The sequence below is a fragment of the Dendronalium phyllosphericum CENA369 genome (genome assembly GCF_016056275.1).
In the GTDB taxonomy this organism is placed as follows: Bacteria; Cyanobacteriota; Cyanobacteriia; order Cyanobacteriales; family Nostocaceae; genus Dendronalium; species Dendronalium phyllosphericum.
Genome location: NZ_JAECZA010000003.1, coordinates 1 through 57,671, shown reverse-complemented (window position 1 = coordinate 57,671; position 57,671 = coordinate 1). Strand labels below are relative to the sequence as shown.

The 57,671-nt window shown below is 39.4% G+C and carries 27 protein-coding genes (1 of these 27 running past the window's edge); 6 read left to right on the top strand and 21 right to left on the bottom strand.

The genetic code is table 11. The features are described 5' to 3' along the window. The 16 genes from panP to I8752_RS01580 form a co-directional block, all read right to left on the bottom strand. A protein-coding gene (gene panP, locus I8752_RS01655; RefSeq protein ID WP_214430589.1) for a pyridoxal-dependent aspartate 1-decarboxylase PanP crosses the window boundary here: on the bottom strand, nucleotides 1-694 show its 5' end (the start). Its footprint begins 947 nt before the window's first position; the window shows 694 of its 1,641 coding nt (coding positions 1-694); it begins with the start codon at nucleotides 692-694; the stop codon falls past the left edge of the window. Between the two features lie 107 nt (nucleotides 695-801). Continuing rightward, nucleotides 802-5,364, bottom strand: coding sequence for a non-ribosomal peptide synthetase (locus tag I8752_RS01650; RefSeq protein ID WP_214430588.1), 4,563 nt, complete (start codon nucleotides 5,362-5,364; stop codon nucleotides 802-804). Next, nucleotides 5,364-11,447, bottom strand: a complete 6,084-nt coding sequence (locus tag I8752_RS01645; protein ID WP_214430587.1) for a type I polyketide synthase — start codon at nucleotides 11,445-11,447, stop codon at nucleotides 5,364-5,366. Before I8752_RS01645 ends, I8752_RS01650 begins: the two co-directional genes overlap by 1 nt. A gap of 15 nt (nucleotides 11,448-11,462) precedes the next feature. After that, nucleotides 11,463-14,825, bottom strand: coding sequence for a non-ribosomal peptide synthetase (locus I8752_RS01640; protein ID WP_214430586.1), 3,363 nt, complete (start codon nucleotides 14,823-14,825; stop codon nucleotides 11,463-11,465). Continuing rightward, entirely contained in the window at nucleotides 14,822-19,591 is a 4,770-nt protein-coding gene (locus I8752_RS01635; protein WP_214430585.1) for a type I polyketide synthase, read from the bottom strand. The genes I8752_RS01640 and I8752_RS01635 overlap by 4 nt, the downstream gene beginning before the upstream one ends. A gap of 12 nt (nucleotides 19,592-19,603) precedes the next feature. Next, nucleotides 19,604-22,414, bottom strand: coding sequence for a non-ribosomal peptide synthetase (locus I8752_RS01630; RefSeq protein ID WP_214430584.1), 2,811 nt, complete (start codon nucleotides 22,412-22,414; stop codon nucleotides 19,604-19,606). A gap of 50 nt (nucleotides 22,415-22,464) precedes the next feature. Further along, on the bottom strand, nucleotides 22,465-23,721 hold the full coding sequence (ectB, locus tag I8752_RS01625) for a diaminobutyrate--2-oxoglutarate transaminase (protein ID WP_214430583.1): 1,257 nt from the start codon (nucleotides 23,719-23,721) through the stop codon (nucleotides 22,465-22,467). Between the two features lie 249 nt (nucleotides 23,722-23,970). Continuing rightward, the gene (locus I8752_RS01620; protein ID WP_214430582.1) at nucleotides 23,971-29,805 is read right to left on the bottom strand and encodes a type I polyketide synthase; all 5,835 of its coding nucleotides are present in this window, start codon (nucleotides 29,803-29,805) and stop codon (nucleotides 23,971-23,973) included. 66 nt (nucleotides 29,806-29,871) lie between these two features. Next, entirely contained in the window at nucleotides 29,872-30,942 is a 1,071-nt protein-coding gene (locus I8752_RS01615) for an HAD-IIIC family phosphatase (RefSeq protein ID WP_214430581.1), read from the bottom strand. A gap of 3 nt (nucleotides 30,943-30,945) precedes the next feature. Then, a complete protein-coding gene (locus I8752_RS01610; RefSeq protein WP_214430580.1) occupies nucleotides 30,946-32,130 on the bottom strand; it encodes an acyl-CoA dehydrogenase family protein in 1,185 nt (394 codons plus the stop codon). A 221-nt stretch (nucleotides 32,131-32,351) separates the two neighbouring features. Then, nucleotides 32,352-33,245, bottom strand: coding sequence for a cupin-like domain-containing protein (locus tag I8752_RS01605; RefSeq protein WP_225895390.1), 894 nt, complete (start codon nucleotides 33,243-33,245; stop codon nucleotides 32,352-32,354). A 220-nt stretch (nucleotides 33,246-33,465) separates the two neighbouring features. Continuing rightward, nucleotides 33,466-34,404 carry a cupin-like domain-containing protein gene (locus I8752_RS01600; protein ID WP_214430579.1) on the bottom strand — a complete coding sequence of 313 codons (939 nt, stop codon included), beginning with the start codon at nucleotides 34,402-34,404 and terminating at the stop codon, nucleotides 33,466-33,468. A gap of 29 nt (nucleotides 34,405-34,433) precedes the next feature. Next, complete coding sequence (locus tag I8752_RS01595; RefSeq protein WP_214430578.1) at nucleotides 34,434-34,685, bottom strand: acyl carrier protein; 252 nt, start codon at nucleotides 34,683-34,685, stop codon at nucleotides 34,434-34,436. Nucleotides 34,686-34,704: 19 nt separating this feature from the next. Then, nucleotides 34,705-35,559 carry a 3-hydroxyacyl-CoA dehydrogenase family protein gene (locus I8752_RS01590; RefSeq protein WP_214430577.1) on the bottom strand — a complete coding sequence of 285 codons (855 nt, stop codon included), beginning with the start codon at nucleotides 35,557-35,559 and terminating at the stop codon, nucleotides 34,705-34,707. A gap of 164 nt (nucleotides 35,560-35,723) precedes the next feature. Continuing rightward, nucleotides 35,724-37,121 carry an acyltransferase domain-containing protein gene (locus I8752_RS01585; RefSeq protein ID WP_214430576.1) on the bottom strand — a complete coding sequence of 466 codons (1,398 nt, stop codon included), beginning with the start codon at nucleotides 37,119-37,121 and terminating at the stop codon, nucleotides 35,724-35,726. 31 nt (nucleotides 37,122-37,152) lie between these two features. Then, a complete protein-coding gene (locus tag I8752_RS01580) occupies nucleotides 37,153-42,453 on the bottom strand; it encodes a non-ribosomal peptide synthetase (protein ID WP_214430575.1) in 5,301 nt (1,766 codons plus the stop codon). 863 nt (nucleotides 42,454-43,316) lie between these two features. Here I8752_RS01580 and I8752_RS01575 point away from each other — a divergent pair. Further along, a complete protein-coding gene (locus I8752_RS01575) occupies nucleotides 43,317-46,121 on the top strand; it encodes a TonB-dependent siderophore receptor (protein WP_214430574.1) in 2,805 nt (934 codons plus the stop codon). A gap of 75 nt (nucleotides 46,122-46,196) precedes the next feature. After that, entirely contained in the window at nucleotides 46,197-47,324 is a 1,128-nt protein-coding gene (locus I8752_RS01570; protein ID WP_214430573.1) for an iron-siderophore ABC transporter substrate-binding protein, read from the top strand. Nucleotides 47,325-47,538: 214 nt separating this feature from the next. On the opposite strand, the gene I8752_RS01565 is transcribed toward I8752_RS01570, so the two are convergent. Beyond that, a complete protein-coding gene (locus tag I8752_RS01565) occupies nucleotides 47,539-49,350 on the bottom strand; it encodes an ABC transporter ATP-binding protein (RefSeq protein ID WP_214430572.1) in 1,812 nt (603 codons plus the stop codon). Nucleotides 49,351-49,663: 313 nt separating this feature from the next. Continuing rightward, entirely contained in the window at nucleotides 49,664-51,769 is a 2,106-nt protein-coding gene (locus tag I8752_RS01560; RefSeq protein ID WP_214430571.1) for an acylase, read from the bottom strand. 333 nt (nucleotides 51,770-52,102) lie between these two features. On the opposite strand from I8752_RS01560, the gene I8752_RS01555 reads away from it, so the two are divergent. From I8752_RS01555 to I8752_RS01540, 4 genes are all read left to right on the top strand, one after another. After that, nucleotides 52,103-53,116: a FecCD family ABC transporter permease gene (locus I8752_RS01555; RefSeq protein ID WP_214430570.1), complete on the top strand. Its 1,014-nt coding sequence runs from the start codon at nucleotides 52,103-52,105 to the stop codon at nucleotides 53,114-53,116. Further along, nucleotides 53,113-54,153 carry a FecCD family ABC transporter permease gene (locus I8752_RS01550; protein WP_214430569.1) on the top strand — a complete coding sequence of 347 codons (1,041 nt, stop codon included), beginning with the start codon at nucleotides 53,113-53,115 and terminating at the stop codon, nucleotides 54,151-54,153. The genes I8752_RS01555 and I8752_RS01550 overlap by 4 nt, the downstream gene beginning before the upstream one ends. A gap of 5 nt (nucleotides 54,154-54,158) precedes the next feature. Next, nucleotides 54,159-54,947 carry an ABC transporter ATP-binding protein gene (locus tag I8752_RS01545; RefSeq protein WP_214430568.1) on the top strand — a complete coding sequence of 263 codons (789 nt, stop codon included), beginning with the start codon at nucleotides 54,159-54,161 and terminating at the stop codon, nucleotides 54,945-54,947. A 70-nt stretch (nucleotides 54,948-55,017) separates the two neighbouring features. Further along, on the top strand, nucleotides 55,018-55,770 hold the full coding sequence (locus tag I8752_RS01540) for a COG4280 domain-containing protein (protein WP_214430567.1): 753 nt from the start codon (nucleotides 55,018-55,020) through the stop codon (nucleotides 55,768-55,770). A gap of 574 nt (nucleotides 55,771-56,344) precedes the next feature. On the opposite strand, the gene I8752_RS01535 is transcribed toward I8752_RS01540, so the two are convergent. From I8752_RS01535 to I8752_RS38545, 3 genes are read right to left on the bottom strand one after another with little or no spacing between them, the layout of a single operon-like run. Further along, on the bottom strand, nucleotides 56,345-56,653 hold the full coding sequence (locus tag I8752_RS01535; RefSeq protein WP_225895389.1) for a hypothetical protein: 309 nt from the start codon (nucleotides 56,651-56,653) through the stop codon (nucleotides 56,345-56,347). 9 nt (nucleotides 56,654-56,662) lie between these two features. After that, complete coding sequence (locus I8752_RS01530; RefSeq protein ID WP_214430566.1) at nucleotides 56,663-57,163, bottom strand: transposase; 501 nt, start codon at nucleotides 57,161-57,163, stop codon at nucleotides 56,663-56,665. Then, nucleotides 57,072-57,608: a helix-turn-helix domain-containing protein gene (locus tag I8752_RS38545; protein ID WP_214430565.1), complete on the bottom strand. Its 537-nt coding sequence runs from the start codon at nucleotides 57,606-57,608 to the stop codon at nucleotides 57,072-57,074. Before I8752_RS38545 ends, I8752_RS01530 begins: the two co-directional genes overlap by 92 nt. Nucleotides 57,609-57,671 lie beyond the last annotated feature (63 nt).

Below are 57,671 nucleotides of genomic sequence, written 5' to 3'. Positions count from 1 at the left end.
TAATTACTGCTCCTTTATAGCCATAGAAATCTAAAGCAGCTGCTAAACCTTCTTTTTCTACACCAAGAAATCCATCTTTTGGCCCTAATGCAGCATTTCGCGCACACCAAAGTGCTGTAATATTTGCCACTGTCCCGCCAGAAACTAAGATTCCTAGCGTACTGAGGTTATTTTGAATATGTTGAGTGTAGAAACTGTCAGAAAAATTATAAATCTGTCGATGCAACATAGCCAAAGCTTCACGTTCGCAAAAGCTGAGGGCTTTAGCTGTCTCTATTTTGACGGCATTTTGATTCATTGCCGTCATGAGTTTGGCTAAAGGGCGAACAAAACTAGGAAGTGCCGAGGTCATGTGACCGATAAATCGCGGCGAAGATGTATGTATTGAATGAGCAACTACATTGTTATCTATGTACTTGAGATAGCTTTCAAAGTTAGTAGGCTGAACGGGAATTTTACTATCAGAAAAATTTTCTAGTATAAAGTCTAAATCAATGTTGGTATTAGAATCTATACTGCTTAAAAAATCTTGAGAAATCCGCTCTGTTATTTCGTCTATTTTTTTTTCAAGAGAGTTTACCCGATCGCCTGAAGCAAACATTTGCATTACTTGCCCTTCTACATCATCATGTAATGCTTGTTCTGATTCAAAAAGGTAATTTTTGTTGAGCATTTCTTGACTGCTTGATGTCATATTGTGTTTGTTAAAATAAGTTTTTTTACTTCATTCTTGAAGGAAGAAGGTTCTACTGTTTTTGTGAAAAATAGTTCTTCTTCCTGTCTGCGATCGCCTGATTAAAACTAAACATCTTTTTGCTTTGTTGCTGCTCGATGCTCTTTCCTAACTTGTTTGCGTCGCTGTACCGAAGCTGTTCTACTCTCCTGGGGGTAAGAATGTGGTAAAAAAGATGTTTCTTCGCTTGATTCCTGACTAAAATATTTAGCTAAGTGACTTATAGTCGGATATTCAAACATATCAATTAAGCTAAAATCTCGCTGAAATACTTTTTGTAACTTGCTATGAACTTGAATTAAGAGCAATGAATGACCGCCAAGTTCAAAGAAATTGTCATGAATTCCCACATCCCCAATATTTAGTATTTCTTGCCAGATACTAGCAATAGTTTTTTCTACCCCGGTTTGGGGTGGTTGATAAGCGGTTTCTAATTGAGGTCTTGTTGTATCAGGTGCTGGTAATGCTTGGCGATCGACTTTACCATTAGGTGTGAGAGGAAGTGCATCTAGCATCACAAACGCTGATGGCATCATGTAGTGCGGTAGCTTTGTCTCTAAATGCTGCCGTAATAGGGACACAACCTGAGTATTAGACATCTGCTGTAATGGAGTATTAACAAAATCACTCCAAGTTTGAGAGCTAATTGTTTTTCCAGTGCTAGGAGGAGCCACCACTATTGGCTTCATTTGTGATGCTACAGTGCGCTTTTTAAATACTACTTGGTATTGACCATCGATACTATCATCGAACCAACTAATATCCACGATATAAGGTAATTCTTCACTCAAAGCCCATAGTTCTTCAGGATCTACCCCGATTGTAACTATCTCCTGGAGAGCTTGGCGTAGCTCTCCAACATTTGCTAAACCTTCAGAGTTTTTGAGCAATTCCACAGCTTTAACATCTCCTAAGACACGAGCATTAGGTACATTAGTAATTCCTAAAATATCTGGCTCAGTCTCTATAAGTAATTGGCGAATAGATGGCAGTGTCAACTTAGCTTGTTGCCAATCTAACCATGAGATATCTACTGTAGGATAAACTTCATCTCCGACATGGATAATCACATCGTAGCGAAATTTAGTCAATTCATTATGAAAATGTCCGCGTTCCAGATGAATTTCCACATGACTAATCTTGGGCAAATGCTGTTTTAAAGCGATGAAAAAGGCTGGATCGAGAACTAACTGTTTCTCTGCAAATATTTGCTTTTGCACTTGTTGCTGTAAATTTGCTAGAGAAAGAGAGTCTGGTGCTTTATGTAGTTGAACAGATGTATGAAAAGCTTCTAACAAATTAAAATTGCGAACATCTCCTAAAAATATAAAGCCTCCAGGCTCTACTACATTTACAGCACCTTCCAAAACTTTTAATAAATAGTCAACACTGGGAAAATATTGGGCTACTGAGACTATGAATACAGCATCGAAAGTATCTGGACTCATCCCAGTGAAGTCATCTGCTGCTTTCTGAATGAAATTCACTCCTGACAAATCTTGCTCTAAGTTACTCAATTGTTGCTGGAGAATGTTGAGAGCGTTTTGCGAAATGTCAGTTGCACAGTATTGTATACAATGAGGAGCAAAGCGTAAGAGCATTAGACCGCTACCGCCACAACCAATTTCCAGTACTTTGGTTGGTTGTAAAGTTGAAATCCGCTCAACTGTTTGAGCCATCCACTCACGTACTTCTCGATCGGGAAGATGTAAACCCGTATAGCTACTTTCCCAACCTTTAATATAAAAACCCGACTGTTGCTCTGAGTCTAACTCGTTGTAGAGGGTATCAAAGACTGCTTGCCACTGCGAGGCTTGTTGAGTGTTTAAATCAACTGCTGAAGGCTGTCTTTTTACAATATCAGTATTAGCAACTACATAAGCCACTAACTGCTCATTATCTGACACATCTTTCCTCGAAATCACTGTAGCTTCCAGAACAGCTGGATGTTCGTTGATGACTGCTTCTATTTCCCCGATCTCAACACGGAAGCCCCTAATTTTTACTTGGTTATCAATACGACCATTGAATTCAAGTAGACCATCGCTGCGGTAGCGTACCCGATCGCCTGTTTTGTAAAGACGAGTATCTGTGTTGCTGAAAGGATTTGCTATAAACTTTTGCTGTGTTAGTTCTGGCTGGTGCAGATAGCCTCTAGCTACGCCAATTCCGCCAATGTACAATTCGCCCCAAACGCCAATGGGAACTGGTTGTAAATCAGGATCTAATACATAGGTTTGCATGTTGGCGATCGCTCGTCCAATCGGTACTTCTTTTTCTACCGTTGCCAAGTCGCAAACTGTCGCCACGACTGTAGTTTCTGTTGGCCCGTAGGTATTAATCAAACGTATGTGTGGTGCTTGCTGTCGCCAAGTATTAACTTTGTCTGGCAAGGCTTTTTCGCCACCAATAATTGCTAGACGCAGCGATTGTGGTAACTTTAATGCTGATGTTGCCAGTTCTGAAGTTAGTTGATGCCAAAAAGCAGTAGGTAGATCCAAAACCGATATGCAATGCTGTTGGCATTTTTCCACAAAAGCTGGTATGGAAGTCAGCATATTATCGGTTCGCAATACCAATGTCGCACCGCACAGCAAACAAGGAAAAATTTCTTCACAAGCAGCATCAAAGCTAATAGAAGCAAATTGCAAAATCCGGTCTTGCGATTGTATTTTGTACTCTGCGATCGCTGCTTGAACAAAGTTTACCAAAGATTGATGTTGGATTGTGACACCTTTAGGCGTACCAGTAGAACCTGATGTATAAATTACATAAGCTAGATTTCCTGGGCTAGTTTGATTTACAGGGTTTTGTGGGATTGCTGATTGCCAATGAATATCCTCGTCTAGGCAGATAACTTTCGCTGTATGTGCTGGTAACTTTGCCAGGAGATGCTGTTGCGTGAGTAATACAGTTATTTGAGCATCATTTAGCACCATTGACAATCGCTGCTGCGGATAAGTTGGATCGATGGGTACGTAGGCTCCCCCAGCTTTAAGAATAGCTAATAACCCGACGATCGTCTCAATTGAGCGCTGCGTGCAAAGTCCTACTAAAACTTCTGGTTTCACTCCTAGGAATTGCAACTGATGTGCCAATTGGTTAGCTTTTATATTCAGTTCCTGATAAGTTAGTTGTTTATCTTCAAAAATAATTGCTATAGCATTAGGTGTTTTTTCTACCTGCTCTAAGAATAATTCATGGATACATTTATCGTCAGAATACTCAACTTTTGTATTATTCCATTCTTGCAGTATTTGATAACTTTCTTTGGCAGTCAGCATCGGCAATTCCCGAAGTTTGCGTTCGGGGTTGGCAACAAAACCTTCTAGTAAGGTTTCTAAATGCCTTAGCATCCGGTTAATACTATCACTATCAAAGCGACGAATATCGTATGAAATAGATAGATTCAATAAATCAGATTTAGGCACTACCCCCACGGTAAGAGGATAGTTTGTCCAGTCAAAAAATGATTGAGATTCGCCTAATAACTGAGACTGAACAATTCCGATATTTTCAGCCAGCGTTTCTTGATTGTAATCTACTAATTCATTATCAAAAACTAAAATACTATCAAATAGTTGTAAACCACGAGGTATCTCACTCCATTGCTGAATTTTTAGCAACGGGCTATATTCATACTCACGCATCTCAACTTCTTGGGCTTGCAGATTTTTTAGCCAAGGTGTAAGCAAAGCGTTACTATCGACTTGTACTCTTAAAGGCAGTGTGTTGATAAAGAGTCCAACCATCGACTCTGCATCTGCTAGCGCCGTCGGTCGCCCTGAGGATGTAGATCCAAAAACTATATCTGACTCTTGGCTATAACGACTTAAAAGTAAAGCCCAAGCTCCTTTGATTACGATATTTAAGGTTAGTTGATATTTTCGAGCCAAGGATTTTAAGGCTGTTGTTAAATTTGCCGACAGCAAGACTTCTTGCCGTTGATAATCTGCTTTTAGCTCATCAAAGTTAGCAGAAGTATTACCTGTAATTATTGGTGTTGGTAATCTAAAACCTTTAAGTTTCTGCTGCCAAAAAGTTTCTGCTTTATCCAAGTCTTGCTGCTGTAACCAAGCAATATATTCTCTATAGGGGCGTGGACGCTCTAAATGTAAATCTTGTCCTTGGCAAAAAGCATAATAAAATTCATAAAATTCCTTCCATAACCAGTTTACAGACCATCCTTCCATTAATATGTGATGAAAGCTGAAAACAAATTCATAAGTGTCATCAGTTACTTGAATTAATGTTAGGCGAATTAAAGGAGCTTGAGAAAGTTCAAAGCCGCGATCGCCATCTGTTTTTAAGAATACTTGGAGTTGCTTTTGTTGCTCAGAGAAAGATAATTGTCGCCAGTCTTGAAATTCCCAAGGTAAGTCTACTTGCTGATGAACGACTTGATAAGGTTTATCAAGATTGTCCCAATAAAAGGATGTACGCAAAATTGGATGGCGGTCTACAACTCGCTGCCAAGCTTTCTGGAAGGCGATAACATTTAACTGAGTTTGCAAAGTGAAGCAAACCTGCTCGAAATATACCACCGAATTAGGTGCAGCCAGCTTGTGAAAAAGCATACCCTGCTGCATGGGAGAAAGTTCATATATATCTTCAATATTATTTTGTTTCATTAAGAATTACTCCTACCTAATTGACCAACTTGAGCCAGCAACTTACTCAAATTATCTTGATTTATATTTGCTGCTGTGAAGTCTGAAGGGGTGTACTCTACAGTTTCCAAAGATTGAGAATAGGTGACGATCGCTTTGAGGGATTTGACAAAATTAGCTGATAATTTTTCTATTGTCTCTAGTCGATGGATATTCCTGCTGTAGCACCAATCCAGTTGCAATTGACCTTCGACAACTGACGCAATTAGATGTAACTTATGAGGACGAGTTGCTTGCAGACTGCTGGCTGCTTCTGGTGATGATTCGCTCAATTGGAATAAAGAATTTTGAGGTAAACTTTTAGCAAGTTGACCAACATAAAGGAACATTACTTCTGCTGAAGGAAGCACTCGCATTTTTTCTCGAACTGCTGCATCTTTGTTTAGATAACGTAGCACTCCATAATCAATACCCTGACCAGAAATGCTACGCAGTTGCTCCTTAACAACTTTCAATGCATCGCCGGGATTGTCAGATTTCTGCAAATCTAAAAGTACGGGATAGGTAGTAGTAATCCAACCTACAGTTCTCGATATATCAACATTATCTATACCACTAGTACTGACTTCCCGCCCATTTTCTTCGAGGTCAACTAGAAGTGAATTTTCACCTGTCCATTCAGCAAAAGCTTGTACAAAAGCAGTCAGTAGAACTTCTTGTGTATTAGTTCGATAAGTTGCTGGAACTTCTTGAAGCAGAGCTTGAGTATCTTGAGTACTCAGCGTTACTGAAACAATTTGCTCTGATGCGACATTATTGATGTTACCAGAATAATCTCTTGGTAGAGAAACTTGCTTGTAGCGATCGCTCAACCAATAATTTTGGGCTTTCTCTAAATTTGTCTCCTTAGCATATTCCTCTAGCCGCAAAGCCCATTGTTTGTAAGAAGTTGTTTTTGGCGGCAGTTCAATTGCTTGACCCTGGCGAATTTGCTGATAAGCTGTTTGCAGATCCTCTACCAAGACTCGCCAAGAACCGGGATCTATTCCTAAGTGATGGACGATAATTAGCAAGCGGCTAGATTTACTTGCACCCAAGTTAAAAAGCGCCACCCGGATAATCGGCCCTGCTGACAGATTGAGGCTAGCTTGTAGTTGAGTAGTAGTTTTCTTGATTGCCAGTTCTTGAGCATCTGCTGACAATGCTGATAAATCTATATGTGTAAATGGTATCTCTTCATACCCAGCATTCACTGCTTGCCAGCCAGATTCAGAAGGTTTGAACCGCAAGCGCAAAGCATCATGATGTAATAATAATTGCTGCCATGCTTGTTTCAACACAGCTGGATCGATAGCTGCTGCGGCTTCTAAAAAAATCGATTGGTTCCAGTGGTGCGGTTCTGATATATTCCGTTCAAAAAACCTGTGCTGAATTGGTGTCAAGGGCAATGAACCAGTTACTAAACCTTGTTCGGCTTGAACTACTTGGGTTGTGCTTACCACTTCTGCTAGTTTGGCAATTGTCTGATGTTCAAATAATTGCTGAGGAGTTAACCGAAAACCTGCCTTAGCAGCTCTAGCACTGACTTGAATGCCAAGTACAGAGTCACCACCCAACTCAAAAAAGCTATCGTGGATGCCTACTTCCTTAATGCCAAGGAGTTCTTGCCAGATATTGGCGATCGCTTGCTCTACTTCACTTCTCGGAGCAACATAAGTATTATCTAAATTAGGTCTTAAATAAGCTGAAGCAGCACTGGTTTTTGCTATAAGTTGAGAATTTTGCCGAAATTCCAGTTGAATCCATCTGTTGATGCTAGTTTGCAAGTCTACAGTTGATGTGACTATCTGAGTTAACTGACTTGCACATAAGGCACGTTTAAAAACTTCCACACCTTCTTGGCGCGTCATCACAGAATCTGCGCCTTTTAATATCGCTGATTCCGAGGATTCTTGAGTAATCCAATCCCCATAATTAATGCTCAACCAAGGAATAAGACTTGTTTGATTGTGTTTGCGTACAAAAGCATCCGCGAATACGTGTGCTGCTGGATAGGCAGCCATACCCAGTACGCCTAAAACAGATGCTAATGACGATATAATTATGCAAAAATCAAGCTGTTTTCCCTGTAGTATTTTTTCTAATACCAATAATCCATAGCCTGTGGAGTGTAATTGAGTTTCACACTCCGTTTTACTTATCTGTTGAACAGAGTTGTACACTCTCACAGTTGCAGCATGAATGACACCATGAATCTCGCCAAAGCAATTTGATGCTTGAGTTATTACTGCTTGCATTTGTTCGAGATTGCCAACATCGGCGCGGCAAATCAAAACTTCAGCACCCAATCTTTCTAACGCTTGCACTTTTTTGATTTTGCGACTGATGTTGTCGTTTTGATCGTGAGTCGCTAGCCATTGCGACCATTCTTGTTTTGCAGGCACGGAACGCCCTGTAAGAATTAGCTTGACACGCGCTGTTTGGGCGAGATATTCAGCCAACACTAAACCAACATCTCCCAAGCCACCAGTAATTAAATATACTCCACCTTCTTTGATCGGAATTGTTTCTCGATTTGGTTCCTCAAGTTGCATTGGTTCAAAAGTTTGCACCCAACGATGTTTACCACGGTAAGCAACTATATTCTCAGATGCTGTTTGAGTGAGTTCTGTTACTAGTTGGTCTACGAGTTGATTTTTTTGGGGTATCCCTGAAGGAATGACTACATCAACGTGACGACAAGTGATATTGGGGTACTCTTGGGGAATCACCTTACAGATTCCCATGACAGTTGCCTTTTGAGGGCATAAATTTTCATCGCCGTTGACTTCTTGGATGTTGTTAGTTACTACCAAAATTTGGACATCGCTAACTTCTTGTTTTCCTAATGCCTGCGCCAAGAAAAGTAGACTATAAAAACCGTGATTTTGGCATTCTTCAAAGAACTGATGGGGTGATTCTGCCTGGGGATTAGGGTTGAGACTCCAAAAATGAGCGATCGCATTTAGTTGAAAATCCCGTAGTTCTTTGAGCAAGGTATCATAGTCACATTTAGCTTGGGGATTAATTACATAAGAGCGATCGCCTAACTTGCTAAACTGCTCTCCAACCCTCACGGTAATGACATCGTGCCCTTCTAATTCCAGTTTTTTGGTGACTTGCGAACCTATAGAGACAGTATCAATAAATACTAACCAACATAATTTTTGTGCTGATTTTGATGCGATGTGTGGAGAGCGTTTCCAAGAGGGAACGTAAAACCAGTCGGCAATATTTGCTTTTTTGTCTAATGTTTTTTGAGATAGTGCGGCCAAATTAGCTTCAGGATTGGCATCAATCCAGTAACGCTGGCGTTCAAAAGGATACGTCGGTAAGGGGATACGCTGGCGTTGTTCGCGGGCATAAAAATCAGACCAATCTACTTTTACCCCTGCTAACCACAAGCGACCCAATGTATTCATTAAAAAGGCGACATCTGACTGTTGCTCGTAGGAATGCCGCAGGGAGGGCAACATCACTGGCTTGGTATCGTCATTTTTCAGACATTGCAGCGCGAAACTACTCAATGCTTGACCGGGGCCAACTTCCAGTAAAATGGGATTGTCTTTTTGCCATAAATGTTGTATACCATCTGCAAAGCGTACTGCTTGGCAAAGGTGCTGCACCCAATAACTGGGGTCTGTTGCTTGGTCTGCTGTAATCCAAGTTCCCGTGACGTTAGATAAATAGGGAATTTTCGGGGGTTTGAGGCTGAATGTGTTAACTAAATTGTGAAAAGTCGGTGCGATCGCTTCCATCATTACAGAATGAAAAGCATGAGAAGTCTGCAAGCGCTTACCAACTAAACCTCGTGCGCTCAATTGTCGTTCCAATTCTGCAACAGCATCCGGGAAACCTGCAACCACACATAACGAAGATCCGTTGATTGCAGATATGGAAATGCGATCGCTCAATAGAGGTTGAATTTCTGACTCGGAAAGCCCAACTGCCAGCATTGCCCCGCTTGGTAACTCTTGAATCATTTGCGCTCTTTTAGCTACCAAAGTCAAAGCATCTTCAACAGATAAAACCTCCGCTAAAGTAGCCGCTACATATTCACCGATACTGTAGCCAATCATTGCCGTTGGACGAATTCCCCACGATATAAATAACTGAGCTAAAGCGTATTCAATGACGAAGATAGCAGGTTGGGTGAGAAAAGTTTGATTGAGTTTTTGAGCGGCTACATCTACTTGTTCGGTTCCTCGACCTAACATTTTTCGTAAATCTAGCCCAGCAGAGAAAGTATTTTGCTTGATATTCTCGCTGTTGCGATTGGGATACAACACATCTCGCAAATCTAAACCAAGATGCGGTTTGAGAAATTCACAGCATTGGTCAACACAAGCGCGAAATGTTGGCTCAGTTTGGTACAGTTCAACAGCCATATCAACGTAGTGAGTTCCCAGCCCCGAAAACATAAAGGCCACAGGGCGTTCTTGAGTTTTCTGAGTATTGGTAAAAACTCGCTTTGGTTCTTGAAGTGCGTTGATGGCATCTTGAATATCTCGGCAGACAACTGCACGCCGATAGTCGAAAGTTCTCCGCCCAACCTGCAACGTATAAGCCACATCAGCGAGGTTTAAATCGGGACATTCTCGCAAATAATTAGCAAGATTTGTTGTAGCCATTTCCAACGCCGATTCTGTTTTAGCAGAAAGAACCAACAATTGATATTCTCTCGCTTGCCCCCCCGCTCCTGTGCCCCCCTGCTCCTCTGCTCCCCTGCTCCTCTGCTCCACAATCGGCGCTTCTTCGAGAATCACATGTACATTGGTTCCCCCTAGTCCAAAGGAACTAACTCCCGCACGCCGGGGGATGCCATTTGTCTGCCATTCTGAAAGTGTGGTATTGACGTAGAAAGGACTATTGGCAAAATCAATTTCGGGATTGGGCTGCTCAAAGTGTAAGCTTGGGGGTATTTGTTTATGCTTGAGGGCTAGAACGGTTTTGATTAATCCCGTCACACCAGCCGCAGTATCCAAATGTCCAATGTTGGTTTTGACGGAACCAATGGCACAGAATCCTTTATTTTGCGTGCTAGCGCGAAAAGCTTGTGTCAGGGCAGCAATTTCAATGGGATCTCCTAAAGCTGTTCCTGTACCATGAGTTTCAATGTAAGTGATAGTTTCCGGTTCAACTTCGGCTACTATTTGGGCTGTTCTAATTACTTTTGCTTGGGTATCGATGCGGGGTGCTGTATAGCTGACTTTTAATGAACCATCATTATTAATAGCCGAACCTTTGATGATGGCATGAATTGTGTCGCGATCGCTCAAAGCATCTTCTAATCGCTTCAACACTACAATGCCCACACCCTCACCGCCCACAGATCCCTGTGCCTTAGCATCAAAAGCACGGCAGTGTCCGTCAGCAGATAATATCCCCCCTTCTGCGTACATGTATCCGTCTTTTCTGGATGCATTGATCGCAACACCACCAGCTAAGGCGATATCGCATTCGCCATTGAGTAAGCTTTGACAAGCCAAGTGGACGGCAACTAATGAAGTCGAGCAAGCAGTTTGTACTGCGTAACTTGGCCCCTCTAAGTTGAGTTTGTAAGAAACACGAGTGGTTAAAAAATCTTTATTACCTGCAAGAACGAGTTGCTGAGGATCGATAGAGTTGATAATATTTGGATTTAAATAAATATTAAGTAAATAGGTATTCAGACCAGAGCCAGCATAAACACCAATAGCGCCTTGATAATTTTGGGAATCATATCCAGCATTTTCCAAAGCTGACCAAGCACACTCTAGAAAAATTCGGTGTTGTGGGTCTGTAATTTCTGCTTCTCTGGGATTGAAGCCAAAAAACTCTGCGTCAAATAACTCTGCGTCTTCTAATATAGCTTGTGCTTTGACATAGTTAGGGTCGTTTAATAGAGATGAACTTATACCTATTGATAATAATTCTTCGTCAGTAAAAAAAGAAATTGATTCCCTTCCATTTTGGAGATTATCCCAAAATTCATCAATATTTTTAGCTTCAGGAAAACGCCCTGATAAGCCGATAATTGCTATTTCTGAACCATTGAAAGAATTTGCTGGTGTGGTAATACTCATAATCTGGAAGAATTTTTAAATATTTTCAATAGATTTAAGTTTTTGTAGCCGCTTTCTTTGTTGAGCTTTCCCATCCGCAATTTTTTCGGTAATAATATTCATATCAGAAAATGTTTGTTGATTTGTAACTTGATTTAAATAATTTGTTAAAGATTTGATAGTCGGATATCTAAATAAGTCGAGGACAGATAAATCTTGCTGAAATACTTCGCGTAATTTGCTATGAACTCGAACCAAAAGCAATGAATGACCGCCGAGTTCAAAGAAGTTATCATGAATTCCTATCTCTTCAACTTGCAGTACTTCTTGCCAAATCTCAGCAATAGTTTTTTCAATTTCAGTTTGCGGCGGCTGATAAGCTGCCTCCAATTCTGGACGCGCTGTATCAGGTGCAGGCAAAGCCTTGCGATCGCATTTACCATTCGCTGTCAGGGGTAATGCCTCTAGCAATACAAAAGCTGCTGGCATCATGTAGCTTGGTAACTTTGACTCTAGGAAGTGACGCAATTCAGAAATTACCAGTGTTTGCTCGGTTTGCGGGACTACATACGCTACTATTCGTTGAGATGCTACCACAACAACAGTTTCGCGCACTGCTGGATGTTGGCTAGCGATCGCTTCAATTTCTCCCAATTCAATACGAAAGCCGCGAATCTTCACCTGATCGTCAATACGTCCTAAGTACTCAATGTCTCCATTGGGCAGATAACGCGCCAAATCACCAGTTTTATACAGGCGTGCATTTGGTTTATCGCTAAAGGGATGAGGAATAAATCTTTGGGTTGTTAATTCTGGTCGATTTAAATAACCTCGTGCCACACCAGCACCACCAACGTACATCTCACCCTTGACTCCAATCGGTACTAGTTGCTGATATTGGTCTAATAAATAAACTTGCAAGTCAGGAATGGGACGACCGATAATACTTCCCAATCCTACTTCTAAGTCTGCCTTTGTCAGCGGACGATAGGTAACGTGTACGGTTGTTTCTGTAATACCGTACATATTAACTAACTGCGGCAAGGCATCGCCATGACGCTCAAACCAAGGTCTTAAGCTTTCTAGTTGCAGTGCTTCTCCACCAAAGATGACTAATCGTAGATTTAGCTGTTTGCTAGTTGCTAATTCTTCTACTTGTATGAGTTGAGAAAAAGCGGAAGGCGTTTGGTTGAGTACTGTTACTTGCTGTGTTACCAATAATTGATAAAAGTCTTCGGGCGAACGACTTAGCCAGTAAGGTACTATGACTAGTTTCCCGCCATACAGCAAAGCACCCCAGAGTTCCCAAACGGAAAAATCAAAGGCTATGGAATGGAACAGTGTCCAGACATCATCTCGATTGAATTTATACCAATGTTCTGTTGCTGCCAACAAACGAGCCACATTGCTGTGATTGACTAATACGCCCTTGGGTTGTCCTGTTGAGCCGGATGTATAGATGATATAAGCTAAGTTATCAGTTGTACATTCATTGATTGGGTTTTGTTGGCTTTGCTGAGTTATACTTTCCCAGTCAGTATCTAAAACAACATTGGTCTGATGTGGCGGTAAGTTTTCTATTAGGTGCTGCTGTGTTAAGAGTACTGAAACTTGAGCATCCTGCAAGATAAAAGCTAAACGTTCTGGTGGATATGCGGGATCTAGTGGTACGTATGCACCACCTGCTTTGAGGATAGCTAAGATTCCAATAATTGTATAGAGCGATGCCTTCGGCAACGTCTTCGACGAACGCTCTACATAAATTCCTACCAGTACTTCTGGTTTTACTCCCAAAGTCCGTAGGTAGTGCGCTAATTGGTTGGCTTTGGCGTTGAGTTGGCGATAGGTTAACTGTTCATCTTCAAATACTACTGCTACTGCGTCGGGTGTTTTCTCAACTTGCGCTTCTAATAATTCATGAATACATTGCTTTTGAGGATACGCAACTTCTGTATTATTCCACTCCAACAGCAATTGATGTTTTTCAGATTCTGTTAGTAGTGATAATTCTGAAAGTCGTAACTCTGGATTAGCAACAATACTTTTGAGCAAGGTCTGGAAATGTCCAGCCATCCGCTTGATAGTATTTTCTTGGAATAAATCTGTATTAAACTCCAGATTGGCAAAAAGTTTTCCTGCTGTTTCTGTTATTTCTAAAGTTAAATCAAATTTGGTACTACCATTATCAATTGCCAAGGGACTGATAGTTAAACCAGGCAACTCTAAAACTGATATTGGTGTATTCTGAAACACAAACATCACTTGAAATATTGGTGTATAGCTCAAGTTTCGTTGTGGTTGCAGTTCTTCTACTAGCTGTTCAAAAGGTAAATCTTGATGAGCGTAAGCTTCTAATGCTACCTTTCGCACGCGAGTTAATAACTCTACAAAAGTTGGATTCCCGACTAAATTAGTTCGCAGGGTAATTGTATTCGCAAAAAAACCAATTAATCCTTCTAACTCTGTACGATTGCGGTTGGCGATCGGCGAACCAACCACAATGTCTTCACTACCCGTATAACGCCATAGCAGTGTTTGAAAGACTGCTAACACAGTCATAAATAAAGTAATTTCATGCTGCTGGCTCAATTTATTTAAGGCTATATATAACTCATTTGATAACTCAAATGAATAAGTAGCACCTCGAAAACTTCCAACAGCGGGCCGTGGGTAGTCAGTGGGTAAATCTAATAATTTTGGTGCGCCTTCTAACTGTTTTTTCCAATAAGATATCTGTGATTGTAAAACCTCTCCTTGTAGCCATTTTTGCTGCCAATTTGTAAAGTCTACATACTGTATTGACAGTTCTGAAAATGGAGACGGTTGCCCTTTTGAGAATGCTTCGTAAAGTGCTGCGACTTCTTTAATCAATACTCCCACTGACCAACCATCAGAGATAATATGGTGCATTGCGAACACCAAAATGTGTTCTGTTTCTTTCAACCGCAGTAAAGTAGCTCTTAATAATGGAGCTTGGCTCAAATTGAAGGGTTGCTGTATTTCTTGTATAACTAAGTTTTTAATTTCAGCTTCTTCCTCAACATCAGATGTTTCAATATTGATAATAGGTAAATCTAAGCTTAAAGTAGGAAGAATTATCTGAACGGGTTTTTCTGCTATAAGTCCGAAAGTAGAACGCAAAACTTCATGGCGGCGAACGATTTCATTAAAAGTTTGCAATAATGCAGCTCGATTAATGATACCGGTAAGACGCAAAGCTGCCCAGATGTGATTAGCAAAGTTTCCAGGTTGTAATCGATCTATAAACCAAAGTCTCTGTTGAGCAAAAGACATGGGGAAAATTTGAGGCTGGCTCACCTTTTCTTGAAGGAGTTTTGCCAAAACTTCACGTTTTTTTTCTGGTGAAAGTCCAGCTAGATTTTCGTGAATATTGGTCATGAGCTAGCCTCCTTTTCTAATAAAATCTGATTCAGCAATAACTCAACTTCTTGATTTGAAATCTCATCGATATTTGCCAACATCTGTTGAGCGTTACTCCGCTCTACTCTGGTAATCGTATTGATATTATCTTCTGCGAAATTTCGTCTTTGTTCAACTATCAATGCTTGCTCGATAATAGTGGGTATTTCAAAGAGGCTATGTAGTGGCAGTTCTATGTCGAATTTATGTAGTCGAGAAATGATTTGAGTAGCTAATAATGAATCTCCTCCTAATTCCAAAAAGTTATCATAAATGCCGATTTGTTGAATTCCTAAGATTTGTTGCCAGACTTGAGCAAGAGTTGCTTCAATTTCATTGCGAGGAGCAACATAATCATTGCGTAGATGAGGACGGGGATGGTGTTGAGAAAGACCTGTTGACGCTAATTTATCTTCTAAAACTGTTAATTCTATTTCCAAATACTTGGAAGATTGATTATGCTCAATTAAAACTGAGAAATCTTGTGTAGATATAATAACATGAGGTAAATTACTCCCCAAAATGCGATTAAAAGCATCAGCCCCTTCTTGAGGTAATATTCCTTTTTTTCGCTCTTCTTCCCTGATCTGTTTGATTTTATCTGGTACAACAGTCTCTACCGCCATACCTACTTCTTGCCAATTATCCCAGTTAATTGATATTGTTAATAGCCCATATTTATCAGTGTTATTATATGCTAATGCATCCAAAAATGCATTAGCTGCACAATAATCTACCTGTCCAAATTCACCTAAAATAGAGGTTTGGGACGAACAAAGTACCAAGAAATCTAAATTGATATTTTGCAGAACTTGCTTTAATACTATTGTTCCTTTAACTTTTGGTGCTAGTACGTTATTTGCTATATTTGGAGTTTTGAGTTGGATGATACCGCCACCAGCAATACCAGCTGCATGAATTACACCGTTAATGCAACCGAATTTTTCTACTGACTGAGTAATTACAGCTTGCATTTGTTCGGAACTAGTCACATCGGCGCTAATTACCAATACTTCTGCACCAAAGGTTTCCAATAATTGCAGTTTACGAATTATCTGGCTAACTCTATCTTCTTCATCATGAGTTACCAACCATTCTTGCCAATTATTTTTTTCAGGGATACTCTTTCTTCCCACTAAAACTAATCTAGCTTGCACTGTTTTTGCTAGATGTTCTGCTAATACTAAACCAATGCCACCTAACCCACCAGTAATTAAATAAACTCCTCCCTGTTTTAATTTAGTTTTATTGGCTATATTCTGTTCTAAACGCACAGGCTCGAAGGATTGAATCCAGCGATGATTTCCACGGTAGGCAACTATGTCATTAATTTGCTCTGCTGTAAATTCTGCGAGCAGATTGTCTAAAATTTGTGGTTGTAGAGTTTTGGAAGACGAAATTATTATATCAATAGTACAGCAATTAATATTTGAATATTCTTTAGGAATTACTTTACACGGGCCTAATATGGTTGCCTTAGAGGGGCATAATTTTTCTTCGCCAGTAATATCATATAAATTACTGGTGACAACCATTATTTTCAAATCATTGCTGACATTTTGTCTTCCTAACGCCTGTGCTAAAAAAAGCAGGCTCCAGAAACCGAGATATTGATAATCTTCATGTTTGTCTAGCTCTTGAGCGGATAAAATATCCTTGGGAGTAACGCTCCAAAAATGAGCAATTCTTTGGGGAATCCAATTTTGTTGGTGTAGTGTTTGGAGCAAGCGATCGCAGTCATCGCTTTGTTGGGGATTGATTGCATAGGTACAGTCGCTAAGTTTGGCAAATTTATCTGCAACTTGAACGACAATTACATCTTGACCTTGTTGCTTGAGTTTTTCAGCAATTTCTGCTCCTATTCCATAGGTATCGACAAACACTAACCAAGAGAACTTTTGTTCTACTAGTTTTTCCTTTTGGTTTAGCTCAAGCGGTGTCGATTCTCGCCAGCGAGGAATGTAAAACCAGTCAGCAATTTCTCGCTTTTTATCTAAATTTTTGGGCGACATCATCGCCAGAGTTGCATTTCGATTTACCTCAATCCAGTAACGTTGGCGCTCAAAAGGATAAGTAGGTAAGGGTATGCGATGACGCTTTTGGTTTGCATAAAAACCTGACCAGTCAATTTTAACTCCTGCTGACCACAGCTGACCCAAAGTGTCAAGTAAAAACGCGATATCTGATTGTTGCTCTTGAGGATGCCGTATAGAAGTTAGTACAATCGCTTCATCTGTTTGATGTTTTGCCAAACTACTGAGCGTCCTTCCCGGCCCGACTTCTAACAATATTCGTGGCTGGCGAAGCAATTCACTTATTCCGTGACTGAAGCGTACTGGTTGCCTCAAATGCTTTGCCCAATAGTTAGGATTTGTTGCTTCGGCTGCGGTAATCCAAGTGCCGCTAACATTGGACACAAACGGAATTTGCGGGGGATTGAGTTTGATTTTTTGTAACGACTGGGTGAAAGTCTCAATGATGGGTGACATCATTTGTGAATGAAAGGCATGGGAAGTATGCAAACGCCGACAGCTGACACCTAGTTGTTGGAGCTTTTGTTGCAATCGGTCAATTGCTGCTTCGGAACCGGATACTACGCAGGAAGAAGGTGCATTGCTTGCAGCCAGAGAAACTTCCTTTTCTAACAGTTGTTGTACTTCTTGTTCTGGAAGCTGAATAGAGAGCATAGCACCAGTTGGCATTTGCTGCATGAGTTTGCCGCGGGTGGCAGCGATCGCTAAAGCATCTTCTAGGGAGAAAACTCCAGCTATGGTTGCAGCTACATACTCTCCGATACTGTGACCAATCATCGCTTCAGGTTGCACGCCCCACGCCATCCATAACTTGGCTAAAGCGTATTCAATGACAAACAGTGCTGGTTGAGTAATTGCTGTTTGCTGCAACTTTTGTGTTGCGGTTAAAGCTTCTGCTTCGCTGGGGTAGAGAACTTGACGCAGGTCTAAATCCAACAGAGGTTTGAGCAGTTCGCAGCAGTAATCAACTTGCTCTCTAAATACGCTTTCACTCTCGTATAATTCCCGACCCATATTCACATATTGCGTACCCTGCCCGGAAAACATAAACACTACAGAGCAATTGCAAGGTTCTTGGTAATGGGTGAAAGCTCTTTGAGGGTCTTGCAGTGCCTTGATTGCATCTTCTCGGTCTTGGCAAATTACCATACGGCGATGATTGAAAATCCAGCGACCCACTTGCAAAGTATGAGCAACATCAGCGAGATTTAAATCTGGATACTCTCGCAAGTGATTAGCTAAATTCTCTGTAGCAGTTTCTAGCGCCGATTCCGTTTTGGCAGAAAGAACTAATAATTGATACTTTCTCCCCTGCTCACGCCAGTTGCTACAACGGAGGGAACCTCCGCAACGCACTGGCTCCCCTGCTCCCCTGCTCCCCTGCCCCTCTACAATTGGTGCTTCTTCTAAAATTACATGGGCATTTGTCCCGCCAAAACCAAAGGAACTCACACCCGCACGGCGAGGAGTGCCATTAGTTTTCCACTCAGATAGTGCATTGTTGACATAAAAAGGACTGTTAGTAAAATCTATCTGAGGATTTGGTTCTTCAAAATTCAAGCTAGGCGGTATTTGTTTGTGTTTCAGAGCTAAGACAGTTTTAATTAGACCTGCAATTCCAGCAGCTTCGTCCAAATGTCCAATATTGGTTTTTACAGAACCAATTGCACAAAAGCCTTTTTTGGGAGTTTTGCTGCGAAAAGCTTGTGTCAGTGCGGCAACTTCAACCGGATCTCCAAGAGTTGTTCCAGTTCCGTGAGCTTCTATATAGGTGATTGTTTCGGGTTCCACCTCAGCCATCATTTGAGCTGCTCTAATCGCCTTTGCTTGGCCGTGAATGCTGGGTGCAGTATAGCTAACTTTATTCGCGCCATCATTGTTAATCGCAGAACCTTTGATAACTGCATGGATGCAATCACCATCTGCGATCGCTTCCTCTAAACGTTTTAAGACTACAATACCTAAACCCCTTCCTCTAACAGTTCCCTTGGCCTTGGCATCAAAAGCACGACAATGCCCATCAGGAGATTCAATTCCTTCTTGCTGATATACATAACCAACTGCTTGGGATATTGAAACTCCTCCAGCCAAAGCAATATCACATTCGCCACTAAGCAAACTTTGACAGGCTAAATGCAAAGCAACTAATGAACTCGAACAGGTGGTTTGAACTCCATAACTCGGCCCCTGCAAGTTTAATTTATAAGAAGTAAGTGTAGTAATGTAAGCTGGGGAGATACCTTTTTCTATTTGTTTATCGCCAACAGAGGCTACAATATCGGAATTTGAATAAATATTTAATAAATAACCGCCAAAATTAGTACCAGCATAAACTCCAATTGGCTGATTGTAAGCTTCGCAACTGTAGCCAGCATTTTCAAGTGCCGTCCAGGCGTATTCTAAAAAGAAACGCATTGCAGGGTCCATGATTTCAGCTTCTCTAGGGCTGATGCCAAAAAATGCAGCATCAAATAAATCTACGCCTTCAACTACACCCTGTGCTTTAACATAATTAGGGTCTGCAATCAGGGCAGCATCTACACCTAAATTTTTTAACTCTTCATCAGTGAAAGAATGAATTGACTCGATTCCGTCTCGGAGATTTTGCCAAAATTGCTCGATATTTTGAGCTTTAGGGAAACAGCCACTCAGACCGATAATAGCTATTTCTAATCCTGTTTTCTCGTTTAAATAATTTACTGGGATTTCCATTAGACTTTTAAATTAAATATTTTGTTTTTGCTTCTGCATTAAACGTTGTTTGAATCTGGTTTTACCAGCGTCTAACTTTTCGTTTAGTTCATTATTTTCAGCAGCAAACACTTCATCATTATTTTCTTTTTTACTAAAATATTGTGACAAAGAACTGATAGTTGGATACTTAAAAAGGTCAGTTATTGCTAAATTTGCCTTTAATAGTTCGCGCAGTTTACTATATACTTGAAGTACATTTAATGAATGTCCGCCAATATCAAAAAAGTTATCTTGGATACCTACTTTTGGAATATTTAGTGTATTTTGCCAAACCTCAGCTATTATACGTTCTACATCGTTGCGCGGCATCACATAAGTAGTTTCCAATTCTGGACGCAGATAATCAGGCTGAGGTAATGCCCGACGATCTAACTTGCCACTAGGAGTTAGAGGTAGTGACTCTAACAACATGAAAGTAGAAGGCAACATATAGTCTGGCAATCTTTCTTTCAAAAAATTTCGTAGTTCTAAATCATAAGTTTTGAATTCTGAACTATCTTGTAAATCTGCATATTCACCAGTTGGAACAATATAAGCTACTAAGCGTTTGTCGCCCGGAATATCTTCTCTGACAATAACTACATTCTCGCCCACGACAGGATGCTGACTCAGTAACGTTTCAATTTCTCCTAATTCAATGCGGAAACCACGAATTTTTACCTGATGGTCAATACGTCCTATAAATTCAATATTTCCATCAGGAAGCCACCTGCCTAAATCTCCAGTTTTATAAATTAAATCTTTTTGGATTCCTGGTAGTGGTTTAGCATTGGTAGAAAAAAGATTAGGAACAAAATTTGATTTTGTCATTTCTTCATTTTGCCAATATCCTTCAGCTACCCCATATCCCGATACACAAATTTCCCCAGGAAATCCAATTGGTAATAGTTGCATTTGAGCATCAAGAATATAGAGATTTAAGTTTGCCAACGGTTTACCAATAGGAACTGTACGTTGGTTTTCTGGTAAAGGTTGGGCAACAATAAACTGAGTAATATCATCTGCGGCTTCACTTGGGCCGTAAGCATTCACTATCGGAATTGAGGGATACATCTTCAGCCACTTGTTTACCAGTTCTACTGACACAGATTCTCCTGTCACCATCATCCACTTGAGGTTAGGTAACAATCTTTCAGCTGTTGTTAAGCGGGAGATGTAATCTAATAAGCCTGAGAGAACGACTGGAACTAACTCAACAATAGTAATTTTTTCTTCTTTAATAACTTGGAATAATTTTTCTGGATTACAAATAGTTTCGGTATCGACAATGATAGTCTTACCACCAATTAATATGGGAGCTAAAAATTGCCAAACTGAAATATCAGATGAAGCTGGAGCAGTTTGCAGAAAAGCAAAGTTATCAGATAACTCTAGAGCATCAAATTCAGCATAAATATGGTTGATTGCGCTACCATGTCTAATAATTACTCCTTTGGGCAATCCTGTTGAACCGGACGTATAAATCATATAAGCCGGATCGATTCCTTGATGATTTACCTCTAAATTTTCTTGAGGTAAGTTACTAAAATTTAGTTCGTCATATATTTCGATCGTATTTGTCAAGGCGATCGCTTGTTTATTTGATTTGATATCTAAACATATTAAACATTCCAAATACGGGCTATCTTCTTGCGAACTAGCCAAAACTTCTAAATAAGAAGAATCGGTTAATAAAACTCTCACTTGGCTGTTAGATATCATGTATTTAATTCTATCTGGCGGATATGTACTATCAATTGGCACATAGACTCCACCAACTTTGTGTATGGCAAGTATACCGATGAGAAAGTTTATATCTCGTTCTTTGAGAATTCCAACAAAATCTCCTTTTTGAACTCCTAACTCAGACAAAAGTCTAGCTAGTTGATTGGCTTTTTGATTGAGCTTTTGATATGTTAATTGAGTATTGGCAAAAACAGTAGCTAACTTGTTAGGTGTTTGTTCTACTTGCCTTTCAAATAACTTATCAAGTGTTTGAGCGATCGGATATAGTTTTGTATTCTTATTAAAATCTTTTAGTAAGTTATTTGTTTCATTCTCTTGTATAACAGGAATATCTGATATCTGAATTAGGAAATTGTCTACAACAGTATTTAATATATTGATGTAATGATTGGCGATGATTTCAATACTTTTTTCAGCAAATAATAAATTATTATAGTAAATTTGCCCTTGAATTAAACTAGCATTAATTCTAAAAGCAAAAGTTAAATCATTTTTAATATTTATTACATCCTCTAAAGAATGGATGTTTTCTAATAAAATAATGATGTCAAAAATTGAGCAACGATTGTAATTAACTGGTAAATTTAATAGTTCAATTAATTCGTCAAAAGAATAATTTTGATGAATATAACCATTAATAGCTGTTTCTTGAACTTGAATCAGTAAATCTTTAAATGCAAATTGTTTATCGATATGAAAGTGTAAAGGAATTACTTTTGAAAGGGATTCCTGACTGTTGAATTTTTGATAAACTGGAGAGCCAACTATAATATCATTCGTTCCATTATATTTTTGGAGAAAAATACTTAATACTGCTACAAGCAATAAGTAAATAGAAAAATCAGAGTTATTTGTAAACTTAATAATTTTTTCAGACAAATCACTTGGGATCTCAAAGCTGACTGAGTTCTTTTTACCCTCATATATTGCTGGTCTGACATAATCTGCAATCAAAGTCGTCTCAGGCAGTTCGTCAGAGATTTGATTTAACCAGTAACTCTTATGAGAAAATAAATCTTCAGCAGTCAATTGATTTCTAATTTTATTTGCAATCATTATTTACTTCCTCACTACAATTATAGAAAAAGCTAGTAGTCATCAAAATATTATGCTGCTAAAGACTCATTCAAAGCTGCTTTGATGATTGAACAACCTTTTTGTAATGTAGACATATCAATTACCAAAGGTGGCAAAAGTTTAATTACAGTATCATTTCTGCCTGCGAGTTCAACGATTAATCCTAGTTCAAAACAGCGCGAGGTGATACTTTTAGCAAAATCGCTACCGCCAAAATTTTTAACATCAATTCCCCAAATCATCCCAATCCCTCGGATTGCAATTTTTTCACTAATTGATGCTATTTCTTGAGTCAAAAAACTTTTTAAAAAAAGTTCTTTAGTTTTGACATCTTTTTCAAGGTGACTACTTTCTCTATACTCTAGAGCAGCTGTTGCTCCGATAAATGCTAATTGATTACCTCTAAAAGTACCATTATGTTCGCCCGGTTCCCAGATATCTAACTCTGGCTTAATTAATAATAGCGACATGGGAAATCCATATCCACTAATAGACTTAGAGAGTACTACCATATCGGGAACAATATCTGCTCTTTCAAAAGAAAAGAAAGACCCCGTTCGACCACAGCCAACTTGAATATCGTCGCAAATTAATAAAATATCATGTTCGTTGCATAAGTTTCTGAGTCGTTGTATCCATTCAACAGGAGCTACAACAACTCCACCTTCAGCTTGTACTGTTTCAAAGATGATAGCTGCTGGTTTTTCAATTCCGGAATTAACATCATTTAAGACTGTTTCTATATATTCTATTGTGTCAAAAGTTTCCATGAATCCATAGGGATAGGGCATAAAAGTTACATTACTTGATGTACCAATAGCCCCGGCTCGAATTCCAATATTACCACTAATAGATAAACTACCCAAAGTCATGCCATGATATGCCCCCATGAAGGAAAATATACCCGACCTTTGCTTGACTTTTCTGGCTAATTTTAAAGCTGCTTCAACTGCATTTGTTCCTGTGGGGCCGCAAAATTGAATGCGATAATCTAGTTTTTTTGAACTTAATACTACCTCATCAAACTTGGCTAAGAATTTCTCTTTGGCAGAAGTATACATATCTAAAGCATGGGCTATGCCATCTGCATCTAAATATGATATGACTTTTTGTTTGATATAGTCATGATTATGCCCATAATTTAAAGCACCGGCACCAGCGAAAAAATCTATGTATTCTTCGCCTGATTCAGCATAAACTATGGAGTCTTTAGCGCGATGGAATATGGCAGGGAAAGTACGGCAATAGCTTCTGACGTTGGATTCACATTTTTCAAATGTATTCATAGGATTTTTATGTTGGGATTACAAAATGCATGAGTCAATTCAGTTACATATATTTAGTTGAAATGTGTATTAATGATTGAAAGTATTACAAGTTTTGAAATCTGTTGTTATGCTGTCGGTAAGAAGGAGTAAGAGAATTAAGAAACGAACCACAAAGGACGCGAAGTACGCAAAGTTAAGAGAGTTATAAGGATTTTTTGTGTCAATAGGAAGAATTTTAATTTTTGAAAAATTTGGACATTTTTTAATTTAACTCCATGAAGTAAAAGACCAATTAAAGGATAATTCTTTGTTTAAAAATGCAGCATTTTGTTGCTGTTCTGGTGTCAGCAAGGGTAAGTTTTTAATTTGAAAATTGTGATTATTTATTAACCCTTGCAATAGCATTTCAATATCTTTGAGGATACCAGCAATGGTAGTTGTCTCAAATCTTCTAGAATCATAGGAAATAGCTATTAATAACTCTTTATTGGGGTAGACAACCAAGTTGAGAGGATAGTTATTTCGGTAATATATTTCTGTATGTTGAAATTCTATATTTCCTTGCCAGTCTCGGATAAATTCGCTGACTGGAAAGTTTTCAACTACAACGATGCTTTCAAACAAGGTTAATTTTTGGGGGATTTCGCTCCACTTATGAATTTCTGTTAGTGGAGTGTATTCATAATCGCGGACTTCAACTAATTGCAGTTGAAAACGCTGTAGCCATGATAAGAAAAGCTGTTCGGTATCTATATTGACATGGATGGGCAAGGTATTAACAAACATACCTACCATTGATTCTACTCCCTGCAAGTCTGCTGGTCGTCCAGTAACGGTGCAACCATACAATATGTTGTGGCAACAAGTATAACGACTCAGGAGAACGGCCCAAATACCGTTGATTATCGTAGCAAGGGTAAGACGATGTTGTGTTGCAAAGGTTTGTAGCGCCTCTGTAGTTGTTGGTGATAGTTGAATTATCTCTTCACTATACCTGACTTCTTGGGTAGACGATCGCTCAATTTTTTCTAGTTTTTCTATGTAAGTTAGAGAAGTTGGTGTTTTAACACCTTGCAATGCTTGTCGCCAGAAATTCTCGGCTTTTGATATGTCCTGCTGCTGCAACCAATCAATGTATTCTCTAAAAGGACGCGTAGGTGCAAAGCTAGTTTGTTTATCTTGACAAAGTGTTCCATAAGTTTCTACAAATTCTTGGAATACTAATGAACCACCCCAACCATCAATAATGATGTGGTTAAAACTCCAAATATATAGATACTTGTCATCGGTAAAGCGAATTAAAGTATGACGCATCAAACATGGTTGGGAGAAGTCAAAACTTTTTTGGCGATCGCTTACTATAAAAGAGTCGAGTTGTGCTTTTTGTTCGACTGAATTTATATTAGACCAATCATAATAATTCAGAGGTACTTCTACCTGTTTGTAAACTATTTGTAATGGGTTTTTAACTTCCTCCCAATAAAATCTAGTACGTAAAATGGGATGTCGATCCATTACCAATTGCCAAGCTTTTTTAAATGCTTCTATATTCAGATCGCCATGCAAAGTAAAGATATGCTGGAAAAAATATAGAGACAGTTCGCTATCAAATAAACAGTGAAAAAGCATCCCCTTTTGTACAGGTGTGAGTTCGTAAATGTCTTCGATATTTTCTAGTAACTTTTGGTCGTCACACACTCGTTGTATTTCCAGCAGTAAAGACTGATTTATCGGGTGTAAATCGGACTGATTTTGTTCGAGGAAGCTATCCTGAATCGGTGTGATATTTAATTCAGGTTGGATAGTTAGAGTAATAGATAAATCTGTTGCTAATTCGGCAATTGTCTGGTAATGGAAAAATTGTTGAGATGTTAATTTCAAACCAGCTTGGTTAGCTTTGGCGGCAATTTGAATTGTGTTGATGGAATTTCCGCCTAATTCAAAGAAGTTGTCGTAGATACCTATTTTGTCTATTCCCAGAATTTCTTGCCAAATGTCAGCTAGGATTTCCTCAATTTCGGTTTCGGGAGCAATGTAATCATTACCTAAATTAGGACGAGAATGTTTTGCTTTAGAAAGATTAACTGAAGATAATTGCTCTTGCAAATATTGAGGAGAATTATTTTGCTGAATTAAGGCGGGTAAATCTTGGGTTGAAACAACAACATGAGGTAGCTTACTTCCCAGAACGCGGTTAAAAACATCGATCCCTTCTTGAGATAATATGCCTTTTTTGATAATTTCTGTACGTTCTTGTTGAATTTTATCTGGTAATACCGTTTCGACTGCAAACCCAACTTCTTGCCAAGTATCCCAACTAATTGATACTGTTAAGCGATCGCGCCTATAATTACAACGAGCATAAGCATCTAAAAAGGCATTAGCTGCACAATAATCTATCTGCCCAAATTCACCCAAAATAGAAGTTTTAGACGAACAAAGTACGAAAAAATCTAAATTTATATCCTTGAAAACTTCTTCTAAAACTAACGTACCTTGGACTTTTGCTGCTAAGACATTGCTGGCCATATCCCGCGTTTTGAGTTGGGTAACGCCACCGCCAGGAATCCCAGCCGCATGAATGACACCATTAATTTCACCGAACTTTTGTAATGCTTGAGTAATTACTGCTTGCATTTGTGCAGAATTAGTTACATCAGCACTTATGACTTCAATTTGTGCTCCTAATTGTAAGAGCGATCGCACTTTTTGGATTTGACGACTGATAGCATCTTGGCTATTATGAACTACTAGCCATTGTTCCCATTCAGAGCGTTCCGGTAATCCCTTTCTGCTGATGAGTATTAATTTAGCTTGGAATGTCTTTGCCAGATGTTCCGCTAATACTAGACCAATACCTCCAAGTCCGCCAGTAATTAAGTAAACTCCACCTTTTCTTAACTTAGTTTTGTTGGCAATGCTGTTTTCTAAAGAAACTGCATCAAAAGTCTGCACCCAACGGTGATATCCACGATAGGCAACTATTTCATCAGTTTGTTTAAGTGTTAATTCTGCTACTAATTTATCTATGCTTTTGGAAGATATAGAAGATTGAGCAGAATCCATTACTAAATCAACAAGACTGCAATTAATACTGCGATATTCCTTGGGAATTACTTTGCACGGCCCTAATATCGTAGCCTTCTGTGGGTATAGATTTTCATCGCCAGTTACATCATGTAAATTACTGGTGACGACCATCAATTTTAGGGAATCCCAAATATCTTGTTTTCCGATTGCTTGTGCTAAAAATAACAGGCTATAGAAGCTCAAATCCCAATCCTGATTTTTGAGCGAAATATCACTTGGTGTAACGCTCCAAAAGTGGGCAATTGTATTTAGTTTAAAATTTTGTTTTTGTAGTTCTTTCAGTAATGCATCATAGTCATCTGGTTGTTGGGGATTGATGCAATATATCTGGTCATCAAGTTTACTAAACTGTTCGCCCAGCCGCACGATAATGATATCTTGATTTTGCTGTTTCAGCCGTTCAACAAATTCAGTTCCCACTCCATAGTTATCTACAAAGACTAAGCAATACAATTTTTGTTGGCTCAGTTCTTCTTGAAAAAACTCAAGCGGCATGGATTGTTTCCACACTGGAATATAAAACCAGTCAGCGATATTTGGCTTTTTATCTAATGATTGTTGTGATGCTGTTTCTGAGGTAGATGAATCTAGCTCAATCGAATAACGCTGATTTTCAACAGCAGGTATTTGAACTAATGATTTTTGGGAAGTTGTAGATTCAATCCAATAGCGCTGACGCTCGAAGGGATAGGTTGGTAAGGGTAGACGATAACGGCGTTCGTTAGCATAAAAACTTGACCAATCAATCTTAATTCCCAACATCCACAACCGACCCAAGGTATTGAGTAAAAATGCTACTTCTGAATGCTGCTCGTGAGGATAGGGTATAGTTAATTCGGCATGACTCAAAGTCTCTCTAAAACCAACTTCTAGCAGAATTCGCTGTTTGTCTTTAAGTAACTCGGCAATTCCTTTATTAAAAAGTTTTGGTTGCTGTATTTGTGTCCAATAGTTAGGGTTTGTTGCCTCAGCTTGAGTAATCCAAGTGCCGCTAACATTGGATATAAATGGAATTTTTGGAGGATTCAATTGAACTTTTTCTAACAATTTAGTAGAAGATTTCGCCACTAGTACAAGAGCATCTTCAAGAGAAAACACTCCGGCTAAAGTTGCAGCGACATATTCTCCAACACCTTGTCCAATCATTGCTTGCGGAGAAATACCCCAAGACATCCACAATTGCGCCAAAGCATACTCAATAACAAACAAGGCGCTTTCAGCAAAGCCAGTATGTTGTATCTCTACTGCGGTTTCCTCTTCAGATTCGCTCTTATAAATTACCGATCGCAAATCTAAATCTAGATGTGGTTTTAATATCAGACAGCACCGTTCTACCTGAGCGCGAAATACTGACTCCGTTTCATAGAGTTCTCTACCCATGTCTGCATACAGCGCATCTACCCCAGGAAAGATGAAAGCAACAGAGCGAGTTCCTGACTCTTGAAATTGAGTTACAGCTTGTTGTGAGGCTGGTTGATTCAATGCCTGAATTGCATCTTGAACATTAGAGCAAACCAATATTCGCCGATGACTAAAGTCTCTACGTCCGACTTGCAAAGTATAAGCGACATCTGCAAGATTAATATCAGAATGTAGCGTCAGATGTTGGCTGAGATTTTGCGTAGCAGTTGCTAAAGCAGACTCAGTTTTCGCCGAGAGTACCAATAATTGCCAAGGACGAGAAGGACTAGAAGCTGGAAGTGTTGGGGCTTCTTCTAAAACTACGTGAGTATTGGTTCCCCCCATTCCTAGAGAACTTATACCTGCGCGGCGGGGAGTCGAGCCTTTCCATTCCTTTAGGTTGGTGTTGACATAAAAAGGACTGTTGGCAAAATCAATTTCAGGATTAGGCTGCTCAAAGTTGAGGCTTGGTGGAATCAATTGATGTTTTAAAGCCAAAGCAGTTTTGATTAACCCTGCAACTCCTGCGGCTGCATCTAAATGACCGATATTCGTTTTGACTGAACCAATGGCGCAGAAATTCTTTTTCTCAGTATTGGCACGAAAAACTTTAGTCAGCGCGGCAATTTCAATCGGGTCGCCCAAAGCTGTACCGCTACCGTGGGCTTCAATATAGCTGATTGTTTCCGGTTCTACCTCTGCTAACATTATCGCTTCCGCGATCGCTTCTGCTTGGCCATCGACGCTAGGCGCTGTATACCCGACTTTCATCGAACCGTCGTTATTAATTGCAGCGCCTTTAATCACAGCATATATGCAATCCCCATCGGCGATCGCATCTTTGACTCGTTTGAGAACAACTACTCCCACACCATTACCAACAGTTGTTCCCTGCGCCTTAGCATCAAAAGCATGACAATGACCATCAGGAGATAGCGGCCCTCCTGGTTCATAGAAATAACCAGTTTTTTGCGGCAAGCGAATAGAAACTCCTCCCGCCAAAGCCATATCGCATTGATAATTTTGCAAACTTTGGTAGGCAAGTGTAGTAGCAACTAATGATGTAGAACAAGCTGTTTGAACTGTAATACTCGGCCCGGTAAGATTTAATTTATAAGAAACACGAGTTGAGAGAAATCCTTTATCATTACCAATTAACTTTTGGTATGATTCTCCAGACCCTAATTGGTCTTTTTTTAAATCAAAAGCTAAATAATTATTTAAACTAGCACCTGCATAAACACCAATTCTACTTTCACACTTAGTTGAATCATAACCAGCATTTTCTAAAGCCGACCAAGCGCATTCCAAAAACAGACGATGTTGAGGATCTGTAACTTCAGCTTCCTTCGGATTCAAATCGAAAAATGCCGCATCAAATAAATCAATATCTTCTAAAACGCCACCAACTTTCACATAATTACTATCATTTACCAACGCCCCAGGTACGCCAGCAGCAATTAACTCTTCATCTGTAAATAAGGATAATGATTCCACTCCATCTTGTAAATTCTGCCAAAAAGATTCTATGCTGATGGCTCCAGGAAAACGCCCCGCCATCCCGATAATAGCAACCCCCTCTATTAACTCATAATTTTTATCATTATTCATCTCGTTAAACCTTTTAAATGACTACCGTTCTCTTCCTTCGCTCTCTTTGTGTTCTTTGCAGTTCGTTTAATCAATCACTTGAAAATTCACATACCCAGGTACATCTTGAATGCGACTTAAATCATTTTCAAAAATCACCAAATCGCCATTCTTATCAACTTCCTTAAACCCAGCAAACTTATAAGATATATACATCATTCTGTTGCGATCGTTTGATACAAATTCCGCCAGAAGACGCACGTTGTTACTTTTAGCCAAACTCATAATATGATTCAACATAATTGTCCCCACACCCCGCGACATCACCCGACAAGACATCAGCAACAACTTAATTGTCCATGACTGAGGCTGACATTCAATTAAAAGTAAACCTATTTTCCCGTAGCTACCATACTTATCTTCCAAACTCGCAATCAACAGTTTATGGCTTTCTGAACAGCGAAAATGATTCAGTTCGTCGTAAGAGTAGGTATAACCAGTTGTATTCAATTGATTAGTTCGTAGCGTTAACTCTTCCGCACGTTGCAAATCTTCTTCTTGAGCAGAAGATATTGTGAAATTCATCTTCAGAGTAGCTAAAAATTCGTCTGATGTGCCAACAAACTCATTCTCTGCATTTTGCCGCTCAATATCGCTAAGATACATCAACCTTCTAATTCGTGAATCTTCCGTAATAAACCGGGGATTCATGACAGGCATATCTACAATATTCCCTATTTCATCTGCATTGATACAGATAATTTCCGGCAAAGAAAACTTTACTTCTTCTAGCTCAAATAATTGGTCGTCGATGAAGGCGATCGCATCTATACCAATATTCAGTAACTTAGCAATTTCTTTCAAAGAAGCGGCTTTAGAATTCCAATTAATTTGGGGATATAAAAAATACTCTTTTAACCCAAATTCTTCTAATTTAGCTATTGCTGTAGCCCAATCATTCTTACTAGCTATAGATTGTAGTATACCACGACTATCTAAATTGTGAATCAGATGTACTATATTTTCTTGCAAAGAAACTTTATCATCTTCTAGTAAAATTCCGTGCCATAAAGTATTATCTAAATCCCATACAACACATTTAATAAATTTTTTATCTTTTTGTTTGCTATTTATATTTTGCTCTTGAATACTAATCATATATTAAGTTCTCTCTACTAATTTCTTTTCAAAGCCAGTAGTCACAGTTGCAAAAAGATAATCTTGATAACCTGACTCAGCAATAGTAACTTCTTGAATTTGAGTACTACCTTCAATAATTTCCATAATTTTCGAGTCGCGTAAATACCTCTCAACAGGGTACTCACTACTACAACCATTACCACCATGAAGTTGCACGGCATCATTTGCTATTTTGGTAGCTACTGTAGAGGCAAAGTACTTAGCAATAGAAGTCTCGATAATTGAGTTGGGGTCGTTAATATCTTTGAGATAACCAGCTTGATAACATAACAGTCTCGCTGCTTTTGTGTTAGTTATCATCTGAGTAATCTTTTGGCGAATTAATTGGTGTTCTTTGAGATAAACGCCAAACTGTTTTCGCTCGTTTGTATACTTAATACAAGCTTCTAAGCAAGCTTGAGCAATACCGACACAACCTGATGCCACACTATATCTACCATAATCAAGGGCAGAAGCAGCAATGTAGGAAAATCCAAAACCTAATTTACCGACTAAGTTTTCTTGAGGAATTTGACAGTTATGAAACTGTAATTCTGCTGACATGGAAGCCCTTACACCTAAAATGCCAAACATTGGTTTGACTGAGAATCCTGGACTATTCTTCTCAACTAAAAAAGCAGTAGGCTTCCCCTCACATTTAGCAAATACTAAAAAGATATCTGCTATTTGTCCATAGGTAATCCATTTTTTTTGCCCATTTAAAATATAAGCATCGCCAGCCAGCGTTGCTGTTGTTTCCACACTTTTAGCATCGCTACCAACATTCGGTTCGCTTAAAGCAAAAGCAGCAATGATCTCTCCAGATGCTAATTTGGGAAGCCAATATTCTTTTTGAGATTTATTGCCCCATTTACACAAAGCATGAGCAACCATGTTGTGAACTGTTAGCAAACTCCTAACAGAAGAACATCCTCGTCCAATTTCTTCGTTAAGAATGCCATAGGTAATCATGTCCATCCCTTTACCGCCGTATTCTTGGGGTAAGATAGCACCAAGAAAACCGCGTTGAGCTATTTTTTTAATTAATTCTGGTGGGGTAAATTCTTTTTTATCCCATTCACCAGCATAAGCAAATACTTCTCGATGAACAAAAGCTCTAAATTCAGTTTGAGTCTTTTTTTGTTGTGCAGAGAGTTCTAGTTTCATAATCAATCTGATGATTGTAAATGCTCTATAAAGAGGAGTATTCCACTCTTTTAAGTGAAGATTTGTAAGAATTAATGTGTTTCAGTACCAGTTACAGAAAAGCTTTCAAAATTAGTTCTGTTGTTTATTTAAAACTAAACATAATGTGCTAAATGAAGCTACTTCCTGAATGTGGTAGACAAACTATTTCCAGGTTTCTACTTTTAGAGCAAACGATACTATTAAAAAATTCCTTTGAAGAAATCCAAAGTATGTATTAAAGAGCCAGAAGAGAATGCATGATAAAGATAATGAGGTGCAATATTAAAAAAAACTGATAACATCTTTTTTTGCTTTAAAAATTCTTGAATTTTAACATCATACCAAAATGATAATGAGATATTCTCATCTACTGCTGTTACATGATGCCACCAAAAAGGTGGTATATACAGCATTTCTCCGGGTTGAAGTACAACTTCGATTCTTTCTTGCCAAGGAAACTTGGGAAATAGTTCCAAATTAAAAATATCTGGATTCACTTTACTATTATGTCCCATACCAGAACTATCCTCAAGAGGTGGATAAAATGATAAATAATTTGAAGGAGGAAACAAAAGTATTCTTTTCCTGCCGCGGATTTGAACAAAAATATTATGTATTCTGTCAAAATGAAGAGGACTAGCTGAAGTAAAATCTTGACTTGAGAAACCATGCCATAAGCTAACAAATGGCTTACTACTTAAGTATTTTGGATAAGTTATATCTCCAATAATTTCCGGAAAATACTTTTCAACATCTGCCTCAATTAAATAACACCCTAAGCCATTAATACCTTTATTTTCTACATAATTTTTCACATAATCTTTGTATTTCATTTCTTTTTGAAGGTTATATCCTTCATGATAAGCAAATTGTTTATAATCATCTAAGAAATCCTTTTTAAAAAATCGTATAGGAACTAGATTATTTCCACAATGTTTTATCAGATAATCATTAGACCAATGCTTACAAGCATCCCAATTTTTAGCAACATTTTCAATTATAAAAGGCTGATACTGTTTCCATTTTCCTAAAAATTGTTCTTGACTAGGATTTTCGATTTTTACAATTGATTCACTAGCTTGAATTTTCATCATAATTACAACTTACTTGTTTTAGCTATATGCTGTTTTCTGGCTGTTGGTGTATAAAATGAATCTTATTTTTTTCTTGATTTATGATTTTTAAGATTCATTTTGCTTGCGTATTTTAAAGGTTACAAAAACAGAGATGCTTTTTAAGTATGGGTAATTACTGTTTGTAATAATTCAGGCATTCAAAAATCGGTCTAACCAGGACTTTTACAATTAACTTCATTTAACCTGGCATTCTGTCATTAAGGAAACTACCTTTAATGAAAGAGATGAAATTCACTAAACTTCTTGGAGAAGAAATTGCATGATAAATATAATGAGGCGCAAAGTTTAAGATAGTTGATAAGATGTTTTTTTGCTGAAAAACATCTCTAATTTTAATGTCGTAGAAAAATGATAGTGAGATATTTTCATCTATTGCTGTAACATAATGCCACCAAAAGGGTGGTATGTAGAGCATTTCTCCAGGTTGCATTATGACTTCTATTCTTTCTTGCCAAGGAAACTTCGGAAATAATTCTAAATCGAGGAGATCGGGGTTTACTTTACTATACTCTGGTATACCAACACTATCCTCAAGAGGCGGGTAAAATGACAAATAATTTGACGGAGGAAATAAAAGTATTCTTTTTCTACCTCGAATTTGAACGAAAATATTATGAAATCCGTCAAAGTGAAGGTTAGTAGTTGAAGAAAAGTTTTTGTTAGAGAAGCCTTGCCAAAAGAAAACAACAGGCTTTCTATTTAAGTAATCTGGATAAGTTACATCTTCAACAATTTCCGGAAAACGTTCTGTTAAATATGCTTGAGGTAAATAGCATCCTAAAATATTATCATCATTTTTATTTTCACGACCTCTACCTTTTACATATTCTTCCACATATTCTTTGTATGTCATTTCTCTATCAAGAGCATCATAATCACCACCTTCATAAGCAAAGTTCTTATAATCATCAAAGAAAGCCTTTGTATAAAAACGCACGGGAACTACGTTATCCCCACAATGTTTTATCAAATAATCATTAGACCAATTTTTACAAGCATTCCAATGTTTAGCAACATCTTCAATTATAAAAGGCTGATATTGCTTCCACATTTCTAAAAATTGTGTAGCGCTAGGATTTTTGATTTTTAAAATTGATTCACTAGCTTGAACTTGCATAAAAACTCCCAGAGTCTGATTTTTTACAACTATTTATGAACTACGAGAATAGTTTTACGCTCAACTAAATTGGCAATAGAGTTAATTGTGCGAAAATTTTCAAACTCCAAATCTTCGTTTTCAATGGCAATCTGAAACTCTTGCTCTACAAACAAAACAAGTTGCATGGCAAACATAGAATTAACAAAACCAAGGGCAAAAATATCTTCATCTGATTGCAGATCCTGATTGCCGAAAAATTTGGAGAGGAAAGTTTTGATTTTTACTTGCACTTCATTCATGAGTTTTGGTATTTCTTATTTATTGATATACGTAAAAACCTTTACCAGTTTTTCTCCCATGCAAACCTGCATCCACCATTTTTTTGAGTAAAGTACATGGCCTGTACTTACTATCGTTGAAGTTTTCGTACAAGACTTCGATAGAAAATAAAATGGTGTCTAGCCCAATCAAATCTGCTGTTTCTAAAGGCCCCATTTTGTGACCAAAACAGCCTTTAAAAATTTTGTCTACATCTTCTGCTGTAGCCACTTGGTCTTGCAACAGAAAAACAGCTTCGTTAATAGTTAACATCAACACGCGGTTGGAAACAAAACCCGGTGCATCATTCACAATGATGCATTCTTTACCCATCTGAGATAGCATTTGTTTTGCTGTCTCAATTGTCGTGTCAGAGGTATGATATCCACGAATCATCTCTACCATGGGCTTCATTGGTACAGGATTCATAAAGTGAATCCCAACAACTTTATCGGCGCGTTTGGTGACAGAAGCTATACGGGTAATAGGAATTGCTGATGTATTAGCGGCAAATACACAATCTGCTCGACAGATAGAATCTATTAGAGGATATACTTCTCTCTTAATATCCCATTTTTCAGTGACGTTTTCTACTACAAAATCTGCATTTTCTAAAATTTTATAGTTTGTGGAAAATTCTATTGCTTCAATGATAGTATTTGGCGATTCTTGGCGATCGCCTTTCTTAAAAAAGCTCTGAAAGCGGATATTATTCCTAATTTCGTGTTTAGCTTTATCTAGGATATCTTCAGATATATCTACCAAAATAACTTGATGACCTGTTTGAGCTAGGTTTTGTGCGACCCCAATTCCCATTACGCCTGCACCGACAACACCTACTGTTTGAATGTTCATAGTTTTAACATCTGCATTTCAGGATTTTAAAAACGAACCGCGTACCGCTAAAGCGGAACCCGCAGGGTAGACGCAAAGGACACGAAGAGAAGAGAATTTAAAGAGATTTTGCGTGGGGTATCCAATTTTTGAAAAAATAAGATGCTTTGGTAAAACCTCTGGGTTTAAACAGATAAAGGAATAGAAGAACGAGATTCCCAAGCATAAAATCCTGCCCAATCTATCGGCACTCCCGCTAGCCAAAGCCTACCTAATGTTTTCAGTAAGAATGCTAAATCTGGTTTGCGATCGTAGGAATATCTCACAGAAGGCAAGATAATTTGACTAACTGCTGAATTATTTTCTATACATTGCTGTGCAAAGCTACCTAGAGTCTGTCCAGGGCCTACTTCCAACAAAATTGGATATTGTTGTTTCCACAACTCTTGTATCCCCGGAGCAAATAACACGGGTTGACACATATGCTTAACCCAATAATCAGGATTTGTGGCTGATGCTGCTGTTATCCAAGTTCCTGTAACGTTAGATATATAAGGAATTTTTGGTGCTTGGAGGTTAAATGTTGTTACCAACTTACGTAAGTCAGAGGCAGCACCCTCCATCATCTGAGAGTGAAAAGCATGAGAAGTTTCTAAACGACGGCAAGCTAAACCTTTTTGAGTTAACTGTTGTTCTAAAACTTCTATCGCATCGGTTTCACCTGCGATTACACCCATAGATGAGCCATTGACCGCAGAAAGTGAGAGTTTGCGATTGAGTAGGGGGGATATTTCTGTTTGCGAAAGTGGAACTGCTAGCATTGCTCCACCTGGCAACTTTTGAATCGTCAGCGCTCTAGCAGCAATTAGTTTTAAGCCCTCATCTAAAGATAAAACCTCTGCCAAAGTCGCTGCGACATATTCACCAATGCTATAACCAATCATTGCCGCTGGACGAATTCCCCAGGACATCAATAGCTTTGCTATGGCATATTCAATCACAAAAATGGCTGGTTGAGCGAGATGAGTTTGATTGAGTAAAGATGTTGCAGCTACTATCTTTGCGTCGGCTGGTGTCTGGCTGCGACCTAACATTTTTCGCAAGTCAAGACCTGGAGAATTTTCTTGAGGCGACTGTGGGTCTTGTTGAGAAGTTCTGTTTGGATAGATTACATCTCGCAAATCTTGACCGAGAAGAGGTTGGAGAAATTCACAACAATAGTCAACAGAGCCGCGAAATACAGGTTCAACTTGGTAAAGTTCAAGAGCCATGTTGACGTAATGAGTACCAAGTCCAGGAAACATAAAACTAACAGGACGTTGTGGCGTTTCTTGGGTGTTGGTAAGCACTCGCCTGGGATCTGCAAGTGCAACTAGAGCATCTTCTATATCCCGACAAACAATCATCCGTCGATGCTTAAAAGTTTGTTGTTCGCGTTGCAATGTTTGAGCAACATCCGCAAGGTTAAAGTCACGATGCTGTCTTAAATAATCTGCAAGGTTTACAGTCGCAGTTTTTAATTCTGAGTCACTCTGAGCAGAAAGTGTTAATAATTGCCAAGGACGAGAAGGACTAGTAAGCATTTTTGAAAAATTCCCAAATTGTTACTTTCTCTTAGTGAGAATTATTTCTTGATTTCTTCATCAATAATTGTTTTGTTCTATTATTTGCTGCTTTTTGTTTTTGGATGCGATCGCGTACCGTCTCAAAAGCTAATTCATTCTCTGTTGTTTGACTTAAATATTGCGCTAAAGAGTAAATAGTCGGGTTCTGAAACATTGTCACTACTGATATATCTTGCTGTAAAATTGTCCGCAGTTGATGATTAACCTGAAGCATCAGTAGTGAATGCCCACCTAAATCAAAAAAGTTATCATGAATCCCTACTTTATCGAGATGTAGCACTTCTTGCCAAAGCTTCGCTATCTGCTGTTCCATTTCTGACTGCGGCATTTCATAAGCAGTCGTTAATGTGGGACGCAAGGCTTCTGGTACGGGCAAAGCACGACGATCTATTTTTCCATTTGGTAACAGTGGGAAGGTTTCTAAGAAGATAAAAACACTAGGAACCATATATTCAGGTAATAGTTCTTTAAGATAGGTTCGCAGTTGATTAACTGTAGGTATTTGGTCTGATAAACAAACCATATAAGCCACCAATTGTTGATCTTCTCGCGCCAAAACTAGAACTTCCCGCACTGCTGGATGTTTGAGCAAGGCATTCTCAATTTCACCTAGCTCAATCCGAAATCCTCTAATCTTAACCTGATGGTCGATTCGCCCTAAATATTCTATATTTCCATCTGGTAAGTAACGAGCTAAATCTCCAGTTTGATATAGTCGTGACTCAATTTTATTACTAAATGGGTTAGATATAAACCGTTCCTTTGTTAACTCTGGTCTGTTTAAATAGCCTCTAGCTAAACCAGCACCACCAATATAAATTTCTCCTGGAACACCAATTGATACTGGTTGCAAATTAGTATCTAGTAAATAAATTTGTGTATTGGCAATGGGACGACCGATAGTTACTTTGTTATCTCCTTTATCTACTTGAGTAAATGTAGAATAGGTCGTATCTTCAGAGGGGCCGTAAAGATTAAAAACTTTTTGAATATGATGATTTTGATAAATTTGCTGCACGAGTTGATTTTGCAGTGGTTCGCCAGCAAGATTAACTGTCTTGATTGAAGCTGGTAAACCATTTACTTGCAGTAATTCTGCAATGACGCTGGGGACTGTATTAACTAAGCTGACCTCAGCAGCCAACGAGGGTAAGTGCAAAGCATTCTCTACAACGATCGCTTTCCCACCCCAACTGAGGGGAACAAACAGTTCAAATACTGACAAATCAAAGCAAATGGAGGTTGATGCTAAAACTCCAGCCAGTTCGTCATCTGTAAATACTTCTCTCGACCATGTTAATAAAGCAACACAGCTTGCATGTGCGATCGCCACACCTTTTGGTACACCTGTCGAACCAGAAGTATAGATGACATAAGCTAGATTATTTGGTTTGACTTCACTAGAGGGATTTTCTCGATGTTGGCTAGGTAATTGTAAATTATCAATACAGACAATAGACGCATTGGATTTAGCAAACAATTCAACCAAATAACTTTGAGTCAGCAGTACCTTGGCTTGACTGTCTTCTAGCATGAAAGTCAAGCGTTCCTGGGGATAAGCCGGGTCTAGTGGTACGTAAGCCCCACCAGCTTTTAAAATAGCTAGCAATGCGATCGCCATTTCTAAGCTGCGCTGCATACACACACCGACAATGACTTCTGGCTTTACCCCTAGTTCTTGTAAGTAGTGTGCTAGCTGATTCGCTCGGTCGTTCAACTCTTGGTAGGTTAATTCTTGATTGTCAAAAACGACTGCAACAGCATTTGGCGTTTTTTCTACCTGTGCTTCAAACAATTGCTGAATGCACTTATCTTGTGGGTAGTCTGTCTTAGTATCATTCCACTCAACTAATAACTTTTGTATTTCAGATGAAGTTAGTAGTTGCAATTCTGCTATGCGCTGTTGGGGATCGCTAACTATACTTGTCAATAAGGTCTGCAAGTGTCCCAACATCCGAGTTATTGTATCTGCATTAAATAAATTCGTATTGTACTCACAAGTTGCAACCAACCCTTGCTCGGAATCCTCCATAAACAATGTCAAATCAAACTTAGATGTGCCGTTGTAACCTTCTTCGTAAGTAACTGATACATCCGTAAGATTTAGATTGGGTTTGGGTACATTCTGAAGAACGAACATTACTTGAAATAGGGGATTGTAACTTAAGTCTCGATTTGGCTGTAGTTCTTCTACTAACTTCTCAAAAGGCAAGTCTTGATGAACGTAAGCTTCTAAAGCTGTTGACTTCACCCGCGCTAGTAACTCCTGAAAACTCAAGTCGCCAGATAGGTCTGTACGCAGGACTAAAACATTGACAAAAAATCCTATTAATGACTCAATTTCTGCTCTGTTACGATTGGCGATTGGCGAACCTATTAATATATCAGTCTGACCTGTGTAACGATACAGCAAAATTTTGAAGGCTGTCAGCAAGGTCATAAACAGAGTTACCCCCTGCTGACGGCTCAAATTCTTGAGTTCTTTTGTCAAAGTTGGAGAAAGAACTAATTTCGCTTGAGCACCTTTGAATATTTGAACTGGCGATGGCGAACGGTCTGTTGGCAAATTGAGTACAGGTAGCTCGCCTTGCAATTTTTGTTTCCAATAAGTCAATAATGGATGAATGCGGTCAAAACTAAGCCATTTTCGCTGCCAATTGACAAAATCTCCATGCTGAATTGGTAATTGCGGTAATGGCGATCGCTTGCCTTGGGAGAATGCTTCATATAGTACAGCTAGTTCTTTAATCAAAATACTGATAGACCAACCATCTGCAATTATATGATGCGAGGTGACAAGCAATTGATAACTTTTGTCATTTAATTGTAAAATTTTAGTACGCAAAAGCGATTGAGAAGATAAGTCAAACGGCTGTTGTGCGAACTCTGTAGCTAAACGTTGTGCTTCTTGAGAGCGATCGCTGATCGGAAGCGGTCGCAAATCTTCTACGGTTAAATTTAACGGTACAGCTTGATTGATAACTTGAATGGGTTTTCCATCAACTGCTGTAAAGCTTGTGCGTAATACTTCGTGTCGTCTAATAATTTCGTTAAGACTATTTTGTAAAGCTGTTAAGTTAATGCAGCCTCTGAAGTTAATAACTATAGAAACGTTATATGTAGGAGTATCAGGATTTAACTGGTTAATAAACCACAATCCCTGCTGGCCAAAAGATAGAGGATAAATAGATGTATTTTGTTCTTGTTGAGTCAGAGATATTGACGGTAGTGCATCTTTTGTTATTTGAGCGAGGATATTGATAACGAGCGAGCGCGTACTCATCCCTTCAAAGAAGTCTGCTACAGATACTTCTACTCCTAAATCAGCCTCAATCTGATTTTTCAACTCAAATACTTTTAAAGAATCAAGTCCGAGAGTGCTTAATGGTGCTTGAGGATTGATATCATCTGGTGCGATCGCCAGTACTCTCGCCAAGAGTTCAATCAGATATGATTCTAGAATCGGTTGAGACTCTTTTGGTGAAAGCGCTAAAAGTTCAGAACGTTGTAAACGAGTTTCCTTTCTAACAATATCGCTAATTTTGAGAATGTCACTAACAATTACATTCAGTTCGCCATTCTGATATTGAGTGCGAGTTGCTCGTCGTTGAATCTTACCGCTGGAAGTTTTCGGGATACTACCTGGTTTAATTAAAACTACGCCATAAACTTGTACTTCATGTTCTTCAGTAATCGCTTGTCGAATTGCGATCGCTACTTCTGCTAAATTTGGCTTGGCGCGAAACTCCAATTCTTGGACTATTACTAGCCTGTCTTCCTTGTTAACCTCTACTGTAAAAGCTGCACCAGCACCAGAACGTAAGGATGGATGACTGCACTGGGCGGTTAATTCTATATCTTGGGGGTAAAGATTGCGGCCTCGAATGATAATTAAATCTTTGGCTCTACCTGTAATGAAAAGCTCGTCATTGTGTAAAAAGCCTAAATCCCCCGTCCGCAGGAAAGGGCCTGCACCTGTGTCTGATAAATAAGCACGAAAGGTTTCTGCTGTTTCTTGAGAACGATTCCAATAACCTTGACCAACACTCGGCCCGGATACCCAAATTTCTCCGATTTCATCGGGTTTGCAATGAGTCAAGGTTTCGAGATTGGCAATTACTACCTTCTGTTCTGGTACGATCCGACCGCAACTGACAAAATGATATACATCCTCATTTTGAGCGGCTGATTCAACTAAGCGATTAAATTCTAATGCAGACTTCTCGACTGTTTTAATAATCGGTGATGTTGCCTTATCAACACCAGAAACCATGAGAGTTGTTTCAGCCATTCCATAACATGGGTAGAATGCTTCTTTACGGAAACCACACTCTGCAAAAGCTGCTGCAAACCGCTCTAAAGTATCATGACGAATCGGTTCCGCGCCGTTAAATGCAACACTCCAACTACTCAAATCAAGAGTTTGTTTTTGTTCGGGAGTAATTTTTTGAGCGCATAATTCATAGGCGAAGTTCGGGCCGCCACTAGTTGTACCTTTGTACTGAGAGATAGCTTGCAACCAACGATAAGGACGTTGGAGAAAGGAAGTTGGAGGCATGATAATGCAAGGAAAACCTCCATACAAAGGTTGCAAAATCCCTCCAATCAAACCCATATCGTGGTACATTGGCAACCACGTCACAAATTTACTTTCTGGAGAATGCTCCATGAATTGGTAAGTCGTGGCAGCATTATGCAGTAGGTTTCCATGACTAATCATCACACCTTTGGGCGTTCCTGTAGAACCAGAGGTGTATTGCAAAAAGGCTAATGTATCTCCATCAATAGCAGGTTCTTGCCAAGTCTCTTCTATACCCTCTGTAAGATTATCAGTAGTTAGCCACTGCAAAGATTCTAGACCAGTCTTTTCTATCATCAAAGACTGTACTGTAGGCAAGATGTCTGTTGTTGTCAGAGCGATCGCTGCTTGTGCGTCTATTGCAATAGCTTTGATTCTCGGTGTGTTACGCTGATTTCGCGGGGGATAGGCAGTTACAGCAATAACTCCCGCATACAAACAACCGAAAAAAGCAACTAAAAAATCTAGTCCCGCCGGATAAAGTAGTAAAGCTCGTTCTCCAGATAAATTTAATTTTTGTAATTGAGCAGCTATGCGACGCGATCGCCTATCCAATTCTTGATAGCTTAAGGTTGCTTGTTCTGTTTCCCCATCGAACAAGAAGGTAAAAGCATCTCTAAGCGGCTGTGTAGAGCTTCTTAAATGCAACAGTTCTACAAGTGTAGAACTGTTGTTATCAGGTTTAAAGATGCTATGAGAAAATTTACTCATTTTTTCTGCAAAAGTTTAGATGTCACCCTGATGTACTGCTCTTTTTCTGAACCTTAAAAGAAAACTAAAGAGCAAATTCTTTATTTCACACAAAATCTCAGTATAAATTAGACATCTTCTAAAATTAAGTATCAATACTCCATTTTCACCAGATGTCTATGTGTTTGCGAGATTTATCAGTTTCAAAATCTCAATCCTTACAGTCAGCCAAACCTAGCTTGACGAGTCGAGTCAGAAAAGTATATTTAATTTCTAGACTTAGGCCTCGACTTGGATTATGAGTTTAGCCAACCACTGCATAACTGATAAACGCTAATACTAGCGATTTATTTAGCTAAACTTTAATAGCTTATTGCAAGTAATTTTTACTTAACACGGATTACTATAACGAAAATCAGTTGCATTAGCAACAACCCAATCTCTCAATAATTATTATCAATACTGAACAGACTATTAGTTTTGCTGATACTAGATGACTTTTCTCTTTCAGAAGACGACGGAGTACTTTACTTTTAAAGTTTTGCCTCTACAAGAAGCATTAATACATTTTTAATTGCGTATAAATTGATTAAATCAATAGTTTGCCAGGCTATTTTAACTTTTGCGAACTATTTATAGGCAATTTTTTAGTTTTTACCACAATAATGATTTTATGTCAATAAAATATTTAACTGTAATAATACTAGCTGCTTAGTATCTATTTAGTGTCGTTGTTTATTAAAAAAGATTATTAACTATCTTGTGTCCGGCGTTACTTCATAATACTATTCAAATAACCTGGAGTTAAATGAGAATTCTTTTCAGAAATCTTCATCGTAATCTTTGGATACGACCAAGTAGCGTGATTGAGTATAACCAGATAAATGAAGTTAGATAAATGTTTTCAAAGCTTGCTGTTAACAAGTGCAGTTATTGTCTTTATAACTGTTCCTGCTAGAAGTGAGGAAGTACAAACAGGTGGTCAAGACGAATCTTCCAGCCAGGCAGTAAGGAAATCTACATTAGATAAGAAGCTTGCAGTTACAGATCGGGAAATTGCAACTAATAAAACTCCAATATTGGCTTCCAAGGTTAAAAAGCCTCGAATTATACAGCCTCAAGTTCCAACTTTTGGAATTTTGGCAAAGTCAGATCGAGCGATCGAAAAAATTCCTCAACTCAGCGAGATTGAGCGTGTTTCTCAAAGTGCAGAAGTGCTCGTACAGTCGCCACCAACAGCACCGTCCTCTGCGGTTGTGCGAGTTACAGGAGTGAAAGCTAATCCCACAGACAAAGGTGTGGAGGTGATTTTAGAAACTCCTCAAGGAGAACAACTGCAAATCACAAATCGCAGTGCTGGTAATAACTTTATTGCAGATATACCTAACGCACAACTGCAATTGGCTAGTGGTGATGCTTTCACGTTCCGTTCTGAAAAACCAATTCAGGGAATTAGCGAGATAACGGTTACTAACTTTGACGCAAACACTATCCGAGTGACAGTCATAGGTGAAGCAGGGTTGCCAACAGTTGAGTTATTTGATAGTGACGAAGGTTTAATTTTAGGGTTAGCACCGACTGTAACAACGACGCAACAACCAGCGACGCAACCACAGCCACAACAACCGACTAATCAAACGCCACAACCAGCGACGCAACCACAGCAGCCTGCTACGCCACAACAGCAACCAACAACACAGCAAGACGAACCGATTGAGCTTCTTGTGACAGGCGAACAAGATAGTTACCGCGTGGAAGATGCTACAACTGCAACAAGGACAGATACACCTTTGCGCGATATTCCTCAATCGATTCAGGTCGTGCCGCGACAAGAGTTAGAAGACCGCAAGGTGAGAACTGTGACCGAGGCAGTGGAAACAGTTAGTGGCGTTTCTAGTGCAGGTACACAATTTAATGCACCCGCAGGAAGCTATGTTATTAGAGGATTTGAACAGCAAGGAAATTTCCGAAATGGCTATCGAGATGTTGGTCGCTTTGCTCTAACAGGAGTTGAGACTATCGAGCGAGTGGAAGTTCTTAAAGGGCCTGCCTCAGTTTTGTTTGGAGCAGTAGAACCTGGTGGAATTATCAACGTTATCACCAAACAACCCCTCAGCGAACCCTACTACAATCTCGAATTTCAGGCAGGAAACCGTAACTTTTATCAGCCCAGTGTTGACTTTTCCGGGCCATTGAATGATGATAAAACTCTCCTCTATCGCTTCAATGCCAGCTATCAAAGTTCAGATAGTTTTCAAGAATTTGCCAACTCAAATGTAACTACGATCGCACCTTCAATAACCTGGAAATTGGGGGATAGGACTGATTTAAATCTATATTACGAGTATACTAATTTCGATGGTATTCCTGAGAGTTTCGCCACTGTTTTCAGCGATAACACGTTCAAGCTGCCTAGAGATCGCTACTTGGGTTATCCCCTTGGTGGCAATTATTATAGTACTCAAAAATATGGCTACACGTTGAGCCACAAGTTTAGCGATAACTGGCAGGTTCGTAATAATTTCTCCATAACTGCTAATAATGCGATCGAAGAGTACACTTCAGGAATCAATTTAGAAGATGACCGTTTATTAGATTTCTATGCTGCAAGGCGTAACTACTTGCAAGACAACTATTTTGGACAGATCGATTTGGTTGGTAAGTTTAATACCGGCTCGATTCCACATCAACTTTTGTTAGGCTTTGATGTTAACCGCTTTGTGCAACTTTTCAATGCTGTTCGCCTCGCTGTACCCCCTCTAGATGTCTTCAACCCAAACTACAATATTCCAGAGCCAGAAATTACTGCTGGGGGTTTTAGTTCTGAGCAAACTATTCAATCGTATGGATTTTACCTTCAAGATCAGATTAGCTTTCAAGATAATCTGAAGTTACTGATTGGCGGGCGCTTTGATTGGATTTCACAAAATAGTGGCACAGAGGAATCAGAACAGAACGATAGTGCGTTTAGCCCCCGAATCGGACTAGTCTATCAGCCTAGTAAATCTGTTTCTCTTTACACCAGTTACAGTCAATCTTTTAACCCTAATGAGGGATTTAACCCTGATGGTAGAGCATTCGAGCCAACTAAGGGAACTCAATATGAAGTGGGTGTTAAAGCTGACTTTTTAGAAGGCAGACTTTCGACAACGTTAGCAGCTTATCAAGTCACTAAGACGAATGTTACAACACTCGATCCCGATCCCGAACGAGCCGCGCTTGGTTATTCCACTCAAACAGGGGAACAAAGGAGTCGAGGTGTTGAGTTAGATGTTATAGGCGAGATTTTGCCAGGGTGGAAGGTGAGCGCTTCTTATGCTTATACCAATGCAGAAGTCACCGATGATAACTCCATTCCTGTAGGCAATAGATTGACAAATGTGCCAGAGAATCAAGCTAGCCTCTGGACAACCTATGAAATTCAAAATGGCGATTTGAAGGGTTTGGGATTTGGTTTGGGGTTATTTTATGTAGGTGCGCGGGCGGGAGATTTAGATAACTCGTTTGAACTACCCGATTACTTCCGTACCGATGCGGCAATTTTCTACCGTAGAGATGGTTTGAAGGCTGCTATCAATATCCGCAACTTATTTGATACGGAATATTACAGTTCTAGCGATGGATTAAGAACATTTGTGAGAACAGGTGCGCCCTTTACAATCATTGGTTCCATAGGTTGGGAATTTTAACTCACTCTTGTGCAGGCAATTGGCTAAAGTCTTCTGGACAACCTCCCAAATGTTAGTTAAAAAACGTTCTCCGCAATGACAAAGAAAGCTATTAATACAATTACAGCATTGTTAATTCTTGTTAAAGCTGTTTGCCTTTTGACTTTTGCTAAGTTTGTTCGGGTTGTCCGCTCTATTTTTTCCAGCTTGCCTGTCTTATGGAAACCTCGACGAATTTCTCACAAATACAAATTGTTACCATTCGTGCTGACAATAGTTGTTATTTTAGCGATCGCAGCTTGCCAAAACGATAAATTGCAGCTAGAGAAAAAGCAAACAAGTTCAACTGCCGGGCGATCGCCAATCGCCACAAAAGTTATTAATCATGCTTTAGGTCAAGTTGAAATTCCACTTAAACCGCAGCGAGTTATTGTATTAGAAGAAAATCTGATTCTCGATTCTGTAGTGGCGCTGGGTGTAAAACCAGTTGGTGTTGTGTTTTGTCGAGACTGTGAAGAAAATTTTCGAGGTATACCCAATCAGTTACTTACTAATGTTCCAGTTGTAGGCAGTATTGGCAGTCAACCTTCACTAGAAAAAATTCTGAGTTTAAAACCAGATTTAATTTTGGGGTTAACATCGCTCAAAAATTCTTATGGACTTCTTTCTCAAATTGCGCCTACAGTACTGATCGATTTTCCCAGTATGTACGACTTTAAAGAAAGACTACGATATGTAGCCCAGGTTTTGGGAAAAAGCGATCGCGCAGAGGAACTTCTGACTCAATACCAAAATCGCATCCAAAAATTGCGGCAGCAATTAGGACAACAACTAAAAACAAGAACAATATCTGTGATTTATCTTGCAGGTGCAGCAGATATTTTCTATACATACAGACCAGACTTTCTCGCTTTTGGTCAAATTATCAGTGATGTAGGTTTACAATTAATTCAACAAAATCAAAAACAACCGCAATTAACATTAAGCATTGAAGTTTTACCTCAGTCCGATGCTGATACTTTATTTATCATGACAGAATTACTGGCGAGAGATTTCAAACAAGCAAATTCTCAACCTTTATCTTTTTTGCAAAAGCCTATTTGGTCAATACTTAAAGCTGTTCGCAACAAAGAAGTTTATAGGGTAAATTGGACTGTTGGGGGGCCTATTGGAGCTAATAGAATAATTGACGACCTCTTCAAATATTTAGTCAACGCAGCCTAAGAAAGACGTAGGGATGTGGAGAAGGGGAGACGCGGTGAGGAAGAATTTCACAATCGTCTTCGCTCTCCAAATTGAATAATTTCATTTCTAAGTAGGTGGACATAATTAAATGTAAAATGCCAATCGGTGAAACGCTTTCATAAGCTGGCATTTACCTCCTGCCCTCTGCCTTCTACTTAGAAGTCCCTAAACTCATATTCAAACTCCTTAAGGATTATAAATTTTGGCTTCTCGATCTCACCCCTGACTGGACTCGCCACAAATTAGCATAAATCCCATTTCGCTCTAACAATTCCTCGTGGGTTCCTGACTCAACTAACTCTCCATATTCCATCACATAAATGCGATCGGCATTACGAATTGTAGAAAGACGGTGAGCTATAGCTATCGTCGTCCTGTTGGCGGTAATTTTTTCTAAGGAACGCTGAATTGCCGCTTCGGTTTCATTGTCCACCGCCGATGTAGCTTCATCTAAAACTAATATCGGCGGATTTTTTAAAACAGCCCTAGCGATCGCAATTCTTTGCCGTTGTCCCCCCGATAATTTTTGACCTCGTTCTCCGACTATCGTTTCATAACTTTCAGGGAGTCGCATAATAAAATCATGGGCTTCGGCAATTTTGGCAGCTTTAATTATTTGTTCGTCATTAGCATCAAAAGTTCCGTAGGCAATATTTTCAGCAACAGTACCATGAAATAAAAATACATCTTGACTGACTAAGCCGATACTACGACGCAAATCATGTAAATTTAATTTTTGAATATCAATCCCATCAACAGTAATCGTTCCCGAAGAAATATCGTAAAACCGCAATAATAGTTTCACTAAAGTGCTTTTACCGGAACCTGTAGAACCAACGATCGCAATAGTTTTACCTGAAGGAATATGTAAGGATAGTTTTTTAATTACTGGTTCTCGATTGTAATAAGCGAAGGTAACTTGCTTGAAGTCAATTTCACCGCGTACTTCAGTAATATGTAAAGGTATATCTCCCCTAATAATGTTAATTGGAGCATCTAATAAATTCATGACGCGATTGGCAGAAGCCATTGACCTTTGATATTTATCAAATATTTCTCCTAAATTTACTAATGGCCACAATAACCTTTGGACTAAAACGAGTAAAACACTATAACTCCCAATAGATATCGTCCCAGCATATGTTGCCATACCTCCCCAAAACAATAAGGCTGTGAACCCTACTAAAATTAGCATTCTGATTAAGGGGATGAAAGCAGCCGACAATTTAATTGCTTTAGAGTTACTTTTTCTATATGCCTCGCTTTCATCTGCCAATCTCGCATTTTCATATTCTTCAGCAGTGAAACTCTTAATTGTATTAATTCCACTGAGATTATTTGCTAATCGTGCGTTCAGAAATCCTGCTTTTTCGCGCACATCGGCATAACGAGTTTCTAGACGTTTTTGATAAGCAAAAGACCCCCAAACAATAAATGGCATTGGCAACAATACAGCTACGGTAATAAAGGGAGGTAAAATCCAGAAAGCACCAATTGTTAAAATGATGATTGAGGTGCTAATCTGGATGATATCATTGGCTCCAAAATTCAAAAAATCTTCTAACTGGTTGATATCATCATTGAGAATTGACATCAAGTTACCAGTGCTGCTTTCTTCAAAGTAAGCTGAATCTAATTCTTGGACGTGATTGTAAGTATCCAAACGAAGAGCGTGTTGAATATTCTGGGCTAAATTACGCCAGATGCGATCGTAGACATACTGAGAAAGCGATTCAAATATCCAAATAATTACTGTTATAAATGAGAGCAGTAAAAATTGCGAAACTATATTTTTAATTCCCAACTTGCCAATTATGGAATCTTGCTGCTTGACGAGAATATCTACCGCAGTACCAATCAACCACGGTGGTGCTATGTCTAAAATTGTATTAATGATTGAAAAGGATGTTGCTTGCCAAATTTGTTGGCGATAGCGTCTTGCATAATTGAGCAAACGTTGTAAAGGATGAGTTGAATTCTTACGAAATTTTGATGTTATTGCCATGATTGTTTGGTGTGAAGTGATTGATGCAATACTAAGAACTAACAATTTTGAGCAAGAAGCCCGCAACGAGAGCGGGTATAATATCATGTTCGGATGAATGCTTATAATTAGGGTTGACGCGAGGACACGGGGACGCGGAGAATTTTTAATTATAAGTAATTAAGCGAACTTGATGTAAGTAAAGAATCCAGCCCTAATTGTTCAACCCAAGTCTTGTACGCAGAGAATAGAGTTATTGAGAGACAGTTCTAGCTCGGTAGTCTGGCTTTTGGTAAGTCGATCTTTGATTGCTGTCTCCTCATTCTCATTATCTTTAGAATACTTTGCGTTCTTCTAAATGGGCAAGAATATCTGAGCGCGATCGCCAACAAGGACGCAACTTTTTGTTGGCAAACATCTGTAACTGATCGCCAATGTGGCGCGAGCCGGGTTGAGTTGCATTACCGTAGCTAGTTAGTACTTGCGCTCGTACTGGGTGAGAAAATTCAACCGCAGCAACATAAGAATCGCCTGCAACCGCTTGAAACTGACCGTTTGCTTCGGGAGCAAAATCAAGTGCGCGAAAAATTCCTAGGTTGCCGTCTCCACCATTGGCAGGCAAATCCACATTACCCAACTTTAAGCGAAAAACTTTTCCCCACGGGACATCAAGTGCCCCATAAGTCTTTTGTACCTGTGCTGCTACCGCTTCGAGTGTTGTCACTGCAACTTTGGGATTAGCCAAGCCATCGGGTGTAGTGCGTGGAGATTTTTCACTCCAAGGTTTGCTGAACATGCGATCCCAGTCCATCTGTTTTACCCAAGAAGCAAATAGTACCGCCCCTCGACTATCTGCATTGGCTTGGCGATCCCAGGCTTCTAGAACGTCGGCTGCTTTTTGCCCTAATTCCTGGCCATATTTGCGTGCAGCGGGGATTAAATCATCCAAAATTCGATCCGCTAGTTCCATACGAGTAGAGTGCTTATCTGCAATCATTTCATCAAAAGAGATTTTGTCATCCTCAGCCAACATCCTCACAGAGCGTTGCGATCGGAAATCCATGAAGCGAGGAGCTATGTAAGGCGGGTAATTATCTGGATTGATGGCGGTTGGAAATGTAGTTGTCCAAGGCGGGTCATTTGTATTTTGCAACCAGCCACTCTTGGGGTCAACTACGCGCGGTAAATCTTGGTAAGGATGAATTTTTGTCCACAAAGTCTTGGATGTATTGCCTGGGATTATGCCTTGCCAATATTTAAAATCGCCAAAAGAGCGCACCGGTACTTGACCGTTGAATAGGTGCATAATATGCCCTTCTTTATCTGCATACATTACCGTAAACATCGATAGTTGTAAGCGCTTGAGTGCGGTTTCAAACTGATTGAGGTTTTGAGAACGTGCCATATCCCACCACTGCTGAAGTACACCTGGTCGGTCAAGACCTGCAACTCTCAGTGCCAAGGCTTTACCATTTTTCTCAACTACCACAGGCCCGTGGATAGAATTTTTCACTACTAACGGTTGTTCTTGCAACGACCCATCTTTGCGCTTCACTTTCAAAGACAAAGTTTTTGTCTCGAAGTTACGAACTTTGTCATCAAAGCGATAACCTTCATCTGCTAGTGTGAGTTCGTACAAGTCCCAACCATCATAGGTGTCAACGGTGTGAGTCCAGCCTAAGTTGTTGTTAAAGGCGATCGCCAATACAGGAATACCTACAAGTGTGGCTCCGTAAGCGTCGATTCCCGGTGCAGTAATTTGAGCTTCGTACCACAAAAATAAATCTGACCAGGGTAAGTGTGGGTTTGCTAACAACATTGCCTTCCCACTAGCAGAATGACTTGGTGCGATCGCCCAACCATTAGATCCTGCTTGCAATTTTTGTTTGCTCAACTCCAATACTTCCTCTGGATTGACCACAAAGGTGAAATTGAGTACCCGATGTAGGTGAGCCATGATATCTTCTGGCTTGATTGGTAACACCACCTCCACTTCATCGTTTATCAACTTCGGATTTTGAGAAGCATAAGCATTAATCCCAGCCGCAAAAGCATCAATATAATTGCGAAAACTAGGATTTTGGGCGTTGTACCAGGAGTTAGCGCGTTCTGGGATTCCTGTCGTCAGTACCCATCTATCTGACTCTGTGTACTCTTCTCCCCAGTACTCTGCGGCGCGTCCTCGTGCTTGACCATAAAGCCGCAAAAGCAAATCTCCGTGACTTTGCATTTGCGACCAACCGAAGGCATAAAATGCACTTTGGTTATCTTTACCGTAGATATGGGGTACGCCATAGGTATCCCATAATATCTCTGTGGATTTTGTTGGTACGGCTATAGTGTGACTTCCTACAACCAAAACCAGTATCAAACTGAGTATTAAGGGTAAAACCTGTATTAATTTTCTTTTGTAAACCCTGAGTAAAATATTAATCCTCATTCACACCACCACGTGCAGATGTAACGCCTGGTGACTGAAACTGCTATTGATGACAACGCCGATCGCAAGTGATTCTGATAAAGCAGATTCCGGTCGATCTAACGATACCACTTTATTGAGAAATAATATCAAAGCTCGAATTTGAACTCTGATTAAAAATCTGGTAATCGCTATACAATCTGCATAATAATGTAATGTATATATAAATTTATCAAGAAAGATTATCAACTTAATGATGATAAAGCTGTTAAATATTGAGAGTGCCAATTAAAAATAACTAACCAGTATGTAAAATTTTCAAGTGACAGCAAGATAACGATCGAAGCAACCACGATGTTACCTCAAGGATTCAAAAAGCCACAAGCATCAACATTATTTGGTCTCGTTCTCGGACTGTGTATCTTGCTAATCTGCTTGGTGTACAGTGTCACATTGGGTGCAGCAGACATTCCTCTAGATCAGATTTTGACCTCTTTTATCGCCTTTGATGGTTCCTACGAACACTTAGTAATTCAAACAATAAGATTACCGCGATCGCTGATTGCGATTGTTGTCGGAGCAGCCTTAGCAGTATCTGGAGCCTTAATGCAAGGATTGACACGCAACCCCTTAGCAGATCCAGGAATTTTGGGTATTGAGTCAGGAGCGGCACTGGCTGTAGTTGCCACAATTTTTGTTTTTGGCACTTCTGACTTGAGTGTTTTAACGATTGCGGCCTTTTTGGGTGCAGGAGCCACGGCAATACTAGTTTACTTCCTGAGTTCTCTCGGACGAGGAGGCACTACCCCACTGAATTTAACAATAGCAGGGGCGGCGATCGCGGCTCTGATTTCTTCCCTCACCACTGCTACCCTCATCGTCAGTCAACGAACGTTAGAAGAAATTAGATTTTGGTTAGCTGGTTCCTTGGCTGGGCGCGATTTCAATATGTTCTTGCAAGCATTGCCTTTTATCGTTACTGGCTTAGTCGTTGCCTTTGCTCTGGGCAGACAAATTACTACCATGAGTCTTGGTGAAGATGTAGCTAAAGGCTTGGGTCAACAGACAGCTTGGGTAAAAATCATCACAGCCATCAGCATTGTTTTACTCGCAGGAAGTTCGGTATCGCTTGCAGGGCCAATCGGCTTTATTGGCTTAGTCGTTCCGCACATAGTGAGGTTTTTCATCAAAGCTGATTATCGTTGGATTCTACCTTATTCCGCAGTTGTGGGCGCAACTTTACTCCTCGTTGCAGATATTGCCGCCCGTGTATTACTCAAACCGCAAGAATTACCTGTAGGTGTGATGACAGCATTGGTAGGCGCTCCTTTTTTTGTGTATCTGGCTAAAAAAAAGGTGAAAAAATGAAGTTAGATTGGCTAGTCATTCGTTCTGAGGCGATATCTTTCCGGCTTGACCGACGCTTACCACTGATGCTGTTATCTTTGGCAGTGGTAATTGTGGTGGCGATGGTGATGAATCTGGGTAGAGGTGAATATCCGATCTCGCCCTCTGATATTGTCAAAACTGTATTGAGTATAGATACAGGCAACCCAGATTATGCCTTTGTGATTTATAATTTGCGCCTGCCCCGCACCCTTGTGGCTTTTATGGTAGGAGTGGCACTGGCAATTTCTGGTACTATCTTTCAAGGTCTCACGCGTAACCCATTAGCTGACCCTGCTTTTATTGGCATTAATTCCGGGGCGAGTCTGGCAGCTGTCGCAATTATCGTTTTATTTCCGTCAGCGCCAATTTCTGCTCTACCTTTATCAGCCTTTGCTGGTGCTTTATTTATGGCTGCTTTAATTTACTCGCTAGCTTGGAACAAAGGTAGTTCTCCGCTTCTATTTATTTTGCTGGGCGTTGGTTTGTCTGCGATCGCTGATGCTTTCACTACTTTATTGATTACCTTTGGCGAAATCTCTAATGTCAGTGATGCTTTGGTGTGGTTGGCTGGTAGCGTCTACGGACGTACTTGGGAGCAAGTATTTTCCTTATTGCCTTGGTTAATTATTGTCGTACCAATGACGTTGATACTAGCAAGACATTTGAACGCTTTAAATTTGGGAGATGATGTTGCTAGAGGTTTAGGTAGTAGGGTGGAATGGCAACGTGGTTTATTCGTGCTAATAGGTGTAGCTTTGGTAGGTGCATCAGTCAGCACCGCCGGCAATATTAAATTCGTTGGTTTAATTGCACCCCATTTAGGAAGACAGTTAGTCGGCCCTAACCATGAAGGATTGATTCCTATCTCAGCACTGTTGGGCGGAATGTTGGTTGTAGCCGCAGACTTGCTAGGAAGAACTTTGTTTGCACCTATAGAAATTCCCTGTGGAGTGGTAACTGCTGCTATCGGCGCTCCTTATTTTCTTTTTTTACTAATTAGTAATCGTAAAAAATAAAGCTTATGAATGGATTATTAACTAAAGATTTATCTATAGCTTACGATGGCAAGCTGATTATTCGTGACTTGAATTTGGCGATCCCCACGGGACAAATTAGCGCTTTGGTTGGGGCCAATGGTTGTGGTAAGTCAACTTTGTTACGAGGTATGGCAAGACTGTTGAAACCACGTAGCGGTAAGGTTTATCTTGATGGGGAGTCTATTTTAAAGCTTTCTACTAAGGAAGTAGCACAGCAATTGGGCATTTTGCCCCAAGGCCCGGTTGCACCAGAAGGATTAACAGTCAGAGATTTGGTAGCACAAGGGCGTTATCCTTATCAAACTTGGTTGCAGCAGTGGTCGGCCAAAGATGAAACAATCGTACAACAAGCGCTCTTAATTACAAATTTGTTGGAGTTTGCAGAAAGAGAACTAGATACTTTGTCTGGCGGACAACGACAAAGAGCTTGGATTGCGATGGCACTAGCACAGGATACAGATATTTTACTTTTAGATGAGCCGACTACTTTTTTGGATTTGGCACACCAAATAGAGATTTTGGATTTGTTGTATGAGTTGAATCAAAGTCAGGGAAGGACAATTGTCATGGTATTGCATGACTTGAATCAAGCGTGTCGTTATGCCGATTATCTAATTGCTATCAAAGATGGTCGAATTTTTGCTGCTGGGGAACCAAAGCAGGTAATGAGTGAAAAGACGATTGATGAGGTTTTTGGGTTAGAGTGCCGTATTTTTTCTGACCCAATTTTAGGAACGCCAATGTGCGTACCGATAGGACGTAAGGGAAAATAGAAAATTACATTTTGCTCGGCTTACAGGCTGTTTGATTTTGAATTATGTAACTCAAAATTCCAGGAGCAGTATGAATATTGGTGTATTTGTTAGTGCTTTAAGCAGTGCCAGTGTAGAATTTATTGAAACAGCAGCAATTGCTTATGCGATCGCTAGTTCTGGGTATCCACGAGAAGCGAGTTTCGGAGTAATCGCGGGTTTGTCTGTTGTTAGTGTAGCTGCGATCGTATTGGGAACTCAATTACAAGCTATTCCCTTAGAATTACTGCAAATTGTCATTGGCTTGTTGTTACTATGGTTCGGTTTCGGGTGGGTAAGAAAGTCTGTTTGGCGACAAGTTGAAGGTAAACGCGCTGGATGGATTAGCGATCCCCTTACCTCTGAAGGGATTGTTTTAGAAACAGAAAATCCTGGTTTCAACTTCTTGAACTTTATTTTAATGACTAAAAGTGCTGCTATTGAAGCATTAGAAGTTGCCATTGTCATCATCACTCTTGGTTTAGCATCAGGTGCTTGGAATGAATCTTTATCAGGAGCCTTTTTCGCATTTTTATTAACAACTGCTGTAGTAACTTTGCTACACGGACAATTAATTCAAATTCCAGAAATTTTAATTAAGTTAAGTGCAGGTATCATACTCATGGCATTTGGTACTTTTTGGATAGGTGAGGGATTAGATTTCAAATGGTTCTTGGGAGAATTAACGCTTTTGATATTTATAATTTTTTATGGAACCCTCAGTTTTATAGTGATTCGTTGGTTGCAAAGCAAGCAACATACATACAGCAAGGAACAGGAAATAGGGAACGAGGAACAGGCTTGAAAGTCTCTTTTTATAACGCTTCGTTGTCAAATTGACTAAGTGTTTAATCAGGGTAATACCAATTCTATATGAGGCTGCATAGAAATATCGATAAAACTGATACCCGTACCAGTTCCAAAACAATGCTTCAGATAGACAAGCCACTGCGTTGGGCGGCTTTGCCGACTTGTAGCAAGTGGCGCGCACAAAGGTATTAAGGTGGATGGACAATAGTGATTTTTGGCTTGAGCTTCATGAATACGTGAGTGATTTTTCTTTATTTGTTTACCGCACTCTTGAATTTACTACAAAAACTAACCCGCCCCCTTCGGGGCGGGGTTTCAACCTATCTTGTGCAATACAAGGATTTTTCGCGCCACTTGCGGGCGAGGCTTTAACCTTTTTCGGGGCTAATTTCTTCCCCTACTCCCTACTCCCTACTCCCGCCCCGAAGGGGAGGTAAATCTCTACAGCCTAATCAGTCAACTAGTACTGTTGGTGAATTAACACCTTTTGTTTAAAGGGACTTGGCATAAAGTGATAACTTCTCTAGCTTTAGTCTGGATTGGAAAACTTTTGCCTCATCCCCAGTCGTTCACTTTCGCTGCCAATCTTTAATATTCCAGGTGCGATCGTCCCAAGGAGTTGAATCTATACCAGCGAGTCTGTTACTAACTCCATTAACATTAGCGCGAGAAATTAGCGGAATTACAGCTTGCTCTTTAATTAACAAGTCGTTCATCTGAATAAATAATTGTCGGCGTTTTTGTGGATCTAATTCTGTATTGGACTGTTGCCAAAGCTTGTCATATTCAGGGTTACAGTAACGAGAAGTATTCGGTTTTGACCAATTATTTTTCTTCTGGGAAATCTCATTACAAGTCCACGCCTTCAGATACAGCATTTACGGCTGTTATGAGGTACAGTAGCAGCAACTAGCAAACCAGTTTCTTAAATGTTTAGGATTTATTAAGTCAAGTGCAACTGAAATTAGTTTATCAACCATTTCTGTTGTAGTTGGAGCAAAACGGCGTAAAAAAGATTTAAGTTGTGACCACCATAATTCAATTGGATTAAAATCGGGAGAGTATGAGGATAAACAAATAACTTTCGCATCTACAGCTTCAATCATTGGCACAATTGAATCTAGTTTATGTGCGGATAAATTATCCATTACTACCACTGCTCCTGACCAGAAATTTGGCACTAAAAACTTTTCAATAAATAATTCAAATGCGATGCCATCCATTGAACCATTCATTGTCATTAGTGCAACCACTTTGTTAATGCTAATTGCTCCAATTACTGTAACTTTTGAGCCTCTATAGAAGCGGGTAAGAGAGTAAGCTCTTGTTCCCATTTGTGAACGGGCATGAGTCCTCATTAACCCAAGTAGAATACCAGTTTCGTCCAAAAATACTAAATTTTCTGGCTCTATATGTTTGACCTTTTCCCAATAATCTAATCTTAAATTTAGGACTCAATAGTTCCAGCTTGGGTACTCCGCTTTGTTTTTTTTTACGATTTAATCCTAATTTCTGTAACGCCCGACACATTGCACTTCGACCCACCCAATTGCCAGTCTTGTCTGCAAAGAATTCACATAACTCTATCAATGTTGCATCTGGATGTGCTTCAACTAATTCCCTTAACTCTACTTCAGCATTTGTTAAATGACTAAATTGTGGTTTCCCTCGCGGCTTGGGTTGTAAATTTCCTTCAAGTTTTTGTTGCTTTACAAGCTTTTGCAATAAACTTTTTGAGACGGAAAATATGTTAGCTACTTTCCTGATTGAGATGTTTTTTTGAAGATGTGCTGCAACTATTTTTTCTCGAAGCTCGACAGAGTATGACTTCATTTAAAGGGATTTATACTTTAATTTAGTGTACCTCATAACAGACGCAAGTGCTGTAACGAGCAT

What these genes read in the sequence shown, in the direction of transcription:
- I8752_RS01650 (WP_214430588.1), bottom strand. Translation starts at nt 5,364, where the DNA reads ATGAAACAAAATAATATTGAAGATATATATGAACTTTCTCCCATGCAG.
- I8752_RS01645 (WP_214430587.1), bottom strand. Translation starts at nt 11,447, where the DNA reads ATGAGTATTACCACACCAGCAAATTCTTTCAATGGTTCAGAAATAGCA.
- I8752_RS01640 (WP_214430586.1), bottom strand. Translation starts at nt 14,825, where the DNA reads ATGACCAATATTCACGAAAATCTAGCTGGACTTTCACCAGAAAAAAAA.
- I8752_RS01635 (WP_214430585.1), bottom strand. Translation starts at nt 19,591, where the DNA reads ATGGAAATCCCAGTAAATTATTTAAACGAGAAAACAGGATTAGAAATA.
- I8752_RS01630 (WP_214430584.1), bottom strand. Translation starts at nt 22,414, where the DNA reads ATGATTGCAAATAAAATTAGAAATCAATTGACTGCTGAAGATTTATTT.
- ectB (WP_214430583.1), bottom strand. Translation starts at nt 23,721, where the DNA reads ATGAATACATTTGAAAAATGTGAATCCAACGTCAGAAGCTATTGCCGT.
- I8752_RS01620 (WP_214430582.1), bottom strand. Translation starts at nt 29,805, where the DNA reads ATGAATAATGATAAAAATTATGAGTTAATAGAGGGGGTTGCTATTATC.
- I8752_RS01615 (WP_214430581.1), bottom strand. Translation starts at nt 30,942, where the DNA reads ATGATTAGTATTCAAGAGCAAAATATAAATAGCAAACAAAAAGATAAA.
- I8752_RS01610 (WP_214430580.1), bottom strand. Translation starts at nt 32,130, where the DNA reads ATGAAACTAGAACTCTCTGCACAACAAAAAAAGACTCAAACTGAATTT.
- I8752_RS01605 (WP_225895390.1), bottom strand. Translation starts at nt 33,245, where the DNA reads ATGATGAAAATTCAAGCTAGTGAATCAATTGTAAAAATCGAAAATCCT.
- I8752_RS01600 (WP_214430579.1), bottom strand. Translation starts at nt 34,404, where the DNA reads ATGCAAGTTCAAGCTAGTGAATCAATTTTAAAAATCAAAAATCCTAGC.
- I8752_RS01595 (WP_214430578.1), bottom strand. Translation starts at nt 34,685, where the DNA reads ATGAATGAAGTGCAAGTAAAAATCAAAACTTTCCTCTCCAAATTTTTC.
- I8752_RS01590 (WP_214430577.1), bottom strand. Translation starts at nt 35,559, where the DNA reads ATGAACATTCAAACAGTAGGTGTTGTCGGTGCAGGCGTAATGGGAATT.
- I8752_RS01585 (WP_214430576.1), bottom strand. Translation starts at nt 37,121, where the DNA reads ATGCTTACTAGTCCTTCTCGTCCTTGGCAATTATTAACACTTTCTGCT.
- I8752_RS01580 (WP_214430575.1), bottom strand. Translation starts at nt 42,453, where the DNA reads ATGAGTAAATTTTCTCATAGCATCTTTAAACCTGATAACAACAGTTCT.
- I8752_RS01575 (WP_214430574.1), top strand. Translation starts at nt 43,317, where the DNA reads ATGAAGTTAGATAAATGTTTTCAAAGCTTGCTGTTAACAAGTGCAGTT.
- I8752_RS01570 (WP_214430573.1), top strand. Translation starts at nt 46,197, where the DNA reads ATGACAAAGAAAGCTATTAATACAATTACAGCATTGTTAATTCTTGTT.
- I8752_RS01565 (WP_214430572.1), bottom strand. Translation starts at nt 49,350, where the DNA reads ATGGCAATAACATCAAAATTTCGTAAGAATTCAACTCATCCTTTACAA.
- I8752_RS01560 (WP_214430571.1), bottom strand. Translation starts at nt 51,769, where the DNA reads ATGAGGATTAATATTTTACTCAGGGTTTACAAAAGAAAATTAATACAG.
- I8752_RS01555 (WP_214430570.1), top strand. Translation starts at nt 52,103, where the DNA reads ATGTTACCTCAAGGATTCAAAAAGCCACAAGCATCAACATTATTTGGT.
- I8752_RS01550 (WP_214430569.1), top strand. Translation starts at nt 53,113, where the DNA reads ATGAAGTTAGATTGGCTAGTCATTCGTTCTGAGGCGATATCTTTCCGG.
- I8752_RS01545 (WP_214430568.1), top strand. Translation starts at nt 54,159, where the DNA reads ATGAATGGATTATTAACTAAAGATTTATCTATAGCTTACGATGGCAAG.
- I8752_RS01540 (WP_214430567.1), top strand. Translation starts at nt 55,018, where the DNA reads ATGAATATTGGTGTATTTGTTAGTGCTTTAAGCAGTGCCAGTGTAGAA.
- I8752_RS01535 (WP_225895389.1), bottom strand. Translation starts at nt 56,653, where the DNA reads ATGCTGTATCTGAAGGCGTGGACTTGTAATGAGATTTCCCAGAAGAAA.
- I8752_RS38545 (WP_214430565.1), bottom strand. Translation starts at nt 57,608, where the DNA reads ATGAAGTCATACTCTGTCGAGCTTCGAGAAAAAATAGTTGCAGCACAT.